This is a genomic window from Psychrobacter sp. MF31 (assembly GCF_012847335.1).
Classification (GTDB): Bacteria; Pseudomonadota; Gammaproteobacteria; order Pseudomonadales; family Moraxellaceae; genus Psychrobacter.
Window position 1 is genome coordinate 115,344 of the sequence record NZ_JABBDX010000002.1, and the last position, 57,671, is coordinate 173,014.

Here is a 57,671-nt window from a genome sequence, read left to right on the forward strand (position 1 = left end):
GAATTACTTGAAAAATGAGCGTAATTGCCAAATTATTATGATATTGCACGATGCAGAATCAGAAGATAGAGATTATTTCGATAAGCATAAAGAAAAAATTTTTGATGAATTATTAGTTTTGGACAATTCTTTATCTATTGTAAAAGGTATCGTTGATAGCAGTTTATCTACAATATATGAGCAATTTTATGAAATTATTGGAATAAAAAACTTGCGGTTCTATCAACGGGTTGACAAGTCTTATAAACTCTTTGACAAGACTTTTCCTTCATTATCACGATTAAGTAAAGAACAAATATTAAGCTTTATTCTAATAATACGGATGGCATATGATATGCCATCAACGCTAGGTAATGATATTGACTTTAAGTTTTTCGTTGATAGCTTTAACTCTAAAAAAATTAAAGATTTTAGAGGCTATAAAATACAAAATGTCTATAAAGAGCAAAATGAAATTCCAGATAATATAGTAAAATTTAATAAAATTAATGACTATATTCATCCATTTTATAATTATTTTGAAATTTCAGATTGGGGAGAGATCATTGTATCTTGGATTATAGAGTTAGATTTTGATAAAGAAGCTACTAAAAACCTTATAGAAAAAGACAAACTTAATGAAGAAGCCTTAGTAATTGACAGATTAAGCTCTGAGATTTTGAGAGAATTTCATAGTTTAGAAATAAAGCCTAACTTTTCAGAACGTCTATACTATATTGCCTGCGCTAAGATAGGAAAGACACAACTTACTAACTTGAGTTTTTACTGTGATATTCTTGAGGCATGTAATAGAAAGGACTTAGCGAGTCAGTTAGAAACACACATAAAACGTCATATCGAGAATAGTATCAACTATTATCAGACGCGAATTTCTATTAATGACTTTTACTCCTTTGGTAGGAAAGAAAATGATCGATTTTATAATTTCACCGTTGATAAGATAGAAAATCATAAATACGAAAATATTAGCCCTAACACTATATCATCGATATTTTTGGATTTCCATAAGAACGGTCGTAGTGTATACAACCCTAGTGATAAAAAAATCCTTGAATTAGTTGATAAAAATATTTTAAGAGAAGTAATTTGGACAAATATCGATACGATTTTTGGGAATCGTAAATTATTCATTCATTCAATATTGTGTCATCCGGTTTTGAATGATATTGAAGGTAAGAGAGAAAACGTCAGATTATGGATATTAGAATTGCTTCAAGAAAAAATTAAGCAAAATCCGAATAGTGAACCGTCCATAAAAATGTGGTTAGATGACACTAAGAATCTGACAGAAAACTTAGCTTAATCCTTATGTTGAATGCAATTTTTGACACACAAAAAGAAATTTGATTATATTCAACACTAAATGGTCATTTTGATTAAACAAACTCCCTCTCAACATTCATCACCCGACCATCCACAATACGCTCAAGCTTATCCTCAATTTAGCGGCATTGCGTGTCAACATCGCGCTTAGTTAGGGCGACCACCACAAACGACCACTCGCTGGCATCATGGCGGTCAAGCTCACCGCTTTCGCAAACCGCAACGTTTGGGCTGCGACCAAAGCGCTCATGAAGACCGCCGACGCGTTGGCGCTTTTCTTTCAGTGAGCTACAACCGGGCAAGGAAATGGTAACAGTCATAATGGCAATTTGCATCGTATTTTCCATAATTAGGGATTGAATTTTTAGTAAGTTTTAAAGCAGCAGCTTATTGGTGATTACAGACAAGCTGTCTTTGAAGCTGCTATCATATCGTGAATTGACTTGAGGGGCGCGGCTGTGTGGCAGGTGTATTTTTTTATTTTACCGATTGGGCTTGGGCTGATAACGCTGGTGGCAAGCTTGATTGGGCTATTTGCCTATTTGATAAGCGATGATGACGCCACGTGCCGACCGGCGTTTAACTGGTTTCGGCGCTTGATTGTCGTGGCATTTATTTTGCTGAGCATCGGGCTATTTATGACGTTTGGCTACTTTTGGGGCGCTTCTCATCAGCCCTAAGCGCAAATTATTCTATTATTTTTGCCAGTTCAAGAAAATAAAGTCCCTCTTTTTTGGGTGTGCCGTTATTGCCATCTTCAGGAAAGGCTTCGGTATTGCCAGTTGCCACATAGCCGCGCCGCTCGTAGTAAGCTTGCAATTGCGGTCGACCAGTTAACACCAAAAGCTTAATGACCATTGGCGAAGGCTCATTTTGGGCATTATTTTTGCTTTTTTGATGGTTTAAATGACGCTCGGCAAAAGTTTCTGCCGCCTCAAGCATGGTATTACCAACGCCATTGCCTTGAAGTTCAGGGTTGACCGCAAACATGCCGATATGAGCGTCATTGTTGCCCATTTCGACATTGATACAGCCTAAAATCTCGCCCGTTTCTTCCCCATCGCGAGTGCCGTTTTCCGTTTTTGGAAAGGCAAAAAGGTAGTGATTAGGGTCGCTGATGACGCGTTCAAGCTCTTTTTGCGTGGTTCGGATGCCACCAATCAGCGCAGATTCATTCGTCCAGCCCTCATTTTGCCGATAACAGCGATTTAGTAATGACTCTAAAGCTGGAATGTCACTCGCCATGGCTTGCCGTAAAAAAACAGAAGTTTCCGTCATAAAATTCTCATGATTATAAAAGGCACAAAACTGATAAAAATAGCTCGACGCCGTTTTATTTTATTAACCTTTGCTTAAAAAGATAGCGCTTGCGCCTGAGCAATGATATCAAATCCAGCTAAAAGTTGCGCTCGCGTTGGGGCAACACCGCGACGAAGCAGCGCATCAAAGGCGACCAATTCTTTATCACGACCAAGGGTACTTGCGGCAGTAGCTCGGCTGTCCTGCCCGTCATCATCAAAATAATACTCAATGTAGTTCAACTCGTTTGGTTGACCGATTAAAATACCATAGTCAGGCGTTTTGGCGTGACCGCTGTAGCGAAGGCTTTTTCCGTATTGCATCGTCCAAAAAAACGGCACGCGCTCTTTTAGCGAGTTGACCGAATGACCATCTAAAACATCATCATTTAAAATACTTGCCGCCGTGACCAAACCATGCTGCAACGCCACGCGCCAGTGCTCAATCCGCAAGCGTCCCAATTTGCCTTCAGCATTGGCAATATCACCAAGCGCAAAAACACCGTCTTTTAGCTGCAATCGAGCGTCAACTTGAGCGCCATTTTTATCATTAATATCGCCTAAAACGTCAAGTCGCGGCGCAACGCCCGTTCCTAAAATCACCACGTCAGCGTCGATTTGTTTACCATTGGCAAAGGTGATCCCTGTCACTTTCTCATTGTCATCACTGTTAATTTCTTGAATCGTGGCATCAAATTCAAAGGTGATGCCGTTTTTTTCATGCAAATTAATCAGTGCATTGCTGACGGTTTCGGAGACGATATTGCTCATGACGCGATGGTTTTGACCGATGACGGTGATGGCGGTAACTTTTCCTGCTTGCGCAAGTGCAGACGCCACTTCCATGCCGATAAATCCTGTGCCAACGATCGCTACGCGTTTGCCATGGCTGGCGTCTTTGATCGTTTTAGCGTCGTCAAGGCTACGAAGCGTATAAACACCATCTGATGTTGCCCCTTTAATCGGCGGAATAACCGGCTCTGCGCCCGTGGCAATGACCAAAAAGTCCGCTTTGATTTGATTGTCCGCATTATCGTGAGCGCCTGCTACCGTAACGGTTTTATTTTGATAATTAATGTTTGAGACGCGCTGACTTAACCGTAAGTCGATGTTTTGTTTTTTCGCCCAATCATTGCCGCCAAGTTTAAGCTTTTTTTCATCGGCTTTTTCGGCTAAAAAAGCTTTTGACAGTAGCGTTCTGTCGTACGGCTCGTGGTCGTCCGCGCTGATCATAATAATCTTGCCGCCGTAGCCTTCATTGCGCAAATGATGGGCGCTCATAAACCCTGCCGCGCCGCTACCGACAATCACAGTCGTGGTATTTTTAAGCTTATCGTGAGGGTTATTTTTAGTTATTTTAGCACTGGTATCAACGATTAAGGTATCACCCCTGTTTTCGATTTGATATTGGGTTAAGCCCTCGGTTGCGACCGGTTCGAGCAATGAGCCGTCCGTGCTGTCAAAAGTCGCATGATGCCACGGACAGACCACACGATTGCCGCAGCGAAGACCGTCGCCTAGGTTTGCGCCAGCGTGCGGGCATTTGCCATCAAAGGCGTAAAACTCGTCGCCATCGCGGGTGATTAAAATAATGCTATCATCGTCTTGTTTAAATGATTTCATGCCGCCGCTTGCAATGTCGGCTTTATTGATGGTCACTTTCATAAATCGTCCTTAGGTGGCAATGGCTTCCTGATAGATTTTTATTTTTTTAAATTATCAACTATTGATGATAGCAACTGCGCCATTTATCTGCTGTTTTTTTATGGTCGCGGCAAGTAGCAAATCGTAACCCAAAGCATGATTTATGCCTTTTTAATTTTTTTTATAAATAAGAGCGTCATTTATGACATTAACAGCCCCAATGCAAAACCTTGAAGTAAAAGAATTAGCCGATACCTCAAAGCTACCGCAACCAAGCAAACCGCCAATTTTAACGGCAAATTTTAAAACCATGGCGCAAGATTTTATCGTTGAAGAATTATTAGACATTGAATTTAGCAACTCTGGCGAGCATCTTTGGTTGCAAATTCAAAAACAAAACTTGAATACGGCGTTTGTGGCGCAAATGTTAGCCAATTGGGCACAAATCCCGCTAAAAGATGTTGGCTATTCGGGAATCAAAGACAGAAAAGCGCAAACGACGCAGTGGTTTAGCTTGCGATTACCAAAAAAAGAAGTTCCTGCCCTGACCTTTACCGATTTTTTGCAAAATCAAAGTCTAAATGACGGCGAAACGCTGACCATTTTGGCGCAGCAGTGGCATCTAAAAAAGCTCAATCGCGGCACCCATCAACAAAACCGATTTACCATTGTGCTTCGAGAAGTAAGCCTTGATGACAAAGATAATAATCCAGCCGCTAAAGATGCGGTGCTCAATCAGCTTAACGCCATTGCCAAATCCGGCGTTCCTAATTACTTTGGTACTCAGCGTTTTGGTATTGAGGGCAATAATATTGCCAATGCGCTGCAACTTTTTGCCAAACCCTTATCCCAAAGTAAAACGTCAAATAGCAAATCTGGAAAAAAACGCCGACTACCAACCCCCACTCAAAGCCTTGCAATATCTGCTGCCCGAAGCGCCATTTTTAATCAAATCTTAGCCGCTCGCGTGATTGATGGCAGTTGGAATCAAGGCAAATCGGGCGAGATTTTTAATTTAGCAGGGTCAGGGTCGATATTTGTTAGCTACGATATTGATGAGGAAATTCAAGAGCGCTTGGCTTGTCACGACATTCACCCAACTGGCGCGCTTTGGGGAACGCCATCAGCAAAAACGAGCGCGGCAATCGCCAACTTTGAAACAGAAGTTATTCAAAAAAACGCGTTATTATCGCAGCTTGCTGCAGGGCTTGAGCGCTTTGAGGTCAAATCACAGCGCCGAACTTTGCGACTGACACTATCGGATTTTAAAGCAGATTGGCTTGATGACAAAACAATAATGCTGAGCTTTTCATTGCCCAAAGGCAGCTTTGCCACCAGCGTTTTGGCAAGCTTAGTGCAAACGCTCACTCAACCTAATCGTTAATGTCTTTAGTGCCAAAGTTGACTTGAATTTTACCATCGGCAATCAGCTTGTTGGCGCTGATCACTCGGTTGCGACCATCGCCTTTGGCTTGATATAGCGCATTGTCAGCAGTGCTGATGACCAGTCGGCAAACGGCGCTTGATAGCTGATTGACAGGCGATGCTTTTCGTTTGCGGTATGGGCGTTTCTTTTTTAATGACACTTCGATCGGCTTGGCAGTTTTAGACGTTGAGGGCGATGGCGATTGTTCAGGATTTGGCGGTAACGGCAGCGCGTTATTTTGGCAGTGCTGCTTTAACGCGCTTAAGTCGTGGTTGCTGATGCTATAAAGCCCAAAACTTGCTGTGATGGTAAAGCTCAACCCATTATCCATACAAATAGTATGCTTGGCAATTTTGACGCGGATGGCTTCGGCAATATCAAAAGCTTGGTCGTGGCTGACGTTTGGCAAGCCAATTAAAAACTCCTCACCCCCATATCGGCTCACGATCGCGCCTTTTATTGGCGTTGAGGTGGCACTATCTAAAGCATTTTCGATCAACAGGCTGTCGGTTAAAATTCCTGCCACTTCTCGAAGCACTTGATCGCCGGCATCATGACCATAGCTGTCATTGATCCGTTTAAACCAGTCCAAATCCAGCAAAATCACACTATAATATTGCGCCGCTTGCAGCGTCATTAGGGTTGCTTGAATTTGCGACAACCCAAAGCGGCGGTTGTCAAGTTTTGTCAGCTCATCTTTATTGGCATGCTCTAAGATTTCGTTTTTACTGTCATCTAAAATGACCAGCAGCTTTCGAAACATATAAACCATAAAAATGGCTTTAGGAAGCGCTAAATACAGATGCGTTGAGCGCCAAAAAAATGCCGATGACCGTCGCACCTGCTCAACATTTTCCCAGCTGATTTTACCATTTTTAAAAATGGAGGCGGCAATCGCGTTCTCAATGGTGGTCGTTTCGCTATAAGTTAAATAACTGTAAGTATCTAGCGGAATGGAAGTGATGGTCAATTGGCGCAAATTGGGCAGTTTAACGCCCAAATAAGGGATCATCGTTACCACCACAATTAATGCCACTTGCCATAAAAACGCCCACCACATATAGCGCCGACGAACCAACATCATCCCAAGCATCGCGCCGCCCACAAGCGAGACGCCAGAGACCAAGCTGCTATAGCCCATCACCAAAACCATGATCGCAATATAAAAGCTATAGCAAGTAATCAACAACAACTGCCAGCGATAAAGTCGCGTTTTGTCATCACTTAAGGTTGAAAAATGATGAACCAACCAAGCAAAAAGCAGCCCCATCAAGGTCACACCAATCCAAACTGGCTTTAGTAGCCCCATTTGAACGTAACCTGAAAAATCCTTTTGACCCCACCAAACAAACAAGCACCAAAACCAATGCATTGTCACCTCAAGCACCATAAAAAATGCCAACAGCGAGGTGCGATTTTCAGCTTGCCACTCAAAAATAACTTGAGTCAGCTTTTTATGAACAGGAAGCACGGTTTCGGGCATAGGTCGCCATCACTTAGTCAGTAAAATTTAGATGGTTTTTAACGTTACTGTTGTACTTTGGTTAGTTATTGATATAAATGGTAACTTCTTTTTGATCAAAAAGTAATTGTGGATTCTGCTTAGTTAACGCTATTTTTTCTTGATATTTTGAGTTTTTTGGATCAGTTTTTTTAAACTAAGGGTTTATAACTTAAGGTTTTTTAAGTGAAGAGTTTCTAAATCTAATTTTTTAAATTAAGGATTCTAAATCAAGAGGTTTTAAAGCAAATCCTTTTTAAATAGATTGAAAATGCTGCCAAACTCCAATCTGTTCTGCATTAAGTTTGGGCACATCGCCCAAGCGACGCCAAGGCATATTAGCACCATGAAAGTCGCTGCCGGTTGATACGGCAAGCTTGTGCTCTAAAATGCAGCGATCTACCATTTTTCGAGTGCTGACAGGCTCGCTTGAACTTGGGATTTCGCAAGCATCACCGCCAAGCTCAGCAAATTCGGCAATTAATTTGCGGATTCGGGTGGCTGACAGCTGATAGCGGGTCGGATGCGCAAGCACGGCTTTGCCGCCGCAGTCATGAATGAGGTTAATGGCGCGCTCAAGACTTAACGCTTCAATTGCCACATAAGCTGGCTTATTGTCCGCCAGATATTTGTCAAACGACTGCTGAACTGTTTTTACCAAATCCCGATCGAACAAGACCTGACCGATATGCGCGCGACCAACGGCAGTTGGGTTGCCGCCAGCTTTGGCGCAAATCTCATCCCAAAGCGGCGCAAATTCTAAATCAAGCAGTTCGCTTAATTTTTGGGTCATTTGATAGCCGCGAGTGGCTCGGCTACTTTGAAGCCCTTCAAGCGTTTGCTGCATCATTATGGTATCGGTAAAATCAAGCGCGACCACGTGAATGATTTTGTTTGCCGCTTTATTTTTACCATAGCCACCGCCAAGCGTATGTTGACAGCTGATTTCAACGCCATGAATTAAGGTGATTCCTGCGTCTTTTGCCGCGCTTTTTGCTGATTCAATGCCTTGGAGGGTGTCATGGTCAGTCAACGCCAGCAATTCAATTCCTGCGATTTTCGCGCGCGCGATCACCTCCTCGGGCGAAAAAGTGCCATCGGAGCAAGTACTGTGGCAATGCAAATCTATTTTCATCATCAAAACCCTTTTGTTGGCATCATTTTGACAGTCAGGTTGGACAAGAGGTGTCAGCGCTATCATTTTTTGATCACAAACGTCAGACTACGCTAATATTTGCCGCCTTAGATATAGTATAAGGCAGATTGCGCGCTTTGATTACGCCAAGATTGCTTTTTTTCTTGCCGCGCGCCGTGTAAACTATCGACATCACTTAAGCCGGTAAGCATTATTATGAAAGCCTTATTAGACTTTATTCCGCTGATTGCATTTTTTATTGCGGCGCGTCACAGCGGCATTTTGATGGCAGCAGGAGCGCTATTAATTGCCACCATCATCGTTTACGCCATCCACTTTATCCGCCAAAAAGGCAAATTTGATAAGCAGCAATGGGTCGTTTTAGTATTGACCATCGTCTTTTGCGGCGGAACTTTATTGCTTCGCGATGACATTTATTTGCGCTGGAAATCGCCGATTATCAACGGCATTTTTGCGTTGACGCTGTTTGGTAGCGCAGTCATTAATAAGCCTTTGATGCAGCTTGCGATGAAAGATGTGTTTTTATTGTCGCCCTCAGGATGGAAAAAACTGACCGTGGCTTGGGCACTGTTTTTTGCCGTGATGGGCGTGCTGCATTACGTCACCGCCTTTATGATGAGCGATGAAGCTTGGATTAATTTTAAAACGTATGGCTGGGTTCCGATTATGCTCGTGTTTATTGCCGCGCAATTTATGGTGCTCAAAAAGTATGTCAATCCCGCATTAACGGATAAAACTGCAAAATAATAAGTAAATTGTAAAAAAAGCACGTCAACTTTTAACAACATTTTAAAAATAAGGAAAAATTATGTCTCTATTTGTCATCATCGGTCATGACGTTGCCGGAAGCCTTGAGGCGCGAAAAGCCACCCGTGAGGAGCATTTGGTACGCCTAAGAAAGCTTGATGAAGAAAAGCGCTTAGTCATCGCCGGTCCCACGCCCGTTGAGCATGGCGCCCCTGAGATGTCCGGAAGCATCATTATCGCAAAGTTTGACTCGCTCAATGATGCCCAAGATTGGGCAAGCGCTGAGCCATATTTGCGCGAGGGCGTTTATAGTCATGTGGACATCAAGCCCTTTTTGCAAACGCTGCCCGCGCCTACTCAACCCTCAGAACCCTCAGAACCCTCATGACCATCACTCCTGCCAACATTGATTGGCAATTGGACGACTTAGGAAATGAAGTTCCAGTATCCACGCTGTTTGGTGACGTTTATTTTTCAAACAGCGATGGTCTTTGCGAGTCGCAATTTGTGTTTGTTGATCACAATGATCTACCAAATCGACTTGCCAAGCTTGCCCCAAAGCAAACCTTTAGCGTTGCTGAGATTGGCTTTGGTACGGGGCTAAACTTGCTGGTACTTTGGCAGCTTTGGCGCGACCTTCGCCAAAGTTATCCTCAACTTGCCACCTCGCGATTGCATTTTATCACCACAGAAAAATACCCGCTGACCCAAAGCGATTTAGCAAAAGCGCTTGCTAGCATTTCAGGACGCGCGCCTAAATTTGCCGATTTGATCGATACGCTTTTGAGCGCTTATCCGCCGCTTGTTGAAGGCTGCCACCGCTTAAATTTTTTTGAAGATAATTTAACCGTTGATATTTGGTTTGGCGATGCAGCACAAAGCTTGCAAAATTTGGCTCAGCCGAATGAGCCGCTCCCTAAACCCACCATCGATGCTTGGTTTTTAGATGGCTTTGCGCCGTCTTGCAATGAAGATTTGTGGGCGCAAGCAATTTTTGCACAAATTGAGCGCTTATCGACAGTAGGAACGACCGCTGCCACCTTTAGCGCAGCAGGCGTGGTTAAACGTGGTTTGACGTCCGCCGGATTTTTAGTCAAAAAAGTCAAAGGCTTTGGCAAAAAACGCGAAATGATTACCGCGGTTATTGCTGATAATAACGCTGAACCCTTATTACAATCAAAAGAAAAATCATCACCGCAAACGCTGATCATTGGCGCAGGGGTTTCAGGACTTATGGCAGCGTGGTCACTTGCCCATCGCGGTCATCACATCACCCTTATCGATAAAATCGCGCCGCTGGCGGGCGCATCTGGCAACCCGCGAGCGCTGCTTGCGCCCAAAATGACGCCGATTGCATTTGTCGCCGAGCATCTGCATAGCCTTGCCTATTTTTATAGCAGCCGATTTTATCAAGCGCTTGATGCCAAAGCGCCATCTGACTTAGATCATATCGTCACGCCAACTGCCGCGCTTGATTTATTGACCCAATCTAATGTCGATACCGAGCAGATTAAAGCTTATCCGGATGAGGTTGCGACCACTTTAGACCATCAAGCTGCCCAAAAAATCAGCGGAATTTTCAACCAAGACTTTACCGACAATTTATTTTTACCAAAAGCGGCGCTCATTAACCCTCAAGCGTTAAAGTCAGTAGTTTTAGAACATCCAAATATTAACTTTAAAGCTGTGTTGGTCAACCATATCGAAGATGATGGTCAACAGGCAATCATCACTGCCGTTTTAAATAATACGAATGATGATAACAACGCCATTACTATAAGCGCTGATCGAGTGATTATTTGCGCAGGTTACCAAAGCCATTTATTGCACCCTAAGATTTTTAATTGCCGAAAAATCCGTGGTCAACTGTCTTGGTTTACCCCAACCGCCAATCAGCTCGCCAAACTTCCCAAAATTCCGTTAAAATATAGCGGTTATTGTGCGACATTTACGCCAACTGAAAAAGATGCCGACATCAATCAGATCAACTATCCGCAATCGCAATTTTTACTTGGCGCAAGCTTTGATCGCAATGATGAAGGTCTGGATACGCGTGATTTTGACCATCAAGCCAATCGTGATAAGCTAATCTCAACCTTCCCTGAGCTTGATGCCGCTATCCCAACGGATTTTGAGCAGTGGCAAGCGCGCGTTGGCATTCGCTCGCAAACGCCCGATTATCATCCGCTCGTTGGAAGGCTAAGCGCCAATATTTGCTGCTTAACGGCAATGGGATCAAAAGGCTATGCGTTTGCGCCGCTTTGTAGCGAAGTTTTGGCAGATCTGATATCAGGTAATTTTGCGCCGGTATCAAGCCAAATGCTTGCCAAACTTGCGCCCAATCGCGCGCGCCTGCAAACGCCGCTTAAACCTTAATTGCGCTTTGATGTTGGCGATGAACCGTTATGGAGCTGATATGACACTTTGGAAATCTTGTAATCTGCCAAACCAAAATGCGATGTTGGCAGTTGTGGCAAGTTTATGTTTACTTACAGCTTGCCAAAAAAAGCCTGAAGCAAGCGCTGAGGCTGACGTGGTGGCTCCCGTTGTCACCACGGTTGCTACTGAAGAAAACGGCGTTGCTCATTCAAACGATAAGGCTTCAGAAGAGCCGGCTTCCGATCAAACAAGCTCGGACACTACTAAACCATCAAACCAAAAAGAAGTAGCTCAAGACAGGGTTTTAGAAAATGAGGATGATACAGTAGCTAAAGCGCCGCCCTCGCTTGCAGGCGCTCAAGTGACCGATGTTCGCTACAAAAGTGATGACGGGTCGACCATGAGTGTGGTTTTTGAAACCTCGCGTGATGGCATCTTAAATGCTATTGTCAGCTTTCCTAATCAACCAAAAGTCACTTTGACCGCTCCTGAAGGTCAAGGTAACAACCCCACCTATCGCTCAAAAGATGGCAAGTTGGAACTGGTCAGCCATGAAGGCGGCAGCAGCATTGATTTAATTTATGAAGGCGACATCAAAAGCTTTGTTGCACTCAGCGCCGATGCCGCTGTGGTCACGCAATCCTAAGCTTTTTAATCAAGCCAGTTATATTCCAAGCTTTCGGCGCAGTCTTGATAAAAAGCCCATTTTTTGCTGCTGAGCTGAGTCAATTTTGGCATTTTGACTTGCCATTGATGGCTCAGTTGCGGGCGTTGATGGCGCTGGATTTTCAATAGTGGATGGCGTTGAGGTTGGCGAAGTAAGTAATGGCGCGTCATTTAAGTCTTGAGAGGTTAAGGCGATATTTTCAGAAGCGCTTGCCAAGCTTTGGTCATCGTTTTTGTTATTGGCGTCAAAATGCAATGGTGGATTGATCGCTTTTGCCACGCGGCTATCTAGCTTTTCATAACTTTGCTGCTGTAAATTTCCTGAAAATAGCAAACTTACGATAATTTTTTTCGCAGATTTTACTGAAACTTTCGCGGCGGCGGCTAACTCATTGACCGATTTTGGGGTGGTCTCCATGGCGGTCATGATAGCAAGCAAGGCTTGACGCTCGCTTTTAGCAAGACTTGTGACCTTATTGTCTGTGATTTTGGCGCTATAGTCGCGAAGCTCCGGCTTAATCCAGCCGCTTAATTGATAGCTTTCTAAATCGCTTGCCAGCGCGAGCAGTTCCTCGGAATGCTCCCAAGCTTGTTGCCAAAGCCATTGGGTCAAATCAAAGGCAGCACTAGGATCGAGCGTTATCCCTTGATACGGCATCAATTCCCAGTGATTCAATGAAATTGGCTTGCCTTCAAAATTTTGGCACCAAACGCGACCTTCTTTTGGGGCAATAATAGCCATGGGGCTTAGTTGACCTTTGACCTTAATTTGATGAAAGCCTTCAGGTTTGGCGTTAAGCTGTTTAATCATAGCAATTAAATTAGCATAATCTGCTGACGGCTGAGCGCTATGGTCGATCTGAATATCAGCCGTGCTATCATGATTCACATCCGTTTCAAGGCGATTTATTGAACCGCTGCCAGTTTTTGCGGTCAAATTAGTAGGATCGTTTACAGCTTTTTTAGAGTTGACGGGTGCTTTTGCATGTTTAACTTCATTTTGCTGCAAAATTGAGGTCACTGCCCCCGCGCCTTGTTTAAGCGCGCTAACTGACGTCATGAGCCACTCGTTTAAGCCATCAAGCTTTTTTAGCGGTAAAATCAAGCGGTCGTGATTGATCCAGCCTTCATCAATATCGGTTCGGCTCACATAAAGTACCGGCGTTTTTTTTTGATCACTGAGCAGCTTGGTGATGCTAGCCGCAGCTCGAAACTCATTATTAATCATAAACAAATCGACCTGCGGATGGTTTGCCGATACCCATTCCAAATCCGCCTCAAGTCGCAGCAGCACGCGCAAATACCCTTTGATCATCACCTGATCGGCAGGTTTGATCCCCACCAAAGCGGTGCGCAGGACTTTTTTTAGATTATTTTGAGTAGGCGTTGCACCTTGACTCATTAGGACTCCCCCAAACCGCTTGGCAACTTGTAATTAAACAAAACTGCTGACCATTATAGCCGCAATTGAAAGTGATTCCCCATCTATTGCCCAAGACTTAGGTCAGAGAATTGTTTCAAATTATCCACGATGATTTTTATTTTATAATGACGCTTACTAATGAAGTCAGCAAAATTAATGCCAACTTCATCTTTATTCAATAAACGTCTCACGCCGTGCTTTATTATTTAACGTTATTGGTCTTATTTGCATTTGCAATCGGCAGTTGGCAAGCGCCTGTTCCTTGAGTATTTACCGTCACCACCGCACCAGTTAAGGCAAACAGCTGCTGCAATTGCGATTGCGCATTTTGAGCGGCAAGATTCATGATGTTGCCGCGACAAGCGCGCTCAAGGACTTCTTTTTTTGCCGATTGTTGAGCCGCTTCAAGCACTTTTGGGTCAACTTGTAGCAAATTAAATGCGCCCGTTTGCCAGTCATAAATTTCCAAATCATCCAGATAAACGGTAAAAATTTGCGATGGTGGCAAGGTGATATTGATGGTTGGCATGGCAGCTTTGGTGTCATTTTCTGCGGCGTTTTCAGTTACTTTTGGCAGCACGACTTGAACCATCTCAGGCGACAACTCGCTTAAATCCACGCCCGCCTCCACGCGACCCCGAGCAATAAACAAGCCTTTTTGCTCATCTTGCCAAAGCTTTTGCCAACTGCCGCGTTTTTGGCTGCTTATAATGGTATCCACGCTAAACAGCACGGTTTGCAGACGGTTCAAATTTTGAATTTGGGTGATGACGCCCTCACGAGTGATGGTTTCAACTGGCGCAGCTTTCGGCTTTTTTTGTAAGCTAAAAATCGCCCAAGCCAACGCCAAAATGCCAACGATGAGCACGAGCCAAGACAGCGGCGCGATGGGCTGTTTTTTCGCCGATTTTGTTAAAATCACTTCTTTTGAAGGGGTTGGCTTTGAAGGATTTGGCGGCGTTGGTTGACTGTCACTCATGGCGTCTCCTTTTTTAGGGTTTAGCTTATTATGGTTATTAGCGGATTGACGGCAAATTTGATCTTAGTTACTACAAAAAGAGGAATGAAATATCAGCATAAAATGCACCTTTGCTGGGTCAAATTCAAGACCTAGCTACGGATTGACTACAATACTGTGGATTTGTTATCAATAATCCCAAGCTTTTGGGCGGCAGTTCTTGCGATTTAAGCGCTTGGTTGCCAAAAGCTTAAAAAGTCATTGCGTCTTAAGGCAAGTTTACCTACCATAGTCAGATTGTGCTTAAAAAAAGGTTATGAAAAATTCAGACTATTTTTTAAGCCTCGGGCTTCGTTTTCGTTATTTATTTTTTTTAAGGTTCTGCTTTATTTATGAAAGCCAGTCAATTGTTGTTTGCCACGCTCAAAGAGACCCCAAGCGATGCCGACATCGCCTCAAGTCAGTTGATGGTTCGCGCAGGTCTCATCCGCAAAATTGCGTCGGGGCTATATATTTGGTTGCCAATGGGGCTTCGGGTGCTGCAAAAAGTGGAGCAAATCGTCCGCGAAGAGATGCAAAATATCGGCGCTCAAGAGGTGTTGATGCCCATGACTCAGCCTGCCGAGCTTTGGCAGACGACCGGTCGTTTTAATGATTATGGTCCTGAGCTTTTGCGATTTAAAGACCGCCATGAGCGCGATTTTGTGTTAGGTCCCACCCATGAAGAGGTCATCACCAATTTAGCCCAAGGCGAGCTGCGCAGCTATAAACAGCTTCCTGTGACCTTTTTTCAAATCCAAGGTAAATTTCGCGATGAGATTCGCCCGCGCTTTGGGGTGATGCGCGCTCGTGAATTTACCATGAAAGACGCCTACTCTTTTCATGTCGATAAAGAGTCACTTGCACTCACCTATCAAGATATGTTTGATGCTTATACGCGAATTTTTACCCGTTTAGGGCTTGATTTTCGTGCGGTTCAAGCCGATACCGGCTCAATTGGCGGCTTTGCGTCCCATGAGTTTCATGTGCTTGCCAGCAGCGGCGAAGATGACATTGCGTTCTCAGATACTTCTGATTATGCAGCAAACATTGAGCTTGCTGAAGCGGTCTGTAGAGACGTTCGCCAAGCGCCAACGATGGAAAAAACAGACGTTGCCACGCCAAATATGCCAACGTGCGAAATGGTCGCTGAGCATTTAAACCTGCCACTTTCACAAACAGTAAAAACGCTTATTGTTAATGGCGAAAATGAAGACGGCGAGGCGCAACTGATTGCGCTTGTGCTTCGCGGCGACCATACGCTAAACAGTATTAAAGCTGAAAAAATCCCTAATGTCACTTTGCCGCTCACTATGGCAAGCGAAGACGATTTAAAAGCGGCTGGACTTTATAAAGGTTATATTGGCGTTGATTTGGACATGCCGGTCTTTGTCGATCGCGCGGCGGCGGCGCTGTCGGACTTTGTTTCAGGGGCCAATAAGCCTGATTTTCACAGCACGGGCGTGAACTGGGATCGCGATGCGACCATTACTGAAATCGTTGATATCCGTAACGTTATCGAGGGTGATGCCTCCCCTGACGGTCAAGGCAGCTTGCAAATCAAACGCGGTATCGAAGTTGGTCACATTTTCCAGTTGGGTGATAAATACTCAAAAGCGCTTAACTGCACGGTTTCAGGTGAAAATGGTAAGCCCGTTACCCTAATGATGGGCTGCTACGGTATTGGGGTGAGCCGGATTATCGCGGCTGCCATCGAGCAAAATAACGATGACAATGGCATCATCTGGCCTCAAACGCCTAATGTTAAAGACTCCATTGCGCCGTTTGAAGTGGCGATTGTCCCGATGAAATCCAAAGAAGATTTGGTGATGCAAAAAGCCACTGAGCTTTATAACACGCTAAAATCACGCGGCGTCAATGTGCTGCTTGATGACCGCAACGAGCGCCCCGGTGTCAAGTTTGCTGATTTAGAATTGATTGGGATTCCGCATCGCATTGTGGTATCGGATCGCAATTTGAGCGAGGGCAAATACGAATACGCCAGCCGCCGCGATACAGAAAAGCAATTACTCAGCTTGGATGAAGTATTGGCAATCGTTGGTTAAGTTAGTATTTTAATTGGTCATAAAAAAAGCGCCTGATAATAGGCGCTTTTTTGATTTAAAATCAATGTTTATTTTTAATTTCGTTGATTAACTGTATTTATTGGCGAATCAACCGACTTGGTTTTGGCAATAATGACAAGTCACTCACTCGGCAAGGATTAATATCAATGCCACCGCGGCGCGTGTACCAAGCGCGAACGATTAAGGAACTTGGCGCAAAATGCGTCATCAAATCCGCAAAAATCTGCTCAACGCACTGCTCATGAAAGCCGTTGTGCTGCTGATAGCTTAAAATATAGCGCAGCATATTGGTATCACTCACCAGCCGTTTGGTTGTCATCATTACCCCAAGCGTTCCCCAATCGGGCTGATTGGTGACAGGGCAATTGCTTCGCAGCAAATTGGAATAAAAGCTATACGTTTGGCTGGCATTTTCGCTCACTTGAATGTCACTGACTGACAGCAGCGTGCTGTCTGGGTGATCGGCAAGTGGTAGCGGCGCTTTTAAATTTTTGAGCGCCTCATCAATACAAACGCCGTCCGGCTGAACGACCATTAGCCTTGAGGTGGCATCTTCTAAGCGAAACAAATCAACTTTAACTTCCGACTGCAAGCATTTTGACAAATCTTCACTAATCAGCGCTTTTACCGCCTCCCAACTGTCAAACTGAGTAAAATTGAGACTGTTTAAATACAATTTTAGCGATTTGGACTCGATGATAAATGGGGAGGTCGCCGAAATGGTAAATCGTGCCATCGCCACTTGTGCCACGCCCAAAGCATTGAGCCATGACACCTCAAACGCATGCCACCAATCGACGCCTACGGTCAGACTTTCAATATCAATATCGGCATTACTTTTTGCAATTACCGAGCGCCCAAGGCTTCTTGCAATTGGGAATAACATCTCGGGGCTATAAGTGGTCGGATACGTGGTCGTCTGTTCGCCTAAAATACCATGAATGCTCATGAAAACCCTTTTTAAAATAAATTAATACGGACTATAGCAAAATTAAACCGTTACAGGCGGATTTTTGAGCCATCGTTAATTAAGCGATAAGCGATGATATAAAAGATCACGCAAAAGGCAAAAATTGCCGCCATCGAATACCAAACATTGACGTCAGAATAGCCCAAAATACCAAAGCGAAACGAGTTGACCATATAAACGATGGGGTTTAATAGCGAGATATTTTGCCAAATCGGCGGTAAGTTTTCCATTGAATAAAATACGCCGCCAAGATAAGTTAAAGGCGTCAATACAAAGCTTGGAATAATGGAAATATCATCAAACGATCGCGCAAAAACGGCATTGATAAAGCCGCCTAAAGAAAATAAAATCGATGTGCCAAGAACGGTAAAAATGGTCACAAAAATATGCTCAATGCCAAGCTTGGTAAAAAACAGCGCGACAATCGACACAATCACCCCGATTGCCAAACCGCGAAATACGCCGCCGCTGACATACCCCATTAAAATGGCATGTTTTGAAATTGGCGATACCAAAAGCTCCTCAATGCTTGAATGAAATTTGGCACTAAAAAAGCTCGACACCACATTTGAGTAGCTGTTGGTGATAATCGCCATCATGATCAGCCCTGGCACAATAAACTGCATGTACGGCACGCCGCCCATTTCCCCGACGCGCGAGCCAATCATTTTGCCAAAAATCACAAAATATAGGCTCATGGTAATCACCGGTGGCAGCAGCGTTTGCGGCCAGATGCGCAAAATCCTGCGAATTTCTTTGACCAGCAGCGTTTGAAAAGCGATCCAGCGTTTGGCAAAACTCATGAGCAGTCTCCTAATTGGTTTGTTGATTGGTTAAGCACTTAACGGTTCATCAAGGCTTTTGTCCACCAAGCGCATAAACAGCTCCTCCAAACGGTTGGCTTTGTTGCGCATACTGGCAACGCCTATGCCTTGATCGGACAACTGCTCAAAGACGCCATTGAGCGACTCGCCTTCAGATAGCGTCACCTCAAGGGTCAGCGCGTCTGTTTGAGCGACATCGGTTACACCCAAAAGCGTCACTTTTTGAGTAAGCGGTTCTGCCAAATCAAACACAAACGTCTCAACCGACAACTGAGCAAGCAAATCTTTCATATCGGTATTCACCCGAATCTCACCATGATCTAAAATGGCAATTTTGCGGCAAAGCTGCTCAGCTTCTTCTAAATAGTGCGTCGTTAAAATGATCGTGGTGTTTTCTTCAATGTTGATTTGCTGCATAAACTCCCACATCGATCGGCGAAGCTCAATATCCACCCCTGCGGTCGGCTCATCTAAAATCAGAAGTCTGGGTTTGTGAATCAGCGCCCGCGCAATCATTAACCGCCGCTTCATCCCACCGGACAGCTCGCGCGCCTTGTTATCACGCTTATCCCAAAGCCCAAGTGCTTTAAGCAATTTTTGCGCTCGCGGTCTTGACTCACTTGCCGAAATGCCAAAATAGCCCGCCTGAGTGATTAAAATATCCTCAACTTTTTCAAACTGGTTAAAGTTAAACTCTTGCGGAACAACGCCTAAGAACTGCTTGGCTTTTGCAGGTTCTGCCAATAAATCCGTGCCAAAAATATGAACGCTGCCGGTTGTGGGCTTAAACAACGAGCTGATAATCCCAATCATCGTTGATTTTCCAGCGCCATTGGGACCAAGGAGCGCAAAAAAGCCGCCTTGCGGGACGCTTAAATTAACGCCTTTAAGCGCTGAAAAGCCATTTTTATACGTTTTAGATAAGTTTTGAATTAAAAGCGCGGGGGTCTCATTGTCAGTCATGGTCATCTCTATTTACTTGATATTTCTCAATAATTGGTATTTTTCAATCAATTTATTGAAAAGATATAGCTCTAAAAAAAAGCAGAATATTAAAAATGTAGGCAGCCTTTTAATGTGAGGCTGAAGCTTACCGATTTCAACCGCTTAAAACGCTTTGATTTAAAACCTAATTCCGCTTTGCCAAAAGGGATTATTCAGGACAATAAAAAACGCCTATTTGAGTCAAATAGGCGTTTAAGCGGACGATGATCCTAAAGCAAAATTAGCTTGAGCCTGCCACCATATAATCGACCGCGTTCTGAACTTCTTCATCAGGGATGTCCGCACCGCCTTTTGCTGGCATCGCGTTAAAGCCGTTGATCGCATGGGTATAAAGGGTGTCTTTACCTTTAGCAATATGCGGCGCCCAAGATGCCGCGTCGCCCATTTTTGGTGCACCAAGCAAGCCTGCAGCGTGACAAGTATGACAAACGGCGTTAAATACCGCTTCACCATCGCGTGGGCTACCGTCAGCAGAAGCACCCGATGAACGCGCGGTCACATCACAAGCCTCGCCGCCTTCAAAACACACCTTTCCAACCGGCTGAATTCGAGCGATCAGATTTGGATAAAGGGCGATAAGTTTTTTCACTTGCGGCGTATCTTCAGGAACGGGCTCTTCTTCAGCAGCAGGAGCCGCCGCCGCTGTTGCTTCAGCGCTATCTTCAGTGGCTTCAGTAGCCGCCGCATCCGCAGTAGCTTCAGGCTCATCAGCAAGACCATCACTGTCTTTAGTATCAGCAGCAGCTTGCGTTTTATCCCCAAGTTTTTCGGGAATATTTTCTTTGACAACTTCCTTACCTTCAGCAACATCACTGACGGTCACAGGCGTTTGGGGGACATCCTCAGCTTGGCTCACCGCGATACTAGCGATTCCTAGAATGGCAGCTGCCGATAACATAACTACTTTTCTCATTCGTCACGTTCTCTTATTACAATTACAAGGGCGGGCTTCACTCACGATCAATTTGGCGATCAAAGCACAAGTAAAATCTGCCAAATCAAGCATTGATGGCGGGCTCAATTGTAATCGGTGGTCAACAATGATTATTCTCCCTAGCATTATAAGGGAAAAGCGGATCAAATTGCCATGCTTGATTGAGCGCTTGGCGGTTTTTTCTTTAAAAAGAGTTCAATTTGATATTACGCATTGGCAATTAGAATTTTATTTGTTAGACTAGGCGGTCTTTATTTTTGATCATGCGCCCGTAGCTCAGTTGGATAGAGTATCGGTCTCCGAAGCCGAGGGTCGTGGGTTCGACTCCCGCCGGGCGCACCATTCCCCATAATTCTGCATCTCCTTAACTAATAATCTTCTTCGTAAACCTCTACCGTTTCATAGTCGTAACTGTCATCATCATTAGTGGCAGCAGGCTCTTCGATAACCACAGTGTCTTCAGCATAGTCATCACGAACGCGGATGGTGCTTTGCGTGGTCGGCGCTTTTGTGGGTTCAGGCTTTGGCGGCAAGTCACTCATACTTTGGCGACGGTGCGTGGTTTCCCAAGTCGCGTCCAAGTCGTTTGGCTCTTCAATAATCACATCATCAAAACCATCATAATGCGCCATCATGGCGATGTCCGCTTGATTTTCTTTATCAATTTCAATCATAGCGGCAATCATCACAGCGGCACTGCCAATATCGCCGACGTTGTAGCTTTGGTTTTGATTTCCCGATTCATCGTAAGACGTGCCAATATCATAATAAATTGGCGCTAAAAAGCGATTGCCGCGAAGTTCGCTAAAGCGGCTGATGACCTCAGCATCAACGCCAAATAACGCTAAAATATCGCTGTAAATACCGCTGTTGAGAAGCCTAAAAATTTGACTGGCAATGTCAGGGGCGCTGCCCTCATCACCAAGGTAGCGAATGTCTAAATAAGCGCTGCAATCCACGCGACCGTCCTCACGGCGGCTCGGCTCTGAGATGTAATCCACGCCGATTTTCACGCGGCGCAGCAGGGCTTGGCTTATCGGGTCATCGCCTTGAACATTGATACTGGTGTCACGCGCCCGCTGAATCACATTGTCCTTAATCCCTTGAACGACCCAAGGCGCCACGCAGGGATTGGCGATAGCGGCGACTTTTTCTGCGGGTTGATTGTCGTCTTTTGAGGCGCTATGACCACAAGCAGTAAGTAGCGCGGCGGCGTTGACCACCAAGCTGAGCAAGGATACTTTAAGCAAAACGACAAGTGACCGCGACATGATCCCGCCCTTATTTTCCAAATAAAAAATCAATCGGCGCATTATCGCTTATTTTGCTAACACAATTCTAGTATTTAGGCAAGTTTTAAGGTTAAATCACGAGCAAGTGTGCTTTGCGATGGCACTTGATGATAGTTCAGCACTAGGGCATCCCCTAGCTTGCGCTGACCTGCCGCCACTTTTTTATCTATAGTAATCATGGCGATTTTTTGTCCAGACTTACTGACAATCAAATGATTGGGCTTTTGGGTGACGCGGACATCAGCAAAGCTTTGCTCAATGAGTCGCGCCGTTTTTTGTAAAGCGGGGTTAGGCTTTGGCTTAGACGTTTTGTTTTTATCATCACCGCGCCGTTTGGCAACCAACCAAAGCGCGGCGATCACCAAAATCAATATGACAAGCCACCAAATACCGTCTATCATAAGTCAATCCGTCTAAATATAAGCCGTTGTGAATCTCAAGGTGCGGTTATGGTAGCAGAATTACCCAAAGAAATAATGATGCAGATCAATAAAGCGGCGAAGATGTTGCAAGCTGCCAAATCGGTTTGTGTGTTAACCGGGGCAGGCGTTTCTGCTGAAAGCGGCATTCCGACCTTTCGCGATAAACAAACCGGACTTTGGGAAAATTACCGCGCAGAAGATTTGGCAAATCCGGCAGCCTTTAAAGCCAATCCTGATTTTGTTTGGGGCTGGTATCAGTGGCGACGCCAACAAGTCATCGATAAAAAGCCCAATCCTGCCCATTTAGCCCTTGCCCAGTGGCAAAAGTCGGCGGCAAATACGGGCATTCACTTTACCTTAATCACTCAAAACGTCGATGATTTGCATGAACAAGCAGGAAGCGACGTTTCTCATTTGCACGGCAGGCTTTGGCAAAATCGCTGTAGCCGTTGTCAAAATCTATCAAAACAATCGCCCAATCCAAGCGAAAACGCTAAGCAAGCGCTTGATAATAATTTGGTGTATTGTGAGATTTGCGGCGGACTGCTGCGACCTGATATCGTCTGGTTTGGCGAGGCATTGCCTAAAAACGAATGGCAAATCGCCGAAAGTGCTGCTGCCGCTTGCGATGTTTTTATGAGTATTGGCACCTCAAGTTTGGTGTTTCCAGCGGCAGGACTTGCCGGAATCGCTCAGCAGCATGGCGCAAAAATTATCGAAATCAATCCACACCCAACGCCAAACACCATCGTCGATGTGACCATTGCCGCACCCGCCGGTCGCGCTTTGCCGTTATTGTTAGAACAACTTCAAGGTATTTGAACAACTTTAAGAGGATAAAAAATCCCCTAAAAAAATAAGTAAAAATAGCTGAGAATGAATCTGCCCAATTTTTACTTTACACAGTTTATCATTTTAAAAAGATAACCGAATCGCTCAGCTCATTGCCAGCGGGATCATGTTCTAAATAATAATATTGCCGAAGCAGCTGACCAATCTCATCAATCAGCTCGCAAAGGCTAGCGTCATATTTTTGATTGCTCATGCCAGCCACGGCTTTATCACACATAGCTCGCCAAATGGTCGGACTGACATGCTCACTAATACCGCGATCGGCAATGATATCAAGGCTTTGCTCGCAAATATTGACATAAACCAAAACGCCCGTATTCTCTTCGGTGTCCCAAACGCGGTAGTCACTAAATAAGTCAATCGCGCGCTCGCGGCACGTCAACTGATAAGCGTCTGGAATCGGAAGCTGATTTTCAATAATTAAAAACACCTCGCCGCGATGACCGCGCTCCGCTTCCGTAATTTTAGCGCTCAGTTTTGCTTTGACCGCAGCGGTCAACCAGCGACTATGCAGCATCGGAATAAACGAAACCTGACGCCATAAGCGGGCAAAGCTTGGCTTGACATCGGACTGAGAAGGCTTTGCCATGAATGATAAATCCTCAAATTAGCAAAAAATATATCCAATCAAATACTCTAAATTTAGCGAATGATGTGACTAGGCTGAATTTAGCGTGACGGTTAGTTTGAGCATCGCTTTAAATCTCAAGTTTACCAAGAGCCACCAGCACCGCCGCCCCCAAAGCCGCCACCGCCGCCGCCGAATCCACCCCCGCCAAAGCCGCCACCACCAAAGCCGCCGCCGCTGCTACCACCGCCAAACCCTGGCAAAAAGATCATGCCGCCACCACCGCCGCCGCGACCTCCTCGACCACCGCCGCCACCGCGAGAAATCAAAAACAGCCAAATAAATATCGCCATAATCACAGTCATAACGATGCCGCCACCAAGCGCCAGTGACCCAACCACAAAGCCGCCTGCAGTCAGCATTGATCCCAATACTCGACCAAAAATCGCGGTGATGACATTACCAAAAATCATCGCCATGATAAATAAAAAGATACTCGAGGGCGTATCATCGCCGCCACTTTGGGTGCGCTCAGCAGCTTGAGCATCCGCTCGCGCTAACACGTCAGGATCGGCTTTGAGCCTTGCTGTCAGAGCATCAATCCCTGAGCTTAATCCTGCCGCGTAGTCATTTTGCTTAAATAACGGCGTGATATCTTCGCGGATAATGCGTTTGACCGCCGCATCAGGAAGCGTGCCTTCAAGACCATAGCCGGTCAAAATATAGATGTTGCGATCATTGACCGCCAAAACGATCAGCAGACCATCATCGATATCTTTATTGCCGAGCTGCCATTTGTCTGCCACTTGTAGCGCGTAGTCAAATATCGGTAAGCCATTGGTCGTGGGGACAATGACCACCGCCGCTTGCGCAAGTCCAGACTGATAAATGCTTTGCAGCTGATCGGTTAAGCGCTGCTTTTCAGTTGCCGTTAAAATGTTGGCTTGATCAACGACCGGCTGATTTAAAATGAGCTTATCAGCATCGACACTTTGAGCATTTGAGGTGACCGCCGGCTTTGTAGAAGTAGAATTAGCAGAGGAAGATTGAGTAGCATCGCTTTGGGAGCTTTGCGTGATGGCATCATTATTAAGAATGGTATCATTTAACGCCTCATTATCAAGCGCATCATTGATCGCCTCATTACTTTGCCGCGCTTTTGCAATCGCCACCAACTCATCAGCGCTATGATTGCTTGGGTTTAACCGGTTGTCATCGGCTGACGCGACCGCCACATCGTTTGGTGCTGCAAATACCTGCCCCATGCCGCCCAAGCTTACGCTTAATAATACTGCTGATCCAATTGCTTTCGCGTTTTTCATCCGACGTTACCACCTCAAGGGCATCCTTGCTAAACCATCCCTTTTTATTATTAATAAGTTATTATTCAAACCAAGTCTTTATTTTTAATAAATTTTTGCTATTTCTTATCGTCCCCAAAATCAACGGTTGGCGCGGTTGAAATTTGTGTCTCATTTGCCACGGTAAAGTTTGGCTTTGGCTGCATGCCAAATACTTTTGCGGTAATGTTGGTTGGGAACTGGCGAACCGAGGTGTTATAACCTTGAACCTCTTGAATATAGCGGTTGCGAGCGACCGTAATTCGGTTTTCTGTGCCCTCAAGCTGCGCTTGCAAATCTTGGAACAACGCATCCGATTTTAAATCAGGATAGCGCTCAGAAACTGCCATCAATCGTGACAGCGCGCCGCCAAGCTCGGACTGCGCTGCGGCGTAACGCTCCATCGCTTGTGGGTCGTTGAGCACCTCAGGGGTGATGTTAATGCTTCCGGCTCGCGACCTTGCTGCGGCAACTTCGGTCAATACTGACTTTTCTTGATCGGCATATTGTTTCACCACTTTGACCAAGTTTGGCACCAAATCGGCTCGGCGCTGATATTGGTTAACCACCTCAGACCATGCGGCAGTGACCTGCTCATCTTGCGCTTGCAAATTGTTATAACCACAGCCAGTTAAGCTGACTGAACCGGTAATAAGGGCAGCGGATAACAAAATCGGCTTTAATAATGCAAATGAGGGTTTAATCAAGGGTTGCTTGCTAACAGATTTGCCAGACAGTTTGACAAAATCACGCGACATAATGTTCTCCTAATGCTTTCAACACGAATCAAAGCGCTACCGATCATTTATAGCAGGCGGTCTTTGATCGCCAATCTCTCTTTATGCTGCTAATAATGGCGCGATCAGGCGAAATTTACAATTCATCGTTACCAAAACACAACCGCAATCGCCCCAATGCTGACCTTTGCGCTTACTCCATCTATTTTTTAAATATCAATTCTTGTTATTTAATCAAGTAAGCTTTTTAATTTAATGATTTAAGTTAACTTAATGATTTTAGCGTCTTCATAAATTTTAAAATGATTTATAAATGCTCAATAAACTGATCTATATTTTTAATATAAAACAATAGTTTTTAAATCATTATAACGCCAAAAAAATCAAAGCTAACCGTTACGTGCTCTGATTCTTCCATTCATAACTATTATTATTCCTCTATAAAAAAAATTGCTAGTAATCAATTTAAAACTGTGGCAAATTGCAGTTACGTAGCCGTATCATCCAGCAACGTTTAGAAGCAATTGGAAAATAAATCATTGATTTAATGAAATTTAGTTTGCTAATTTTTTAAAACGTTGCTGGCTATTGCGGCTGATTAAACGCATAAAACTCTCCTCAAGGGTGAGATTAGCTGAAAACTTACGCAACAAAAAAAGTGTTTGGGCAACAGTGATGATGACAGCACTAAGGTTTTAAAATCAGGGTTTCAAACTTTCGCTAAGCTAATATTGGCAATGCGTCAAAATAATTGATGTGCCAATAGTCACCACTTTGAGATGATTTGAGGAAGACAATATGGAAAATTTGGTCAATATCGTCAATGGAATTATTTGGAGCCCCGCGCTGGTTTATCTGTGTTTGGGCGCAGGATTGTTTTACTCCATCATGACGCGCTTTGTTCAGGTGCGCTTGTTTGGTGAGATGATTCGTTTGCTGTTCAAAGGCAAATCTAGTGAGGATGGCATTTCCTCATTTCAGGCGCTTGCTGTATCGCTAGCCGGTCGCGTTGGCATGGGGAACATTGCAGGGGTTGCTGCCGCCATCGGCTTTGGTGGTCCTGGCGCGGTATTTTGGATGTGGGTTGTTGCCTTTTTAGGCGCATCAACCGCTTATGTTGAGTCAACACTTGCTCAGATTTATAAGGAAAAAGACGCGGTCACCGGTCAATATCGCGGGGGTCCTGCCTACTATTTTGAGCGCGCTTTAAACCAGCGCTGGTATGGGGTGGTATTTGCGATCGCCTCTATCCTTGCTTGTGGCATGTTCTTGCCTGGTGTTCAAGCAAACGGCGTTATCAATGCGGTCACTCAGGTGATGGGTGAAGGCAATCCGATGAACATTCTTGGCATCGATGTCGGCGCGATTCGCTTAAGCGCGCTTGTGGCTATCCTTGTCATTTTAGGGATCATCATTTTTGGTGGTATTAAACGAATTGCGACTTTTACTGAGTTTGTCGTACCGTTTATGGCGATCGGTTATATTGCTTTAGCCTTGATTATCATGTTTACCAACTTTGAGCGAATCCCTGAAGTGTTCGGCTTGATTATCGGCGATGCCTTCACAGCGCAAGCAGGCTTTGGTGCGGCGATCGGTTGGGGCGTAAAACGCGGTATTTACTCTAACGAAGCGGGTCAAGGAACAGGACCTCACGCAGCAGGCGCGGCTGAAGTTGAGCATCCTGCTCAGCAAGGTTTGGTTCAAGCGTTCTCCGTTTATGTGGATACGCTGCTCGTTTGTTCTGCGACCGCATTTATGATCTTGACTATGGGAACGTACAATATCCAGTGCTTTGCAGCTAACAAATGTACTACCGCCGCGGATGGCAGCTTTATCATTCAAAACGTGGCAACCGCTACGGAAATCAACTCGCCTGCCTTCACCCAAATGGCAATGCAGTCGGTTTATGGCGGCTTTGGTAATATCTTTATTGCGCTTGCCGTGTTCTTTTTTGCCTTCACCACCATTTTGGCATATTACTATATCGCTGAAGTCAACGTGTCTTACTTGACCCGCTTTATCAGCCGAAATGCCAACCGCACTGGATTATTTTTAGTCAAAGTCCTCATCATGGCGATGGTCGCTTACGGCGGTCTAAATTCTGCCGGTTATATCTGGACGATTGGCGATATTGGCGTTGGTCTTATGGCTTGGTTGAACATTGTGGGGATTTTGGTCATCTTCTTTGTAGCTCGACCTACTTTGACGATGCTCAAAGACTACGAAAGACAGCGAAAAGCTGGCGTTGCTCATTATGACTTTGATCCTGCAAAATTTGGGATCAAAAACGCGCCTTATTGGGAAGAGCGTCATCTCAAACGTCAACAAGCATTGCGTGATGCTGAGATTGGTAGCCAATCTTTAGATAAAGAGCTCAAATAACGGGTGTTTAAATAGCTGATTTAACTGTTCAAAAAATCCTAAGCGGCGGCTTGGGATTTTTTATTGCCGACTGCTTTTGTTGATCCGCTAAAAATCGCTCAACAAAAAAAAGCCTGACCATTTGCCAAGCTTTTTTTAGTGGTAAAAATTTATTGTTTTGGCAGCAGTACTTTATCGATCACATGAACCACGCCATTACTGGCTAATATGTCGGTTTTGGCAATGCTCGCCTTGTTGCCACTGGCATCGGTGATCATGTTGTCTTTATCAATCATAAACGTTTGACCATTGACCGTTTTGATGTCAGTACCATAAGGAATGTCGGCAGCTTTAACTTCTTGCTCTGGGATAACGTGGTAGCTTAGTACCGCTTTGAGCATCTCTTTATCAGCAAATAGCTGTTCTTTGGTCATGTTGAGTTTGGTCAATAGCTCATCAAATGCCGCGTTGGTTGGCGCAAATACGGTAAAGCGACCGTTTTCTGACATCAAGGTGGTGTCAAGCCCCACATCTTTAAGCGCAGCAGTAAGCGTGCTTAAATCTGGCGTTTCGGCGGCGATCTCGCCGATGGTTTTTTCAGAAACGTTGGCAGCTGCAGGATCCATCTCATCAACAGGCGCTTCAGGAACGACCGCTGGTGCCGGTTCTGCTTCTGTGGTTGAGGCAGGCGTTGCAGGCTCAGTGGTGGTTGCCGCAGCGTCTGTTTCATCCGCAGGCTTGGTGTTGTTACTACAAGCCGAAAGTGCCATCATTGCAGCAATTGATAATGGAAGTAAGCTCTTTTTTAGCATGGTCTTATCCTTTTATATATTAAGATGGTTAGGTATTAATCTTGTTTGATATTAAAAAAACTTGTTTGGTATCAAAAAAATATAAACGCTTGTCTTATTTTGGCATTAACACATGATCGATCACATGGATCACGCCATTACTTGCTTTAATGTCGGTTTTGATAATATTGGTCGTGCGTCCCATTTCATCCATCAGCTGACCTGTTGCTGTAACCATCAGCGGATCATTGCTGAGCGTCATCACATTGCCAGATTTCAAATCGCTGCTATAAAGAGCTTTGTTGCCATTGATAACGTGATAGCCCAAGATTTTGGTGAGTAGTGGCTTGTTGGCAAACAGTTGCGCTTTGGTCATTCCGGTTTGTTGCAAGGCTTGGACAAAAGCGTCATTGGTTGGCGCAAAAATGGTAAAGTTGGCATTTGGGTTGGCAAGCACGCCCGTCAGCCCTGCCGCTTGAACCGCCTCGACAAGGAGTGAAAAATCAGGATTGCTTTGCGCCACTTGCAATAAGTTCATATTAGCGGTCGCCGAGGTTGCAGCCACCGGTTTTGTCACCACGGTTTTTTGTGGCATGATGTTGTTACAACCACTGAGCGCTGCAAGGCTGACGGCAAGCGCGCTGATAGCAGCACCTCGTAAAATTGTCATAAAGTGATCCTTAATAATGGGATGATGATTGGCATTCGGCGGCAGCGGTTATTATCTGCTGTTTAACTAATCGCCGTTCGAATTTGAGCTTAAAACCGGTGACAACCGTGAGCTTAATTTTAAAAACATAAAGCAAAAATGATTAAGCTGTTATAACAAGATCGTTATTAAATCTTTTCAAAGTGAACTACCAAGTTTATTTAATACTGCCGCTAAACCATGATTTCGCTTTGCTTTTGGTTATTTGTTTAAATAATATGAAAAATTGCTTTAAACTCACAAAATTAAATTACCACATTACGCTTGGAAAACTAATTTGCAATTACGCTGTTATTTGTAAGCTTGATGTAACTTTTGTTTATTTTCTAGCCAAATTTTTGATTTCGCAGTAATTAACTGCGGTTAAAGCTATTTTTAAACCATTATTCAATCACTTTTCCATTATTAATATTGGTTTTGATGGCTCAAACTGTTCGGCATAAAGTGACCCGTTTTTCATGGTAAAATAGCCATTATTTACCCTTTTAACGCCTCTTTATTGCCTTCCTTTTTCGATTCATTTTTTCTTATTTTTCTTTGATATAAGCAGTCATTTTATGAGCACAGCCCACGCCCCGACCTCAAGCAGCAAATCCATTATTACTACCAACCCAAGCGATTTTGAATTGACGCCGCCTACGGCTTTTAACTTTAAAGCCCAGCAAATGACGGCGCGCGAGCGGCTTGTCGATATCTTAACCCGCCGAATTATGATGCTTGATGGCGCAATGGGAACGCACATCCAAACGTATAAGCTCAATGAGGCTGACTATCGCGGCGAGCGCTTTGCCGATATTGCGCAAGATGTAAAAGGCAATAATGACTTGCTCGTGCTCACGCAGCCTAAAATGATTCAAGACATTCACCGAGCGCACCTACAAGCCGGCGCAGACATCATCGAGACCAACAGCTTTAACGGTACGCGGCTGTCGATGGCAGATTATAATATGCAGCATTTGGTGCCAGAAATGAACCGTGAGGCGGCAAGAATTGCTCGCGAAGTGGCGGACGAATTCACCAAAAAAACGCCCGACAAGCCGCGATTTGTGGCGGGTGTCATTGGTCCAACGTCAAGAACTTGTTCGTTGTCGCCCGATGTCAATGACCCTGCTTTTCGCAACATTACCTTTGATGAGTTGGTGCTCAATTACCGCGAGGCGACGCTTGCTTTAATCGCAGGTGGCGTGGATATCATTTTGATTGAAACCATTTTTGATACGCTAAACGCGAAAGCGGCGATTTTTGCGGTGACGGGCGTGTTTGAAGATATCGGTTTTGAATTGCCGATTATGATTTCAGGAACGATTACTGACGCCTCAGGGCGAACGCTGTCAGGACAAACGGCAGAAGCGTTTTATAACTCGATTCGCCATGCCAAGCCGTTATCGGTCGGCTTTAACTGTGCGCTTGGGGCGGATGCGCTCAGACCGCATATCCAAACACTGTCAAACATTGCTGATACTTTTGTTTCCGCGCATCCAAACGCAGGATTACCCAACGAGTTTGGCGAGTATGACGAGACGGCGGAAGAAACCGCCGCGCTGCTTGAAGGCTTTGCCAAAGCGGGCATTTTAAATATCGTTGGCGGCTGCTGTGGCACAACCCCTGAGCACATCCGCCAAATTGCTAATATGGTTGCCAACTTTCCGCCACGCGCCATTCCTGAAATTCCACCTGCCTGCCGATTGTCAGGGCTTGAGCCGTTTAACATCACCAAAGATAGCTTGTTTGTCAACGTCGGTGAGCGCACCAATGTGACCGGCTCTAAGAAGTTTTTACGTTTAATTAAAACCGAAGCTTATCTTGAGGCGCTTGATGTGGCTCGCGACCAAGTCGAGGGCGGCGCGCAGATCGTTGATATCAACATGGACGAGGGTATGCTCGACTCCAAGCAGGCGATGATTCATTTTATCAACTTGGTATCGGGCGAGCCGGACATCAGCCGAGTACCGTTAATGATTGACTCCTCAAAATGGGACATCATTGAGGAAGGACTCAAGCGCTCGCAAGGCAAATGCGTGGTGAACTCGATATCACTCAAAGAAGGCTACGACGAGTTTGTTGAGCGCGCCCGCCTCTGTATGCGTTACGGTGCGGCGGTGATCGTGATGGCGTTTGATGAAGACGGTCAAGCGGACACCGAGCAGCGCAAGATTGAGATTTGTCAGCGCAGTTATAACGTACTTGTTAATGAAGTGGGCTTCCCATCAGAAGATATTATTTTTGACCCGAACATTTTTGCCGTTGCCACCGGAATTACCGAGCACAACAATTACGGCGCGGACTTTATCAATGCCACGCGCTGGATTACCGACAATCTGCCCAATGCCATGGTCTCAGGCGGCGTGTCCAACGTATCATTTAGCTTTCGCGGCAATCCCATCCGCGAGGCGATCAACTCGGTGTTTTTATACCACGCCATCAAAAATGGCTTGACTATGGGCATCGTCAACCCCTCGATGCTTGAGCTTTACGACGACATTCCAAAGGAAGCTCGAGACGCCATTGAGGACGTCATGCTCAACCGAAACCAAGGCGAATCAGGTCAAGACGCCACCGAACGGCTCATGACCATTGCCGAAACCTATCAAAACGGCGGCAAGAAAAAAGACGCGACCGCCGATTTGGCTTGGCGTGACGACACCGTCGAAAAGCGCATCGAATACGCGCTCGTCAAAGGTATCACCACCTATATTGAAGCCGACACCGAAGAAGCAAGGCTAAAATACCCACGACCGCTTGAGGTCATCGAAGGTCCACTAATGGACGGTATGAACGTCGTTGGTGATTTGTTTGGCGCAGGCAAAATGTTTTTACCGCAAGTGGTCAAATCGGCACGCGTGATGAAGCAGTCGGTGGCTTGGCTTAACCCTTTTATCGAAGCGGAAAAAGTTGAAGGCGAAGCCAAAGGTAAAATCCTTATGGCAACGGTCAAAGGCGACGTTCACGACATCGGCAAAAACATCGTTGGCGTCGTTCTTGGCTGTAACGGTTATGAAATTGTCGATTTGGGCGTGATGGTACCTTGCGAAAAAATCCTTGATACCGCCATTAAAGAGAACGTCGATATCATCGGCTTATCAGGACTGATTACCCCAAGCCTTGATGAGATGGTCTATGTCGCCAAACAAATGCAAGAGCGCGGCATGGATTTGCCGCTGATGATTGGCGGCGCGACCACCTCAAAAGCGCATACGGCGGTCAAAATCGAGCCGCAATATCAAAATGATGCCGTCATTTATGTGGCGGATGCCTCGCGCTCGGTCGGCGTGGTGACTAAATTATTGTCCAAAGAAAACCGCCAAGAGCTGATTGATGAAACACGCGAGGACTATATCAAGGTTCGTGAGCGCTTGGCAAAACGTCAGCCCAAAGCTGCCAAACTGTCTTATAAAGACTCCGTTGAGCTTGGCTTTCAATTTGATTGGGACAACTACGTGCCGCCGACCCCAAATCAGCTTGGCAAAGTAGTGCTTGAGGATTATCCGATTGCCAACTTATTGCCCTTTATCGATTGGACGCCGTTTTTTATCTCGTGGGGACTTGCCGGAAAATATCCTAAAATCTTGCAAGATGATGTTGTTGGTGAAGCAGCAACGGATTTGTTCGATAACGCGCAAACCTTACTTGATAAATTAATCAATGAAAAACTCATCACTGCAAAAGGCGTGTTTACTCTCATGCCTGCTCGCCGAACCGGCGCGGATACCGTCACCGTTTTTGACGCTGACCCTAATAATGGCGGCAAAGTGACCTATCAGTTTGAGCATTTGCGCCAACAAAGCGACAAGGCCAGCGGCAAGCCCAACTTTAGCTTAGCCGATTTTATCTCGCCCTCCATCAATCATACCGACTATTTGGGCGGCTTTACCGTCACCATCGTCGGCGCGGAACAGCTTGCCGAAGATTACAAGGCGGCAGGCGACGACTATAACGCCATCATGGTGCAAGCGCTTTGCGACCGCTTAGCTGAAGCCTTTGCCGAGCATTTGCATAAGCTCATCCGCACCGAGTATTGGGGCTATCAGCCGGACGAGTCGCTTGATAACGAGGCGCTCATCAAAGAAAAATACGTCGGTATCCGCCCCGCCCCCGGCTACTCTGCCTGCCCCGAGCATACCGAAAAAGGCAAGCTGTTTGATTGGCTTGGCACGACGGACGCTATCGGAACGCGGTTGACCGAAAGCTTTGCCATGTGGCCGGCGTCCTCGGTCAGCGGCTTTTATTACTCGCACCCTGACAGCGAATACTTTAACGTTGGTAAAATTAGCACTGACCAACTTGAGGACTATGCGGCGCGAAAAGGTTGGGATTTGAAAACGGCAGAGAAGTGGTTGAATCCGAATTTGTAGTTCATTACTAACTTCTTATATTTTCTATAAATAAGAAAGTATGCAGATGGGTTAAATATTTTTAAAAGGTATGAACATCTTGCTTCATACCTTTTCTCTTGTGAAATATATTGCTTAATGGCATTATTAAAACCTGCTTCATGACATAAAGGTAACTATTAAAATGTATGACAATGCATTGGAAAACCCAAAAACTATTAGACAACTTTTCCAAAACTTAAAAGAAATCAGAATACCAGCATATCAACGCGCATATAGTTGGGAGCAGAAACATTGTGAGCAATTTTTTGAAGACCTTATGGAACAGAATGGTAAAAGCTATTATTTAGGTCAACTCTTATTTGAAAAAGATGAAAGTAAGTTCTTTATTATTGATGGGCAACAGCGTCTTACTACTACCCTATTATTTCTCTCTGCCCTAAGCAAAGTGAAATATTTAAGAGATGAAGATACTACAGCTATTAAAAACACCTATTTAACTGATGTTTTTAGAACGATTGAAGATGATCAGGTTATATTTAAGAAAGTAACCCAAAAACATCTAGTATCAAAAATTGATAATACTGAAACGCTTTCTCAAAAGCGAATTATTGACGCATTTGTATTATTTGAAACTAAATTAAATAATTTAAAGAGTGATAGGTTATCCCAATTACAGTATTCTCTTGAAACTGCGGTGATAAATACGTTTTATATCTCAAGTAAAGTTGAAGCAACGCAACTTTTTGAATACCAAAATAATCGAGGCAAGTCTTTATCTACATTTGAAATAATTAAAGCTTATTTAATGCATCAGCTTTATGTATACAGCATGGATAATGATCAAGCAAATAACGCAGTAAAGGATATCCAAAATATTATTTCTAAAATCTATAGATATATTGAATCTGTAGAAGGTTATTTTAGCGAAAATGAACTTCTTAATAATTACTGCCTTTTATTTTACGGAATCCAAGGTACAGCCGAAGACATCAAAAAACAACTAACCAAGCAATCTGACAGACTAGCTTGGATTCAATTATTCTTTGAAAATTTTGTAGAATTCACTCATAGTGCCAAGAGTATAGTTGCAAATAAAGACGACACTACATTATCTAATCTTTTCTTACTTGGTAATGCTACCAACTGGAAGATCATTACTCTAGCCTTATATTATAAAGGTGACAACTCGGGTAATAAATATCGAAACATATTAAAACTACTCGAAATTCTATGTTTTAAGTTAAAGCTAGGTGACTATCGTACTGATAGGCTTCCTACTTTTGCAAGACATTACTTTAATAAGCTAAATGACGACAGCCTCAATACTCTCTATAATGAGATAAAGACAGCTACTGAAGTAGGTTTTAAGTGGTATTGGAATGAGAATGATAGATTCAAGAATATAATATATAATTATTTTGATAATAATAAAATGCATTACAGTGGAAATAGAATTAAGTTTGTATTATGGCAATACGAAAATCACTTACGCTCAAAGAATCGTTCAGGGTCACTAATAGATAAAGCACTATTTGATGATTATACAATAGAACATATTAACCCTCAAAACCCTAAGCAAAAAGAACATTCAGAGTTATTTAAGACAGACTACCTACATCTATCAGGAAATCTAGCTTTATTGACAAAGAGTCAAAATAGTCAGTTTACTAATAAGTCTTTCGAAGATAAACGAGATTTATTTCAAAACACTGCCTTGACTAGCTATACGGAGATTAGAAATAACGCTCAATGGGAGGAAAATGAAATTCTAAATCGTCATGAAAAAATTTCTAACTTTGCTAAAGCATATTTTGATACTTCAAAACTGTAATTAGTTTAACAGCAAAAATACCGCCACCTCTATCCAGCTCCTTTAGTAACGTTAGGCTGGAAAATGTGGCGGTTTTCTATTGTCTTAACTATCACCTTTATCCTTACCCCGCCGACACTTTTCCGAACAATACACCACCTGTTCCCAATCCTTTTCCCACTTTTTACGCCAAGCAAACGGCTTTTGGCAAACGGGGCAGATTTTTTGCGGTAAGTTGACTTTTTTATGTGCCATAAGTTGACCCCTTTATCTGCCCCAACTTGGCGCGCGAATCACGCCACCGGTTTTACTGCTGATGGTATAGCCGCCGCTACCGGTTAAGGATCGGATGACAAGGCTGCTTCCGGTTTGACCATTGATTGCGGCGTTTTGCATCGGATAAACGGCAAACTTGCCACTTGGCGACAGCCGTGCCGGTTCATCAAGTCCAGTATCGCCAAGGTTGACGACTTGAGCACTGCTCAGGGTCATCACCGCCGCCTGTTTGCCATTTAAAAAGCCAAGCTTTGAGCCATCGAAGCTTACCATCGGGCTTGCCGCGTAGCCAGTCGTTGTGATGGGAACGACGCGACCGACCTTGCCATCAGTCGTCAAATACTGCCGATACAGCCTTGGGCGACCTGCCCGCGCCTTGTCACTGACGTAAATCACGCTTTGACCGTCCGCCGCGTAGCTTGGCTGAACCTCCGTGCTTGGCAATCGCGTTAACTGCGTGACTGCGCCATTACTAAGCCGCTGCTCATAAATATCCGCATTGCCGCCCATCGTTGAGCTGAACACCAACTTTTGACCATCAGGGGAAAACGCCGCCGACAAATTGCTGCCTTTATTACTCACCGTCAGCTTGGACGATTGACTGGCTTTATCATAGATAAAAATCTTTGGGGCTTCGCGCATGGCTTGCTTACTGTAGGCAAGTTTTGCGCCATCAAACGACCATGACGGCGCGTAAATATAGCCGTTTAAGCGGTCGATAAGTTCGCGGTTGCTGCCGTCAGGGCGGATGGTATAAAGGCTCGATACTTTTGCCGAGCCCAATCCCTCTTCTTCCACATAAGCGATTAAACCGTTTTTATCAATAATCGGCATTTGGTTAACGATGGGATTGGCAATAGGAGCACCGCGTTGCTGCGATAAGCTTTGACATCCCGACATTACAACCGCAGTTATTGCAATTGCCGCAAAAAGTTTATTCACAATAATTCTCAATTTTATTATTTTAAAAGTCTATTTTAGCTGATTATTTTACTACTGCGACCATCATTTTGACATAAAAAAAACCCCATAAAATAATGAGGCTTTTTTTAATTTTTATTTTAGTGCTTATTTAGCAACAGCTTTAAAATGCGCCACTTGATTGCTATTGGTAATAGTCAAGATAGGAACATTATTGGCATTTTTGTTTAGGGTATATTTACCATTCACCGTTGCTAAAGTTGCGGTATCAAAGCTTGCTTGTGGCTCAGGGCATGCCATCATGGTGCTGAGCATATTTGACAGCTGAACATTGCCGTTCACAACGCTATATTCTGCGCCCATGTTGTTACAAGTGTTGATAAAGGTCACGCGATTGCTGCCATTGCTGTTAAAAAAGCTTAACGTCAACGGTTTGGCAGGGTTAGAAAAAAGCTGGGTAACCTTGCTGCCATTAGTACGAGTGACATCCACCAATTGCCAGTTATAAGCTTGCAAGTCTTTGTTGGTGACAGGGTGAGTCACTGGTGCAGTCGCACTTGGCGTAGATTGGCAGCCTGCAGCAGCAAGCGTTCCTACAGCAAGGATTCCGGCAAATAGGGCTGAAGTCATAGTCTTCATAGTTTCTCCTCAAGGTTTTTGGATAGCTTTATGCTTATTGACTCGCAAAAGGCAAGAGAATATGCCTCATGTTTATCTCTCAATAATTGCAACTTATAAATAAAATATCTCATTTTATTTGATCGCAACTTTGTCTTTCCTCAAAATACTCATGTTTTCAAAAGTTTAGATCGTGGTATTCTTATTTTTTATAGTTATTAATTTTATAGTGATCAAATCATTAAAAAGTTTGCTAAATTGTTCAAAAATTATCAAAATAAGGGTAATCAAAACAACGGTTATATTATGGCAAACCGATATTAATAAGTCATGACAGGTTGTGTAGCGCAAATAATAAAATATTGTTTTACAATATAGTGATTTTGTATGCCCTCTTGCCCTCGGCGCCATAAGCTGCTAACGGATTTGCTACAGGAGTTTGCCCGCAAAAAAGCCAAATTATGCTATAATATGACCACTGTAATTTATTTACGAACCTATTGATAATGACAATGAAAAAATCCTTGATCCAATCAAAAGATGCTTTAGATAAAATGCGCGTTGCCGGAAAGCTTGCCAGCGACGTTTTGGTGATGCTTGATGAGCACGTGAAAGTTGGCGTCAGCACCGAAGCGCTGAACCAAATCGCTCATGATTATATCGTCAATACGCAAAAAGCCATCCCAGCCCCGCTCAACTACAACGGCTTCCCTAAGTCGATTTGTACCTCAGTCAATCACGTGGTTTGCCATGGTATCCCGTCAGAAAACAAAATCCTAAAAGACGGCGACATCATCAACATTGACGTGACAGTCATCAAAGATGGTTATTATGGCGACACCTCAAAAATGTGGGTGGTCGGCAATGGTTCCATCATGGCGGAGCGTATCTGTAAGGTGGCTCAAGAGGCGCTTTATGCCGGAATGAGTGTGGTCAAAAATGGCGCTCGCTTAGGTGATGTTGGCGCGGCAATCCAAGAAGTGGTCGAGCCTGAGCGCTTTAGCATCGTTCGCGAATTTTGTGGTCATGGCATCTCAAACGAGTTTCACCACGAGCCACAAGTACTGCATTATGGCAAAAAAGGCACAGGGTTTGAGCTAAAAACCGGAATGACCTTTACCATTGAGCCGATGATTAACCAAGGCACTTGGCAGACCAAGATTTTGCCGGACGAGTGGACAGCGATCACTAAAGATCGCAAATTGTCCGCCCAGTGGGAGCATACCCTTGTGGTGACGGATAATGGCTGTGAGGTGTTCACCACCCGACCTGAAGAAGATTTAAGCTTTTTAAAGCAATAAAAAAATAAAAAGACTGCAAGGTTGCAGTCTTTTTTTTGGGCAAAAATTGGCGTAAATTAAGGCTAAAAGCGCTATGAAAGTTTAGGGCGTGTCTTCAATTCAAACGATGCTTTCTAAAACGGTCAATTTTTTCAAATTAATAAGGTAGGATTTCAAGGGGCAACCATGACTCAAATGACAAGTTTTAAGTTAGCACCCCTTCCTGCTTTAACCTCAACCAACCAAAATCAGTGGCAACAGTTAATTACGACTTGGCTTGAGCAAATCCATAATGATACTAATGAAGCGCTCGCCTCAAACATAAATATTCGACCGCTGGTGAATGCTCGCGCCGCCGCCATCGATGAGCTGTTATTGGCGCTGTTTTTTGGTGTTGAGCTGCAAAACTTTAATGTCGCGCTGTTTGCGGTTGGTGGTTATGGTCGCAGCGAGCTTGCGCTACATTCAGACATTGATATTTTACTGCTGACGCAATTTGCAGAAGATCAAGACAGCTCTCAAACGGCAAGTTTTCATAAAAAAATAGATGCTTTAGTGGCGCTGCTTTGGGATGTGGGGCTTGAGCCTGCGCTATCGGTTCGCAGTTTGAGCGAGTGTTTGGACGCCGCGCGCGAGCCGACCATTGCCAGCACGTTACTTGAATCGCGATTTTTAGCCGGAAACGCGGCGCTCAAAGATATGCCTGTGGCTATCGTTGATGAGGTTTGGTCGGCAAAAGACTTTTTTGACATTAAAATGAATGAGGCCAAATCGCGGCATCTGCAAAATAACGCTACTGAATTTAACCTTGAGCCAAACATTAAAGCCGCTCCCGGTGGTCTTCGTGATATTCATATTATCGGTTGGATTACTAAGCGCTATTTTCGAGTAAATACCTTGTTTGACTTGGTTCGGCAAGGATTTTTAACCCAAAAAGAGTTTGAAACGCTAAGTGATTCGGAAGATTTTTTATGGCGAATTCGGCATTATTTGCATGATTTGACGAATCGCTGTGAAAACCGCTTATTATTTGATTATCAGCGCGAGATTGCAGACAAAATGGGCTACAAGGCGTTAGTTAATGATGCGCCAAACGCTGCTGTTGAGCGCTTTATGCGTGATTATTACCGCTCGGCAATGCAAATCTCAACGTTATCTGAGATGCTGACCAACCACTATTTTGAAACGATTATCGAGCCAAAACTTCCCAAAAGTGAGCGCCCCGTTAAGCATCCATTGAACGCGCATTTTAACCAAATCGGCGACCAAATTGCGATGGCGCATCACCGCGTGTTTGCTCAGCATCCTGAGGCAATTTTGGAGATGTTTTTGCTGATGGGTCAACATGGCATTAAGCGCGTTCGAACTCGAACCTTGCGAGCGCTAAAAATCGCCGCGCAAACCATTGATGACACTTATCGCAATACTCCTGATCATCAAGCACTATTTTTAGCCAATCTCAAAGAGCAAAACTATCTGTTTCAACGACTGCGAACGATGAACCGCTATGGCGTTTTGGGGCATTATATTCCGGCGTTTGCTCAGGTTACAGGATTGATGCAGTATGATTTATTCCATCGTTATACGGTTGATGCGCACACGCTGTTTTTGATTCGCATGCTGCACCGCTTTACCGACTCAAAATATCATGATGAGTTTCCACTGGTGAGCGCTATTTTTCAGCGCATTGAGCGCAAAGAAATTTTGGTGCTTGCCGCCATTTTTCATGACATTGCCAAAGGTCGCGGCGGCGGCAATCATAGCCAGCTTGGTGAGATTGATGCGGTGGCGTTTTGTCTTGCTCATGGGATGAGTGATGCGGATGCGCAGCTTGTTGGTTGGCTCACGCGCCATCATTTGCTGATGTCAATGACAGCGCAAAAAAAGGACATTTTAGACCCCGAAGTGGTCACCCAATTTGCCACCATCGTCGGCAACGTCACCCATTTAAATCATTTATACGTGCTCACCGTTGCCGATATGAATGCGACCAATCCACAGATTTGGAACAGTTGGCGGGCAACGCTATTAAAGCAGTTGTACTCGCAAACGAGGCAGATTTTGCGCGCCAATATCGATGCGCCAACCAACCGCTTGCAAATGATTGCCGCAACAAGGCAAAAAGCGCTGGCGCTGCTCGATAGCCACTATCAGCATTTAAACCGCGATGAGGTGCTCAGGCTTTGGGATGATTTGGGCGATGAGTATTTTTTACGCGAAATTGCTGAGGATATTCTTTGGCATTCCGAGGCGATTTTAAATCATCCGCCGATCGGTCGCGCCTCAACGCCGCAAAGTGCGCCCTTGATCGTGCTTCGTGAGCACCGCGAGCTTGCCCTTGATGCCATTCAAGTGTTTATTTATACCCAAAATCAGTCCAACTTATTTGCCGTCACCGTGGCGGTTTTTGATCAGATGAATTTGGATGTACTTGATGCGCGGATCATCACCGCAACTCGTGACTTTGCGCTTGATTCTTACGTGTTGCTTGACCATAGCGGGACGATTCTGACCGATTTTGCCAACCAGCTTGAGTTAAAATTGCGCTTGATTGAGGCGTTTAAACACCCCAATTTGCCAAAATTAACCCAAAAACGCATTCCACGCGAACTTAAGCATTTTGTCGTTCCCACCCAAATTGAGTTTGAATTTAATGAGGCGTCAAACCAACATATGATGAGCTTGCAAACGCTTGACCAACCGGGGCTATTAGCAAGGATTGGTCGTGTGTTTTTGGAGCAAAACATTGAAGTTCATGCCGCGCGAATCACCACCTTGGGCGAGCGCGCCGAAGATATGTTTTATCTCAGCGACCAAAATGATGCGCCACTTGCTTTTGATAAGCTTGCCGCGCTAAAATCGGCGCTGATGGCAAGCTTAGCGCCAAATAACCAAGCGCTTTAAATAGGCTGAGCAAGTAAGCTTTTATAAATCATCGCGTCAGCCAGCGGTGACAGCTCGGCGTCGGCGATCTCAGGGGGCAAAACTTTTGCCTCAATTTGATAATCGGCAAGCAATAAGCGTCCGGCATCCACCTCTTTTTGCAATAAGCACTGAAGGCTAGCTAGACGCAAATTGGCATCGTAACGCTCATGAATGCGTTGCAATGAGATCGGCGACTGGGCATGAATGTCCGGAAAAATGCTGTCACTTGCCAAAATATACATCTCGTTGAGCGCCTGCTCGCGAGCAAGATCGGCTTTATCAATGCTGTTTTGCATCCGGTTGGCAAGGCGACCTTTAAAGGTTATCATCACTAAAAAAAACAGCGTTTGCAGCGCAAATATCGTTAAATATTCCCAAAGAAACAAATTTAGCCCAAACAATTTTCCTGCGGACATTAAAATAAGCGCGGCTGCCACATAAGCCACAAACTGCCAAAGTAGCCACATCATCAGGCTATTGTCCCCAAACCAAAACAGATGCCGCTCTTTGAGCATAATCAGGCGCTGACGCGTCTGCCACCACTGCGCCTCACGCTTTTGCAGCTGTTGGTAAAACTCGGTTCGCGCTTCGCGATCCTCCGAAAAAATAGGCATGATGGTTATCCTTGTGATAACAAGCTTGGAATAAAGCCACAACTTAAAAAATATGGGTCATAAAATAACGCTTGATCGCCAGCCTTAATGAGTAAAACAGTAAGGCAAAGTTTAACTTAGCGACTTGCGCTTCCTCGAGCTCGAGGAAGTTACTAGCGATGAGGTTAGGGTTGTTTAAATCTTTATTCTAAATATTTTATTGTCTGTAACTTTTCTAACGCGTTTGTTTCCCAATGTTTTAAAATTAATCTTTAATTATCATTCATTTACCATTGTATCACAATTATAGTCAGCCCAATTATGAATCACAACCTTACTGCCCTTCATCCTTATCCGTTCGCCAAAATGACAAAACTGCTTGAAAATAGCCGTAAACCTCAAGCCCTGCTTGAGATTAAGCTTGGCATCGGTGAACCAAAGCACGCGCCGCCGCCCTTTGTTTTGGACGAATTACGCGAAAATTTGGACAAATTAAGTGTGTATCCCACCACCAATGGCTTGTTTGACTTGCGCCAGACCATTGCGCATTGGTTGGAGCGACGCTTTTTTTTGCCTCATGTGAATCCGCAATCGCAAGTTTTGCCCGTCTTAGGGTCGCGTGAGGCAATTTTTAGCTTTGTTCAAGCAGCAATCGACCATTCAGAGGGCAAATCGCCGATTGTGATGATGCCCAATCCGTTTTATCAAATTTATGAAGGCGCGGCAATTTTGGCAAACGCTGAGCCATATTTTGTACCTTGCTTGCCTGCCAATCAGTTTAAAGGCAACTATCGCGCCATCAGCTTGGATATTTGGGAGCGCACTCAGGTGGTGTTTGTTTGTAGCCCCAATAATCCAACAGGATCAGTGATGGACATGGACGATTGGGAATATTTGCTTCGCCTGTCGGACAAATATAACTTTATCATTGCAAGCGATGAGTGCTACAGCGAAATTTATTTTAATGAGCCGCCGATTGGGCTATTGCAAGCTTGCGCAGCACTTGGTCGCAGTGATTTTAAAAATTGCATCGTTTTTCATTCGCTCTCTAAGCGCTCAAATTTACCCGGACTGCGCTCAGGATTTGTCGCAGGCGATGCCCAAATTTTAGCGCCTTATTTGCAATATCGAACTTATCAAGGCTGCGCCATGCCCGTACCAACTCAGCTTGCCTCCATCAAAGCTTGGCAAGATGAGCGCCATGTGGCACAAAACCGCGCCCTTTATCGCGAAAAATTTGCGCTTTGGATGGCGGAGCTTGGTGAGCTGTTAGCGCTGCGCTTGCCGGACGCTGGATTTTATCTTTGGATCAAAGTTCCTGATCAATTTAACAATGATGACGAAGCTTTTGTCAAAGCGCTTTATGAAAACGTGGCGATTTTTGCGCTTGCAGGGCGTTATTTATCGCGCGAGGTTTGCAATCAAAATCCGGGCGCAGGCTATATCCGCGTGGCATTGGTCGCAAGCCTTGAAGAAAATAAGGAAGCAATCCGCCGAATAAAAATGTTATTACAAGAGTAACGCCTTATTTAGCTTACAGAATTTATTTCAAATGGCGCGGTTAATGCTATAGTAAAGTGATTGGGTTTGATAAGTTAAGCCACTTAAATCGTTCAAATCACTTAACTTACCGCACTGGCTTTTTGCTCAAGGAGGCTTTTATGCCACAGCTTGATTTTACGCAGCCGCCATTTGATGTTCTGCGCTTATCTGAGCGCCAAAGCTTAAAAAAACATACCCATGTTCGCTATTTGGCGGCGGATGAAACGCTTGGGGCGGAGGATTTGCAAAGTTTTTTTGTGGTGTTAAAAGGGCAAATTGAACAAACCCTTAACGGGGAAACCGTCGCGGTTTATTTGGGCGATGACCACTCAAATCATGTCAATAACAATGACTGGTTCGACGCGCGTCGCCGCCCTGAAGGCGTGGATTCAGATTATGAAGCGCCGCTGCCATCGGGGCTTAATATGCCTGTCGATAAATTCAGCTACCGCTATCGCGCGCTTGAGGACACGCTGCTATGGCAAATCAATGGCATGGCAATGGATCGTATTGGCGCGCAAAATCATCTGGTTCGCCAACTGCTCTCCGACAAGCTTCCTGATCGCCTAAAAGCCTTGCAGCAGCGCCGTCGCCCTGCCATCCGACAAGATACGGACACCAGCGCTCAAGAAGAAGTTCAGCAAATTATGCTTCAGCCCATCACTGATGTGAAATTATTGCCCATTCATATCATTGAGGCGACCCAAAGTTTACAACAAGCTGCGCAAGTGATGACCCAAGCAGGTCAAAAGCATGTGTTGATTCGCCCAACGCCTGTTAACGCCCAAAACCTTTCTGAGCATCTGCTTGGCATGTTAACGGATACCGACCTTTGCCGCGCGGTCAGTGACGGTCAAAATCCAGCCACCACGCCTTGCCAAGATTACGCCAGTTTTAACCTGCGAACGGTGGACAGCGAGCAGGAAATCGGCGAGGCGCTTTTGACCATGACTCGCCACCGAATCCATCGCCTGCCTGTCATTGACCCTTCAGGGCAAATGATTGGCATTTTGGGGCAAAGCGACTTGATAGCCCATATCAGCCACCACTCGCAACTGATCAGCCTTCAAATTGATCAGGCAACTGATTTACCAAGCTTATTCACCGCCGTTGAGCGCATCGGGCGTTATATCCGCTCGCAGCAGCAAAACGGGGTGAAAATCAGCGTGGTCAGCCGAATGGTACAAACGCTCAATGCTCAGGTGTTCACCAAACTTTGGCAAATGATTGTGCCGTTAGACGTTTTTGAAAATACCTGCGTGATCGTGATGGGATCAGAAGGTCGCGGCGAGCAAATCATGCGCACCGATCAAGACAATGCGCTGATTGTCAAAGATGGCTTTACCCATCCAAATCTGGCTCATTTTGCGGACAGCTTTAATCAGCAATTGGCGCAATTGGGCTACCCACTTTGTGATGGCAACATCATGATGACCAATCCGCTTTGGCGCAAAACCTTGCAGGACTTTAAGGCTCAGATCAGCTATTGGTTCGTCAGTAACGACCCCAATCATGCCATTTATTTGTCCGCGATTTTAGATAGCGAGTTTGTTTGCGGCGATGAGTCGCTATTGGCTGCCATTCGCGAGCACCTGCAAACCGCGCACCGACAGTCCGACCCATTATTTGTACGCCAGTTTGCGCGAGCCGCGCTGCAATTTGGGGATATTAACTTATGGTGGCAGCGCTTTATCCCAAAGCTTGGAAAATCATCAAATCCGCAAATTGATTTAAAAAAAGCAGGGATTTTTCCACTCGTTCATGGTATCCGCGCTTTGGCACTTGAAAAAGACATTTTTGTGCCAAGTACCAAAGATCGCCTTAAAGCTCTGGTTCAAGCGCGGATTTTTAGCAAAGAGCGCGCCGAAACATTGGCAGAAGCGCTCGATTTTTTTATGGCTCAGCGCTTAGCCATAGCGCTTATCACCGAGGACAAACATGCGCGCCAAGTTGATCCGACCACGCTGACATCCATTGAACGCGATGTGTTAAAAGAATGTTTGTCCGTGGTCAAAAGCTTTAAGCTGCAATTGCGACAGCATTTTAAGCTTGAATTGGCGTAAGTTGACTGATGATTGACTCCCTTATCAGCCAATTTAAAAAACGCAAGCTTAAGCGACCTGAGTTGGCGGTCATGTTTGAGCCGCCTGCGCCTGAACGATGGGTTGCCATTGATTGCGAGATGACGGGGCTAAACCCCAAAAAGCATCACCTGCTGTCAGTTGCCGCCATTCATATTGATGGCAATAAAATCGACAGCGGCAACGGCTTGCACTTAATTTGCAAGCCGCCACAAATGCCCAATCGTGATACCATTATCATTCATGGCTTGCGCGCCTCAGATGTGGCTTATGGCATGAGCTACGACGACATGCTTGCGCTGCTCTTACCTTTTATTGGCAATCGCATGATCGTTGGGTTTTGTCCGCAAATTGATTTGGCATTTTTAAATCCACTGGTCAAGCCCTATTTAGGAACGCCGCTACCTAATCAAGTCATCGACATTGCGCAAGTTTTTGGTAAAAAAATCGGCAGTTATGACCCTAATTTTCCGGCGCCATCGCAGCATTTAACCCAGATTTTGGCACATTACCGAATCCCCAATCTTGGCAGTCATGACGCTTATAATGACGCCTTGATGACCGCCATGGCATTTTTGCACATGCGTTAGCGGTAAAAAGCCATAAAGCAGCATTTGGGTAATTCTGCTACAATATCGGGCTATTTTTATCGATTCAGAGCCAACATGTCGCCCACTGTGATGCCAAGTAACTTAAATAAAACCTTATCTCGACCTACTTCTATTTCTATTGCGCCTTTCGTGGTGTATTTTGCGATTGGCTTTGTGCTTGCCAGCGCTATTTTTATGCTCATTCAAAGTAAAGTTGCGCTCAACTCATTCGTCGTCATTGTGATTTCGGTCTTGGTTGCAGCGTTTATTGCCACCTTTAAATTTACCAAACAGCAAAAACGCTCGATGATAACAAGCGAGATGAACCGTTTGGCGCTTAGTGGAACGCTTTTGGTTTGGGTATTAACGGCGATTTATTTTTTAGCCATTTGGCTTTGGCTTTTGGACGATATCAGCCGCGAAGTTTTAATGGACATGACGCAAGCTCAGCCGATGCCGCTTGTGATCGCCTTGGTGATGATGCTTATGGTTACTGCCATCAGCGCGCGGCTTGGGCTTTGGGCGTTTAATCGGCTGATTGCTACCAAACCCTAGAAGGAAAAACTGTCATGAAAGCACGATTAATTGCCGTTGGTCACAAAATGCCGCGATGGATTGAGGATGGCGTTAAAGAATACCATAAGCGCATTCAGCCGATGCTTGCGACCGAAATCGTTGAGATTGCGGCGGCAAAACGCGCCAAAAATCCGTCCGATGCCAACCTTGAGCAGTACCGCGAGCAAGAAGGCGCGGCAATTTTGGCCGCCATTCATGATCGTGAGGTGGTTTGGGTGCTTGATGTCAAAGGAAAAATGCTCTCAACTGAAGGCTTGGCGGATAAGCTTTCAGGCTCAATGCAAGACGGCTTTGATATTGCGCTTGTCATTGGCGGCGCGGATGGCGTGTCAAAGGCGGTTCTTGATCGCGCCGATGTTAAATGGTCGCTATCGGCGCTGACCTTGCCGCATCCTTTGGTTCGCGTGGTGCTTATGGAGCAGCTTTATCGGGCAATGAGCATCAATCACAATCACCCGTATCATCGCGGCAATTAATTTTGGCAAAAATAGATTGATAAATATTAACGTGATAAACCTTTAAACCCAAGCCAATCCCTTGAATTGACGACCATTTGCCCACATCAAGCGCTTATGACTCAAATCCCTGATACGCCTAAATCCCATCAGCCGCCGCTTGATTTATCGGCAGTTTGGGAAAATTATTCGCGAAAATCTGCCCTTAATGATACGGCAAAGCTTCCGGCGCTGTTTATCTCGCACGGCGCGCCAACGCTTGCGCTCGAGCACTCGGCAACGACCAATGCCCTTGCCAGAATTGGGCAAAACTTGCCAAAACCGCGAGCGATTGTCATCATGTCGGCGCATTGGCAATCAGCCAAGCTTGAAATCAGCAGCAACCCTGCGCCAAAGACTTGGCATGACTTTTCAGGGTTTGAAAATGCGCTTTATGAGATTCAATATCCGGCAGCAGGGCAATCGCGATTGGCTGAAACGATTGCTCAAGCGTTAAGCGCGCGTCATATCGAGGCAAGGCTGAATCCAATGCGAGCTTCAGACCATGGGGTTTGGGCGCCGCTGTTGCATTTGTACCCAAACGCGGACGTTCCGGTCGTGCAGATTTCCCTGCCGCGCCATTTTGACAGCTTTGCTTGCTATCAGCTTGGCGCGCAATTGGCTCAACTTCGTTCTGAGCAAATTTTGATGATTGGTTCAGGAAGCATCACTCACAATTTGCAAGTTATGCAATGGGATGCCGAAAGCTTTGACAAGCGCGCTTTAGCGTTCAAAAAATGGCTGCTCAAACAGCTAAAAACCAATATTCCCGCCGCCCTTGATTGGCAACAATTTCCTGAATTTAAGCACATTCACCCAAGCGATGAGCACTTATTGCCGCTATTTTTTGCGCTTGGGGCGGGTCAGCGCGTCAGCGTCGTTCATGAAAGCATGGCGCATCACAGCTTAGGGATGGACATTTACCGCTTTGATTAGCGTTGAATCGCAGTTTAAATACCCGTTAAACCTTAACCAAAGCGTTTTTTTTCGTGTCAAACGCCGGCGGCGTAAACAGTCCGGCGCGCTCTATCTCACCTGCCAAGCTTAATAATCGCGCCTCGCCATTCATTCGCCCAATCAGTTGCATACCAATCGGTAGCCCCTTTTTGCTCATGCCAACGGGAACGGACATGGCAGGAAGTCCAGTGACATTTGCTAAAATCGTAAATGCCATTTTGCTTAATACCGGATGGCTGAGCCACTGAATGACGCCGGAGCGAAAGGCGTATTTTCCCATATCAAGCCCTTTATTTAAAATCTCCGCGCTTTGCATCAAAAGCTCATCGACACGGCTTGGCGGCAATACGCCGTGTTTGACCGCAGGTGTGGGCACCGTTGGGCATAAAATCATGTCAAATTTGCTTAATAACAATCCGGTTTGATACTGAGCGTCATGCCAGCCTTGTTTGGCGCGAACCAAATCAAGGGCAGATAACGAGCGCCCAAGCAGCGCCATGTTGTAAGTTTGCGGCTCCAAATTTTGGACTTGCTCACGACCAAATTGCCGCTCTAAATTGTCCACCGTAAATGCCGTATGCGCGCAAACCACTACAAAAAAATCATGCCAAAAGTTTTCAATGTTAATTTTAGGCTCAGCAGGAACGACAGTATGACCCATATTTTCAAGGGCTTTGGCAGTTTTATGTAAGGCTTTTAATACCTCGCTGTCAACCTCTGTGTCAGCAATGAGCGGCTGTTGATGCAGGGCAATGGTGAGCTTTTTTGGGGCGCTCATCGCGGCTTGTAAAAATGTGCCATCAGGCGGAGCGATGACATAGGGCGCGCCAATCTCGCTGCCACTGATCGCATCAAGCATGGCGGCGCTGTCGCGAACACTTCGGGTAATGACATGATCGGCCACTGCACCATCCCAACCTTCACCAAAAAAAGGTCCCATTGGGCTACGACCTCGGCTAGGCTTAAGCCCAAATACGCCGCACCACGCTGCCGGAAGTCGGATTGAGCCGCCGCCATCGCCTGATCCTGCCATGGGAATGATACCGCTTGCCACCGCCGCGGCGCTACCGCCCGATGAGCCACCTGAGCTAAAGCCTTTTTTAAAGGGGTTGGTGACCGCGCCGTGGGCTTTAGGTTCAGTGGTGATGATCAACCCAAATTCAGGGGTGTTGGTTTTGCCAAAGGTATTAACGCCCGTAGCTTTCATTCGTTTAACGATTTCATCATCTTGATTAGGGGTGATGCAAACGCTTCGGCTGCCCATCGTTAACGGTTCGCCGGCAAAGTCAAATCCTAAGTCTTTCAGTAGAAAAGGAACCCCGCAAAAAATCCCTTTTGGCAGTCCTTTTTTTGCCGCATAAAAAGCGCGATCATCAAAACGGTGAATGATAGCGTTTAACTTTGGGTTTAACAGATTGGCTTGATAAATTGCCGCTTCAAGCAATTCTTTTTCGCTGACCTGTTTTGATTGAACGAGGGCGGCAAGCCCAAGCGCATCATAATGAGTGTACTCTTGAAACATTGCCCGCTCCCCATTATTATTTTTATGATGGATTCATTTTACATCAACAGCTCACGTTTGCCACTTTTTCCCATTGAGCTGACAAGCCCTGCGTCCTCCATCGAGTCAACGATTCGTGCAGCTCGGTTATAACCAATACTAAATTTGCGTTGGATGCTCGACGCCGAAACTTTTCGCGTTTCCATTACAAAGGCAACGGCGTCATTATAAAGATCATCATCTTCACCGGAGGCGCTGCTGCTCGTGCCAGAAGGCGCCGTCAGCTCAAAATTGCCCGCCATATTGTCGATATAATCGGGAGCCCCGCGATCGCGCCAAGCATCACAAACGCGGTTGACTTCCTCATCGCTCACATAAGCGCCATGAACGCGATCCGGCTCAATTTGACCGGGTCCTAAAAACAGCATATCACCGTTGCCTAGCATGTCCTCAGCGCCGCCACTGTCTAAAATGGTTCGCGAGTCGACTTTTGAGTTGACCCTGAGCGCGGCACGAACCGGAATGTTGGCTTTGATCAGTCCCGTAATCACATCAACCGACGGTCTTTGCGTTGCCAGCATCAAATGAATCCCTGCTGCCCGTGATTTTTGCGCAAGCCTTGTGATCAGCTCTTCGGCTTGTTTGCCCACCTGCATAATCATGTCGGCAAACTCGTCAGCAACAATGACAATCAGCGGCAGCGTTTTAAGCTTTGGCGCTTTATCCATGCTCACGCTGTCATTGGGACGCCATAACGGATCAATCAGCGGCTGACCGGCTTTTTCAGCGGCGCGGACTTTTTTGTTAAACTCATGGAGTTTGCGAACTTTTAATAAGCTCATCAATTGATAGCGGCGCTCCATTTCGGCAACGCACCAAGACAAGCTGCTCGCCGCTTCCGTCATGTCGGTGACCACAGGCGTTAGTAGATGCGGAATGTCGTTATAGTTGGCAAGCTCTAACTGTTTTGGGTCAATTAAAATCAAGCGCAGCTCATCAGGCGTATATTTGAGCAGCATCGACAGCAGCATAGCATTGACCAACACCGATTTTCCCGATCCTGTCGTTCCGGCAACGAGCATATGCGGCGCTCGCGACAAATCCGTGATAATAGGCTTGCCGCTAATGTCTTTTCCCATTGCCATGCTGATATGGCTGTTGCTGTCTTGATACGCTTTGGTGCCTAAAAGCTCAATAAGTCGCACCATTTCGCGCTGTTTGTTGGGAACTTCAATGCCGATATAGGGCTTTCCTGGGATGACTTCGACCACGCGCAGAGACGCCATCGATAGTGATCGCGCCAAATCACGAGAAATATTAGTCACTTTACTGGCTTTGACGCCAGCGGCAAGCTCAACCTCAAATCGCGTCACCACAGGACCTGGAATCGCGGTCACCACCTCAGCTTTGACATTAAATTCTTGCAATTTAATCTCAAGCAATTCGGACAACTGCTCAAGCTCCTCTGCCGTATAGCTTGGCTCTTGGTTCGGATCCGGCTTATCCAAGATATCAATCTCAGGAATCGGCGTGAGCTGAGCGCGGTAACTTGCAGTTTGCATCGCTCGCGAGCGCGTGGCAAAGGCTGCATCGTCATGAATGTCAGGAAAAGCAGGCTCATCAGGAACCATCTCGCTGATGGTGTTGTTGGCTTGCCACTCAGGAATGGCAAATTGGATGATCGGCTCAGTGCTTTTAACCTCATCCTCGGCTTTTGGTGGCGTGGCAGGGTTTGACGGCGGCGTATTGGTTGGGGTCATATCCAAACCCCAATGCTCAGTCTCCTGAGCCGGTGCTAAAACCGTTGGCGCAAAAGCCGTCTCTAAAATAGCCAAAGCGCTGTCATCGTCAGGATCAAACGCTGATTCTTCGGGCTCAAAATCCTTTGGCGCTAAATGAGTTTCCTTAAAGTCATTTTGCTTAATATCGTTTTGCTTAATGTCATTTTGCTTAAAGTTACTTTGATTAAAACTGTCTTGGCTAAATTCAGCAGGATGCGCTTCTTCAAAATAAGTGTCAGTAAAGTCATCGTTAGCGCTCGCCTCTTCCTGCCAATCCTCTGCCGTATCGTCAGCCGATTCAAAAGCTGTTTTATTTGCAACTTGAGCTGCGGGTTGACTCTGGCGATTGTGACTCATTGCTAATTGCATCAATTCTTCAGTAATTAAATCGTCATCAGCAGCTTGATCAGCATCATCATAAGTATTGTCCTCTGATTGACTTTGGATATCCTTATGATCTTCTGCAATAGAATAAATAAATGAGTTTGCCGGCGGCTCAGAAGTCAGCGGTGCTGTTTGTGATGCCAATAAATCATTCACCATTCCTGAATCATTCCAAGCAAAACTTGGCTCAACTTTTGGCGCACTAACCTTGGTTTCATGTCCTTTCGCCGCAAATGCCCGTTGAATAAAATTTGATGACGCAGGCTCTGCTAAAACAGATTCTGAAGCATCACTTTTTGGGCTGAGCTGCGGGGCAATTATCGGCTCACTTGTTGAAGTGTTCGTTGTTATTGGATCTGTTGCCACTTCATCTTGATTAGCCTCATTGTCCGCGTTTAGCACGTCCGCTGATTCAGGCGCTTTTTCTTCTGCGGCAAGGGTGGCTTTGACACTGGCGACCAATCCTGATGTTGCTAAAAAATCGCTCAGCGCATGCTTAAAACTTGCCGAATTGCTTTGGCTTTGGACGCCTGCACCCTCAAAGGCTGGTTGAAGGTTAAGATTTGGTGCGCTAAGCTCTTTTGTCGCCTTATTGTTCGGTTGCGAAGGGCTTTTTTCTGCTTTTTGATTTGGGTCTTTCACCCCAGTTCCAAACCAAGAGGCATTGGTTATTTTTTGATAAAACGCTCGCCAGTGAATATTAAAAGCAAAAGTTGCAGTAATAATCATAAATAGTGTCAAAAATAGCGCGCAGCCCCAAGACGACAGCATTTTTGCCAACCGCAGTTGCAATTCAAGCCCTACAATACCGCCAAGCGCTCCTGATGGTCGCACCATCGCCCAATCAGGGCTAAGTTGAAACAGCGCTATCAGTTGGGTAATCAAAGCGCTACCGCTTAACAATAAAAAAATATAAGCGGCGACCCGAATCACCCAATAGGTGGATTTGTTGCCCCACCAAAGCCAGATCGTCTCATAAACCAAAAAGGCAATCAGCCACCACGCCCCAAAGCCAAAAAAGCTATAAAGCAAATCTGAAAGCCAAGCTCCCATCGCCCCGCCGGTGTTGTTGATGGTGGTCATATCACTGCTGATATGCGACCAGCTTGGGTCATTGCCAGTATAGGTGAGTAAAATCACAAACAAATAGACCGCAAGCATCGCCCCAAGCAGGGTAAAAATGCCTTTTTTTAGATATTCGATGAGTGGAGCTGATATCACGAAAACTCTGCCTTGTAGTCATTTTCAATAATTGCCCATCACGACTGAAAAAGCCATGTTGGCAGCACGTTAAATTACGCTTAGGTTGCAACTGCTAGTTTCAAGTTCAAAATGTCGATCTCAGGCGATTTTTGAGCCATCAATGATAAAAAATCATGACTTTTTTTGCCAAAATCTTGCCATGATTTGCAATCAATTTTGATCCTGATTACACTTAGCATAACTTCTTATAATAACAAATACATAGCCCTGCTGGCGACTTTGATATAAAGAATTTCTAAGGCTTTAGGCAAAAAGTCTAGCGATCATTGATTGAATTGATCACGGTGATGATTTTCGCAAACTTGCGATTTTTCATCATCGCCCTTATGTTAGACTACTTAGCGCTTAGCCTTACCATCAAGCGTCAACATTGCTTAATTTTTGGTACTTGCTGGGCTAATTTTTTATTCAAAACCTTTTTCATCCACAATTTAAAAAAAACCAAAGCTAGCGTTATTAAAATTTGATAATAACCATTAACTTTTGATTACTGACTTATTCATATCATTAAGGATGCCTCATGAGCCGCTCAACCCAAAACGCCTCGCGCCACGAAAAACTGATTATTTTAGGTTCAGGACCTGCGGGCTACTCTGCTGCGGTTTATGCCGCGCGCGCTAATCTCAAGCCCGTCATGGTCACAGGGCTTCAAGTTGGCGGTCAGCTCACCACCACCACCGAAGTTGACAACTGGCCAGGCGATGCTCATGATTTGACAGGACCTGCGCTGATGGATCGCATGAAAGCTCATGCTGAGCGCTTTGGTACGGAATTAGTTTACGACCATATTTGTAAGGTTGATTTAAGCCGCCGACCTTTTACCTTAACGGGCGATAACGGCAGCTATACTTGTGATGCGCTGATTATCTCAACGGGCGCGTCTGCGCAATATTTAGGGCTTGAGTCTGAAGAAAAATTCAAAGGTCTTGGCGTGTCAGCTTGCGCCACTTGTGATGGCTTTTTTTATAAAGACCAAAAAGTAGCAGTGATCGGCGGCGGCAATACGGCGGTTGAAGAAGCGCTTTATTTGTCCAATATTGCCGCTGAGGTGACCCTTGTTCATCGCCGCGATAGCCTGCGTTCTGAAAAAATCTTGCAAGATAAATTGTTTGAAAAAGCTAAAAATGGCAATGTTAAAATTGAGTGGAACCATCAAGTCAAAGAAGTCGTTGGCGATGATATGGGCGTCAATGGCGTGGTAATTGAGTCAACCCTTGATGGCAGCACCAAAACGCTTGATGTGTTTGGAATGTTTGTTGCCATCGGTCACAAGCCAAATACCGATCTGTTTGCCGGTCAGCTTGAGATGAAAGATGGCTATTTGATCGTCAACAGCGGTCTTAATGGCAATGCCACCCAAACCAGCGTTGACGGCGTTTTTGCTGCAGGCGACGTTGCCGATCATGTTTATCGCCAAGCCATTACCTCAGCTGGAACTGGCTGTATGGCAGCGCTTGATGCTGAAAAATATTTGGATGCGATCGGTGAGACGACCGCTCAAAACCACACTTACGCGTCAACATTGACCGCTGATAAAGAAGCCAATACAGAAGCAGAATAAGATCAAAAGTCGCCTAAACAGGTTAACGGTCAGGATTGATCCTTTATGAGCGATCATTGTCAATCAGCACTTGAATCAAGATTAATCAAGCTTGCTTGTCAGCCAAAACTGTCAAAGCACAAGCTTGATATGCTCAGCCGATTTGCTTTTCCTGACCCCAAATTGGCAGATCCTGACGGCACAGGATTTGTGGCTTTGGGAGGCGATTTAGCGCCCGATACGCTCATTGCTGCTTACGCTCAAGGCTTATTTCCGTGGTTTAATGAAGGCGAGCCGCAAGCGTGGTGGTGCCCTGAGCCGCGCTGTATCATCGTTCCAAGCAAATATTGCCCAAGTAAATCATTAAAAAAACAAGCCAAAGCTTCGCGCTGGCGATTGACGCTTAATCATGCCTTTGCTGAGGTTATCCAAGCTTGTAGCTTACCGCGAAGCTATTCGCCAACTGATGGCGATCATTCTTGGATTCATCAAACTATGATTGATGCTTATCAAGCGCTGCATCATGTGGGCTTTGCCCATAGTTTGGAGGTTTGGGATGACGATAACGTCCTTATTGGCGGACTTTATGGCGTTAAAATCGGTCAGATTTATTTTGGCGAATCCATGTTTCATCAACAAGCTAATGCCTCAAAATTGGCGTTTTGGGGGCTGATAAAATTATGCCAACAAAGCGGCGTAGCGCTCGTTGATTGTCAACTTCCTAATCCGCATTTGATGAGCTTGGGCGCGGTGACCATGCCGCGCGCCGAGTTTTTAACCCAATTGCCCAAGCTGATTGAGGGGGTAAATGCCCATTGGCAGGCAGCAAACTATCAACCGCTGCCGGTCAGCCGACTTATAGCAGCTCAGCCTTGGCAATCTACCCCCAATTAATTTTTAGTTGATTATCGAATAACCCTATGTCCACAGATTCAGAATTTTTACTTATCGGCGCATTGGCTCGGCAAGCAAATACGACCAAAGACACCGTCCGCTATTATGACCAGCTAGGACTGCTCAAGTCTCGAAAGCGCCAAGCGGGGTCGCGGCTTTATACCGAGTTTCACCCTGAATGTATCGAGCGCATTGAGCTGATTAAAAGCGCCCAAGCGGTTGGCTTTACGCTCACTGAGCTTAAAGAAGGCTTAAACGATTATTACGATGGTCAGCTTGATATTGATGAACAATTACTCGTCAATAAGAAAAAACTTGAGCAACTAAAAAAGCAGCAAGCCAATGTCAATCTTATGATCAAGCAACTTAATGAACATATCGATATGTTAAATAAAATGAAAGCTGATAGCAAAAGCTCAATTAGCGCGGCGGATAATAAGAATAATTCACTTTAATTAACGTCTGATTTTTTATTATCTCATGATTCACTAATAGCTAAGTTGTAAAATTAGCGCATCCACTGAGGGCAAATTAGGCTGCTGATAATACCCTTTTCGGTAATGGATCTTTTTAAAACCTTGACGGTCATAAAGGTTAATAGCAGCACTATTGTCCGCACGAACTTCTAGCATCAATTGCATGACGTTATTTTTAATAAGCGTTTCGTGAAGGGCGCTAAATAACTGACTGGCAATCCCTTGGCGTTGATAATCAGGATGCGTTCCTATCCGTAAGATTTCCGCTTGCTCAAACAAGATTTGATATAAGCAGTAACCAACAATCTCGCTGGTTTCTGTGATTGCTAATAATAAATAATAACTGCTCTGAACTAATAGCTCATTTAGAGTCTCTTCATCCCAAGCATCCATCGGCTGAACCATAGCTTCAATGGCAGCAACAGCTTTTAGTTGTAAGTTATCCGTAGTTTCTTGATATTCTTGAATTATCATAATGTTAATATTAATTTTCAATAGAATTGATTTAACCAATTTCTAGCCACAGTTTAGCCACAAAAAAACCGCCCAAATCGGACGGTTTTTTCAATCACTAGCAAGCGCTTGGATTAGTCACGAACGTTGGCAACAACGCCTGCGCCAACCGTACGACCGCCTTCACGGATTGCAAAGCGAAGACCTTTGTCCATCGCGATTGGGTGGATCAATTCCACGCCCATCTCAACGTTGTCGCCTGGCATAACCATTTCAGTACCGTCTTGCAATTGGATCGCACCAGTCACGTCCGTAGTACGGAAGTAGAACTGTGGACGATAGCCATTCAAGAATGGGGTGTGACGACCACCTTCTTCTTTTGATAAGACGTAAACTTCAGCGTCAAATTTGGTGTGCGGGGTGATTGAACCAGGTTTTGCCAATACTTGACCACGTTGAACGTCTTCACGCTTGGTACCGCGAAGTAGAACGCCACAGTTTTCACCAGCGCGACCTTCGTCAAGCAATTTGCGGAACATTTCAACACCGGTACAGGTGGTTTTTTGTGTTGGGCGGATACCGACGATTTCAATTTCGTCACCAACTTTTACGATTCCTGATTCAACACGACCAGTTACTACGGTACCACGACCTGAGATTGAGAAGACGTCTTCGATTGGCATGAGGAATGCTTTGTCGATGTCACGCTCAGGCTCTGGGATGTAGGTGTCAAGAGTATTCAAAAGCTCTTGAACTGCTGGCTCACCGTATTTGCCATCTTTGCCGTTTAGGGCTTCTAAAGCTGAGCCTTTGATGATTGGGGTGTCATCACCTGGGAAGTCGTAGTCGCTAAGTAATTCACGAACTTCCATTTCTACGAGCTCAAGCAGTTCTTCGTCGTCAACCATGTCGCATTTGTTCATGAAGACG

General features: G+C 45.2%; 49 protein-coding genes and 1 tRNA gene (2 of these 50 cut by a window edge). 24 read left to right on the forward strand and 26 right to left on the reverse strand.

Translation table 11 applies throughout. From position 1 onward, the window contains the following. Positions 1-1,303, forward strand: partial view of a P-loop NTPase fold protein gene (locus HF322_RS03700; RefSeq protein ID WP_169392066.1) — the 3' portion only. The gene continues 467 nt to the left of window position 1, outside the view; the window shows 1,303 of its 1,770 coding nt (coding positions 468-1,770); its start codon lies off the left edge, out of view; it ends in the stop codon at positions 1,301-1,303. Between the two features lie 139 nt (positions 1,304-1,442). On the opposite strand, the gene HF322_RS03705 is transcribed toward HF322_RS03700, so the two are convergent. Then, complete coding sequence (locus HF322_RS03705; RefSeq protein ID WP_223193156.1) at positions 1,443-1,658, reverse strand: DUF503 domain-containing protein; 216 nt, start codon at positions 1,656-1,658, stop codon at positions 1,443-1,445. A gap of 123 nt (positions 1,659-1,781) precedes the next feature. Here HF322_RS03705 and HF322_RS03710 point away from each other — a divergent pair, with 123 nt between their 5' ends. Further along, positions 1,782-2,003: a hypothetical protein gene (locus HF322_RS03710; protein WP_169392067.1), complete on the forward strand. Its 222-nt coding sequence runs from the start codon at positions 1,782-1,784 to the stop codon at positions 2,001-2,003. 7 nt (positions 2,004-2,010) lie between these two features. Here HF322_RS03710 and HF322_RS03715 read toward each other — a convergent pair whose 3' ends face one another. Next, positions 2,011-2,601 carry a GNAT family N-acetyltransferase gene (locus tag HF322_RS03715; RefSeq protein ID WP_169392068.1) on the reverse strand — a complete coding sequence of 197 codons (591 nt, stop codon included), beginning with the start codon at positions 2,599-2,601 and terminating at the stop codon, positions 2,011-2,013. Positions 2,602-2,675: 74 nt separating this feature from the next. Further along, the gene (locus HF322_RS03720; protein ID WP_169392069.1) at positions 2,676-4,286 is read right to left on the reverse strand and encodes an FAD-dependent oxidoreductase; all 1,611 of its coding nucleotides are present in this window, start codon (positions 4,284-4,286) and stop codon (positions 2,676-2,678) included. Between the two features lie 181 nt (positions 4,287-4,467). On the opposite strand from HF322_RS03720, the gene truD reads away from it, so the two are divergent. Further along, a complete protein-coding gene (gene truD, locus HF322_RS03725) occupies positions 4,468-5,649 on the forward strand; it encodes a tRNA pseudouridine(13) synthase TruD (RefSeq protein WP_169392070.1) in 1,182 nt (393 codons plus the stop codon). Here the strand turns inward: truD and HF322_RS03730 are convergent. Together HF322_RS03730 and HF322_RS03735 are read right to left on the reverse strand one after the other, a co-directional pair. Continuing rightward, positions 5,639-7,174, reverse strand: coding sequence for a diguanylate cyclase (locus HF322_RS03730; protein WP_169392071.1), 1,536 nt, complete (start codon positions 7,172-7,174; stop codon positions 5,639-5,641). The two genes, truD and HF322_RS03730, sit on opposite strands and share 11 nt — an antisense overlap. Positions 7,175-7,448: 274 nt before the next feature. After that, positions 7,449-8,327 carry a PHP domain-containing protein gene (locus HF322_RS03735; RefSeq protein WP_169392072.1) on the reverse strand — a complete coding sequence of 293 codons (879 nt, stop codon included), beginning with the start codon at positions 8,325-8,327 and terminating at the stop codon, positions 7,449-7,451. Between the two features lie 216 nt (positions 8,328-8,543). On the opposite strand from HF322_RS03735, the gene ispZ reads away from it, so the two are divergent. The 4 genes from ispZ to HF322_RS03755 all read left to right on the forward strand — a co-directional run bounded on the left by ispZ (position 8,544) and on the right by HF322_RS03755 (position 12,120). Continuing rightward, complete coding sequence (gene ispZ, locus HF322_RS03740; RefSeq protein ID WP_169392073.1) at positions 8,544-9,095, forward strand: septation protein IspZ; 552 nt, start codon at positions 8,544-8,546, stop codon at positions 9,093-9,095. 61 nt (positions 9,096-9,156) lie between these two features. Continuing rightward, entirely contained in the window at positions 9,157-9,483 is a 327-nt protein-coding gene (locus HF322_RS03745; RefSeq protein WP_169392074.1) for a YciI family protein, read from the forward strand. Continuing rightward, positions 9,480-11,471 (forward strand): FAD-dependent 5-carboxymethylaminomethyl-2-thiouridine(34) oxidoreductase MnmC, encoded by a 1,992-nt coding sequence (gene mnmC, locus HF322_RS03750; protein ID WP_169392075.1) that lies wholly within the window; start codon positions 9,480-9,482, stop codon positions 11,469-11,471. Before HF322_RS03745 ends, mnmC begins: the two co-directional genes overlap by 4 nt. A gap of 40 nt (positions 11,472-11,511) precedes the next feature. Continuing rightward, entirely contained in the window at positions 11,512-12,120 is a 609-nt protein-coding gene (locus tag HF322_RS03755; protein WP_169392076.1) for a hypothetical protein, read from the forward strand. A gap of 18 nt (positions 12,121-12,138) precedes the next feature. Here the strand turns inward: HF322_RS03755 and HF322_RS03760 are convergent, their stop codons facing one another. Together HF322_RS03760 and HF322_RS03765 are read right to left on the reverse strand one after the other, a co-directional pair. After that, positions 12,139-13,542, reverse strand: a complete 1,404-nt coding sequence (locus HF322_RS03760) for a hypothetical protein (RefSeq protein WP_169392077.1) — start codon at positions 13,540-13,542, stop codon at positions 12,139-12,141. Positions 13,543-13,765: 223 nt separating this feature from the next. Beyond that, positions 13,766-14,542: a DUF4230 domain-containing protein gene (locus HF322_RS03765; RefSeq protein WP_169392078.1), complete on the reverse strand. Its 777-nt coding sequence runs from the start codon at positions 14,540-14,542 to the stop codon at positions 13,766-13,768. Positions 14,543-14,913: 371 nt separating this feature from the next. On the opposite strand from HF322_RS03765, the gene HF322_RS03770 reads away from it, so the two are divergent. After that, positions 14,914-16,626, forward strand: a complete 1,713-nt coding sequence (locus HF322_RS03770) for a proline--tRNA ligase (RefSeq protein WP_169392079.1) — start codon at positions 14,914-14,916, stop codon at positions 16,624-16,626. Positions 16,627-16,723: 97 nt separating this feature from the next. Here HF322_RS03770 and queF read toward each other — a convergent pair whose 3' ends face one another. From queF to HF322_RS03790, 4 genes are all read right to left on the reverse strand, one after another. After that, positions 16,724-17,596 (reverse strand): NADPH-dependent 7-cyano-7-deazaguanine reductase QueF, encoded by an 873-nt coding sequence (queF, locus tag HF322_RS03775; RefSeq protein ID WP_169392080.1) that lies wholly within the window; start codon positions 17,594-17,596, stop codon positions 16,724-16,726. Between the two features lie 50 nt (positions 17,597-17,646). Next, complete coding sequence (locus HF322_RS03780) at positions 17,647-18,420, reverse strand: ABC transporter permease (protein ID WP_169392081.1); 774 nt, start codon at positions 18,418-18,420, stop codon at positions 17,647-17,649. A 30-nt stretch (positions 18,421-18,450) separates the two neighbouring features. After that, positions 18,451-19,410: an ABC transporter ATP-binding protein gene (locus tag HF322_RS03785; RefSeq protein WP_375138521.1), complete on the reverse strand. Its 960-nt coding sequence runs from the start codon at positions 19,408-19,410 to the stop codon at positions 18,451-18,453. 256 nt (positions 19,411-19,666) lie between these two features. Then, entirely contained in the window at positions 19,667-20,359 is a 693-nt protein-coding gene (locus HF322_RS03790) for a cytochrome c5 family protein (RefSeq protein ID WP_169392083.1), read from the reverse strand. Positions 20,360-20,645: 286 nt separating this feature from the next. On the opposite strand from HF322_RS03790, the gene HF322_RS03795 reads away from it, so the two are divergent. Then, a tRNA-Arg gene (locus HF322_RS03795) sits at positions 20,646-20,722 on the forward strand. A gap of 26 nt (positions 20,723-20,748) precedes the next feature. On the opposite strand, the gene HF322_RS03800 is transcribed toward HF322_RS03795, so the two are convergent. Together HF322_RS03800 and HF322_RS03805 are read right to left on the reverse strand one after the other, a co-directional pair. Continuing rightward, complete coding sequence (locus tag HF322_RS03800) at positions 20,749-21,651, reverse strand: hypothetical protein (protein ID WP_169392084.1); 903 nt, start codon at positions 21,649-21,651, stop codon at positions 20,749-20,751. 74 nt (positions 21,652-21,725) lie between these two features. Then, on the reverse strand, positions 21,726-22,073 hold the full coding sequence (locus HF322_RS03805) for a hypothetical protein (protein ID WP_169392085.1): 348 nt from the start codon (positions 22,071-22,073) through the stop codon (positions 21,726-21,728). Between the two features lie 48 nt (positions 22,074-22,121). On the opposite strand from HF322_RS03805, the gene HF322_RS03810 reads away from it, so the two are divergent. After that, positions 22,122-22,916 (forward strand): NAD-dependent deacylase, encoded by a 795-nt coding sequence (locus HF322_RS03810; protein WP_169392086.1) that lies wholly within the window; start codon positions 22,122-22,124, stop codon positions 22,914-22,916. 88 nt (positions 22,917-23,004) lie between these two features. On the opposite strand, the gene HF322_RS03815 is transcribed toward HF322_RS03810, so the two are convergent. The 3 genes from HF322_RS03815 to HF322_RS03825 all read right to left on the reverse strand — a co-directional run bounded on the left by HF322_RS03815 (position 23,005) and on the right by HF322_RS03825 (position 25,612). Beyond that, a complete protein-coding gene (locus HF322_RS03815; protein WP_169392087.1) occupies positions 23,005-23,535 on the reverse strand; it encodes a TPM domain-containing protein in 531 nt (176 codons plus the stop codon). A 122-nt stretch (positions 23,536-23,657) separates the two neighbouring features. Next, a complete protein-coding gene (locus HF322_RS03820) occupies positions 23,658-24,836 on the reverse strand; it encodes a YgcG family protein (protein WP_169392088.1) in 1,179 nt (392 codons plus the stop codon). Between the two features lie 98 nt (positions 24,837-24,934). After that, a complete protein-coding gene (locus tag HF322_RS03825; RefSeq protein ID WP_169392089.1) occupies positions 24,935-25,612 on the reverse strand; it encodes a LemA family protein in 678 nt (225 codons plus the stop codon). A 777-nt stretch (positions 25,613-26,389) separates the two neighbouring features. Between HF322_RS03825 and HF322_RS03830 the strand changes: the two genes are divergently transcribed. Then, the gene (locus HF322_RS03830) at positions 26,390-27,973 is read left to right on the forward strand and encodes a sodium:alanine symporter family protein (protein WP_169392090.1); all 1,584 of its coding nucleotides are present in this window, start codon (positions 26,390-26,392) and stop codon (positions 27,971-27,973) included. 149 nt (positions 27,974-28,122) lie between these two features. On the opposite strand, the gene HF322_RS03835 is transcribed toward HF322_RS03830, so the two are convergent. After that, positions 28,123-28,764 carry a fasciclin domain-containing protein gene (locus tag HF322_RS03835; RefSeq protein WP_169392091.1) on the reverse strand — a complete coding sequence of 214 codons (642 nt, stop codon included), beginning with the start codon at positions 28,762-28,764 and terminating at the stop codon, positions 28,123-28,125. A gap of 94 nt (positions 28,765-28,858) precedes the next feature. After that, positions 28,859-29,413, reverse strand: a complete 555-nt coding sequence (locus HF322_RS03840; protein WP_169392092.1) for a fasciclin domain-containing protein — start codon at positions 29,411-29,413, stop codon at positions 28,859-28,861. A 704-nt stretch (positions 29,414-30,117) separates the two neighbouring features. Here HF322_RS03840 and metH point away from each other — a divergent pair. Both metH and HF322_RS03850 read left to right on the forward strand, forming a co-directional pair. Next, a complete protein-coding gene (metH, locus tag HF322_RS03845; protein WP_375138525.1) occupies positions 30,118-33,804 on the forward strand; it encodes a methionine synthase in 3,687 nt (1,228 codons plus the stop codon). Positions 33,805-33,967: 163 nt separating this feature from the next. Beyond that, positions 33,968-35,617 (forward strand): DUF262 domain-containing protein, encoded by a 1,650-nt coding sequence (locus HF322_RS03850; protein WP_169392094.1) that lies wholly within the window; start codon positions 33,968-33,970, stop codon positions 35,615-35,617. Between the two features lie 84 nt (positions 35,618-35,701). Here HF322_RS03850 and HF322_RS03855 read toward each other — a convergent pair whose 3' ends face one another. From HF322_RS03855 to HF322_RS03865, 3 genes are all read right to left on the reverse strand, one after another. Beyond that, on the reverse strand, positions 35,702-35,851 hold the full coding sequence (locus tag HF322_RS03855) for a DUF2256 domain-containing protein (RefSeq protein ID WP_169392095.1): 150 nt from the start codon (positions 35,849-35,851) through the stop codon (positions 35,702-35,704). 12 nt (positions 35,852-35,863) lie between these two features. After that, positions 35,864-36,814 (reverse strand): Xaa-Pro aminopeptidase, encoded by a 951-nt coding sequence (locus HF322_RS03860; protein ID WP_308811480.1) that lies wholly within the window; start codon positions 36,812-36,814, stop codon positions 35,864-35,866. A 126-nt stretch (positions 36,815-36,940) separates the two neighbouring features. Then, complete coding sequence (locus HF322_RS03865) at positions 36,941-37,432, reverse strand: META domain-containing protein (RefSeq protein WP_169392096.1); 492 nt, start codon at positions 37,430-37,432, stop codon at positions 36,941-36,943. Positions 37,433-37,917: 485 nt separating this feature from the next. Between HF322_RS03865 and map the strand changes: the two genes are divergently transcribed. Both map and glnD read left to right on the forward strand, forming a co-directional pair. Further along, positions 37,918-38,712: a type I methionyl aminopeptidase gene (gene map / locus HF322_RS03870; RefSeq protein WP_169392097.1), complete on the forward strand. Its 795-nt coding sequence runs from the start codon at positions 37,918-37,920 to the stop codon at positions 38,710-38,712. A 165-nt stretch (positions 38,713-38,877) separates the two neighbouring features. Continuing rightward, entirely contained in the window at positions 38,878-41,595 is a 2,718-nt protein-coding gene (gene glnD, locus HF322_RS03875; RefSeq protein WP_169392098.1) for a [protein-PII] uridylyltransferase, read from the forward strand. Here the strand turns inward: glnD and HF322_RS03880 are convergent. Continuing rightward, on the reverse strand, positions 41,592-42,230 hold the full coding sequence (locus tag HF322_RS03880; RefSeq protein WP_169392099.1) for a hypothetical protein: 639 nt from the start codon (positions 42,228-42,230) through the stop codon (positions 41,592-41,594). The genes glnD and HF322_RS03880 overlap by 4 nt on opposite strands. A 300-nt stretch (positions 42,231-42,530) precedes the next feature. Here HF322_RS03880 and dapC point away from each other — a divergent pair, with 300 nt between their 5' ends. The 6 genes from dapC to HF322_RS03910 all read left to right on the forward strand — a co-directional run bounded on the left by dapC (position 42,531) and on the right by HF322_RS03910 (position 48,428). Continuing rightward, on the forward strand, positions 42,531-43,730 hold the full coding sequence (dapC, locus tag HF322_RS03885) for a succinyldiaminopimelate transaminase (RefSeq protein WP_169392100.1): 1,200 nt from the start codon (positions 42,531-42,533) through the stop codon (positions 43,728-43,730). Between the two features lie 140 nt (positions 43,731-43,870). After that, positions 43,871-45,814, forward strand: coding sequence for a DUF294 nucleotidyltransferase-like domain-containing protein (locus HF322_RS03890; RefSeq protein WP_169392101.1), 1,944 nt, complete (start codon positions 43,871-43,873; stop codon positions 45,812-45,814). Positions 45,815-45,822: 8 nt separating this feature from the next. After that, on the forward strand, positions 45,823-46,422 hold the full coding sequence (locus HF322_RS03895; RefSeq protein ID WP_169392102.1) for a 3'-5' exonuclease: 600 nt from the start codon (positions 45,823-45,825) through the stop codon (positions 46,420-46,422). A gap of 75 nt (positions 46,423-46,497) precedes the next feature. Beyond that, the gene (locus HF322_RS03900) at positions 46,498-46,977 is read left to right on the forward strand and encodes an ABZJ_00895 family protein (protein WP_169392103.1); all 480 of its coding nucleotides are present in this window, start codon (positions 46,498-46,500) and stop codon (positions 46,975-46,977) included. 14 nt (positions 46,978-46,991) lie between these two features. Next, complete coding sequence (rlmH, locus tag HF322_RS03905) at positions 46,992-47,474, forward strand: 23S rRNA (pseudouridine(1915)-N(3))-methyltransferase RlmH (protein WP_169392104.1); 483 nt, start codon at positions 46,992-46,994, stop codon at positions 47,472-47,474. Between the two features lie 96 nt (positions 47,475-47,570). Further along, a complete protein-coding gene (locus tag HF322_RS03910) occupies positions 47,571-48,428 on the forward strand; it encodes a class III extradiol ring-cleavage dioxygenase (RefSeq protein ID WP_169392105.1) in 858 nt (285 codons plus the stop codon). Between the two features lie 25 nt (positions 48,429-48,453). On the opposite strand, the gene HF322_RS03915 is transcribed toward HF322_RS03910, so the two are convergent. Next, positions 48,454-49,971 carry an amidase gene (locus tag HF322_RS03915; protein WP_169392106.1) on the reverse strand — a complete coding sequence of 506 codons (1,518 nt, stop codon included), beginning with the start codon at positions 49,969-49,971 and terminating at the stop codon, positions 48,454-48,456. Between the two features lie 38 nt (positions 49,972-50,009). Further along, a complete protein-coding gene (locus HF322_RS11740) occupies positions 50,010-53,336 on the reverse strand; it encodes a DNA translocase FtsK (RefSeq protein ID WP_169392107.1) in 3,327 nt (1,108 codons plus the stop codon). 562 nt (positions 53,337-53,898) lie between these two features. On the opposite strand from HF322_RS11740, the gene trxB reads away from it, so the two are divergent. The 3 genes from trxB to HF322_RS03935 are packed head-to-tail and all read left to right on the forward strand — an operon-like array spanning position 53,899 to position 56,267. Further along, complete coding sequence (gene trxB, locus HF322_RS03925; protein WP_169392108.1) at positions 53,899-54,939, forward strand: thioredoxin-disulfide reductase; 1,041 nt, start codon at positions 53,899-53,901, stop codon at positions 54,937-54,939. Between the two features lie 45 nt (positions 54,940-54,984). Further along, complete coding sequence (gene aat / locus HF322_RS03930; RefSeq protein WP_375138522.1) at positions 54,985-55,812, forward strand: leucyl/phenylalanyl-tRNA--protein transferase; 828 nt, start codon at positions 54,985-54,987, stop codon at positions 55,810-55,812. 26 nt (positions 55,813-55,838) lie between these two features. Further along, on the forward strand, positions 55,839-56,267 hold the full coding sequence (locus HF322_RS03935) for a MerR family transcriptional regulator (RefSeq protein WP_169392109.1): 429 nt from the start codon (positions 55,839-55,841) through the stop codon (positions 56,265-56,267). Between the two features lie 33 nt (positions 56,268-56,300). On the opposite strand, the gene rimI is transcribed toward HF322_RS03935, so the two are convergent. Together rimI and tuf are read right to left on the reverse strand one after the other, a co-directional pair. Then, positions 56,301-56,762, reverse strand: coding sequence for a ribosomal protein S18-alanine N-acetyltransferase (rimI, locus tag HF322_RS03940; RefSeq protein WP_169392110.1), 462 nt, complete (start codon positions 56,760-56,762; stop codon positions 56,301-56,303). Positions 56,763-56,875: 113 nt separating this feature from the next. Continuing rightward, positions 56,876-57,671, reverse strand: partial view of an elongation factor Tu gene (tuf, locus tag HF322_RS03945; protein WP_169392111.1) — the 3' portion only. 395 nt of this gene lie beyond the right edge of the window; the window shows 796 of its 1,191 coding nt (coding positions 396-1,191); its start codon lies beyond the right edge, outside the window; the stop codon is at positions 56,876-56,878.

Excerpts from the sequence above, each read along its gene's own strand:
- HF322_RS03735 (WP_169392072.1), bottom strand. The coding sequence starts at position 8,327 with ATGAAAATAGATTTGCATTGCCACAGTACTTGCTCCGATGGCACTTTT.
- truD (WP_169392070.1), top strand. The coding sequence starts at position 4,468 with ATGACATTAACAGCCCCAATGCAAAACCTTGAAGTAAAAGAATTAGCC.
- HF322_RS03805 (WP_169392085.1), bottom strand. The coding sequence starts at position 22,073 with ATGATAGACGGTATTTGGTGGCTTGTCATATTGATTTTGGTGATCGCC.
- queF (WP_169392080.1), bottom strand. The coding sequence starts at position 17,596 with ATGAGCATTCATGGTATTTTAGGCGAACAGACGACCACGTATCCGACC.
- dapC (WP_169392100.1), top strand. The coding sequence starts at position 42,531 with ATGAATCACAACCTTACTGCCCTTCATCCTTATCCGTTCGCCAAAATG.
- mnmC (WP_169392075.1), top strand. The coding sequence starts at position 9,480 with ATGACCATCACTCCTGCCAACATTGATTGGCAATTGGACGACTTAGGA.
- HF322_RS03850 (WP_169392094.1), top strand. The coding sequence starts at position 33,968 with ATGTATGACAATGCATTGGAAAACCCAAAAACTATTAGACAACTTTTC.
- glnD (WP_169392098.1), top strand. The coding sequence starts at position 38,878 with ATGACTCAAATGACAAGTTTTAAGTTAGCACCCCTTCCTGCTTTAACC.
- metH (WP_375138525.1), top strand. The coding sequence starts at position 30,118 with ATGACGGCGCGCGAGCGGCTTGTCGATATCTTAACCCGCCGAATTATG.
- HF322_RS03835 (WP_169392091.1), bottom strand. The coding sequence starts at position 28,764 with ATGCTAAAAAAGAGCTTACTTCCATTATCAATTGCTGCAATGATGGCA.
- HF322_RS03865 (WP_169392096.1), bottom strand. The coding sequence starts at position 37,432 with ATGAAGACTATGACTTCAGCCCTATTTGCCGGAATCCTTGCTGTAGGA.
- HF322_RS03820 (WP_169392088.1), bottom strand. The coding sequence starts at position 24,836 with ATGAAAAACGCGAAAGCAATTGGATCAGCAGTATTATTAAGCGTAAGC.
- HF322_RS03900 (WP_169392103.1), top strand. The coding sequence starts at position 46,498 with ATGTCGCCCACTGTGATGCCAAGTAACTTAAATAAAACCTTATCTCGA.
- HF322_RS03915 (WP_169392106.1), bottom strand. The coding sequence starts at position 49,971 with ATGTTTCAAGAGTACACTCATTATGATGCGCTTGGGCTTGCCGCCCTC.
- HF322_RS03705 (WP_223193156.1), bottom strand. The coding sequence starts at position 1,658 with ATGCAAATTGCCATTATGACTGTTACCATTTCCTTGCCCGGTTGTAGC.
- HF322_RS03910 (WP_169392105.1), top strand. The coding sequence starts at position 47,571 with ATGACTCAAATCCCTGATACGCCTAAATCCCATCAGCCGCCGCTTGAT.
- HF322_RS03890 (WP_169392101.1), top strand. The coding sequence starts at position 43,871 with ATGCCACAGCTTGATTTTACGCAGCCGCCATTTGATGTTCTGCGCTTA.
- HF322_RS03715 (WP_169392068.1), bottom strand. The coding sequence starts at position 2,601 with ATGACGGAAACTTCTGTTTTTTTACGGCAAGCCATGGCGAGTGACATT.
- HF322_RS03755 (WP_169392076.1), top strand. The coding sequence starts at position 11,512 with ATGACACTTTGGAAATCTTGTAATCTGCCAAACCAAAATGCGATGTTG.
- HF322_RS03730 (WP_169392071.1), bottom strand. The coding sequence starts at position 7,174 with ATGCCCGAAACCGTGCTTCCTGTTCATAAAAAGCTGACTCAAGTTATT.
- HF322_RS03825 (WP_169392089.1), bottom strand. The coding sequence starts at position 25,612 with ATGTCGCGTGATTTTGTCAAACTGTCTGGCAAATCTGTTAGCAAGCAA.
- HF322_RS03765 (WP_169392078.1), bottom strand. The coding sequence starts at position 14,542 with ATGAGTGACAGTCAACCAACGCCGCCAAATCCTTCAAAGCCAACCCCT.
- HF322_RS03880 (WP_169392099.1), bottom strand. The coding sequence starts at position 42,230 with ATGCCTATTTTTTCGGAGGATCGCGAAGCGCGAACCGAGTTTTACCAA.
- HF322_RS03745 (WP_169392074.1), top strand. The coding sequence starts at position 9,157 with ATGTCTCTATTTGTCATCATCGGTCATGACGTTGCCGGAAGCCTTGAG.
- aat (WP_375138522.1), top strand. The coding sequence starts at position 54,985 with ATGAGCGATCATTGTCAATCAGCACTTGAATCAAGATTAATCAAGCTT.
- HF322_RS03810 (WP_169392086.1), top strand. The coding sequence starts at position 22,122 with ATGGTAGCAGAATTACCCAAAGAAATAATGATGCAGATCAATAAAGCG.
- HF322_RS03800 (WP_169392084.1), bottom strand. The coding sequence starts at position 21,651 with ATGTCGCGGTCACTTGTCGTTTTGCTTAAAGTATCCTTGCTCAGCTTG.
- HF322_RS03790 (WP_169392083.1), bottom strand. The coding sequence starts at position 20,359 with ATGAGAAAAGTAGTTATGTTATCGGCAGCTGCCATTCTAGGAATCGCT.
- map (WP_169392097.1), top strand. The coding sequence starts at position 37,918 with ATGACAATGAAAAAATCCTTGATCCAATCAAAAGATGCTTTAGATAAA.
- rimI (WP_169392110.1), bottom strand. The coding sequence starts at position 56,762 with ATGATAATTCAAGAATATCAAGAAACTACGGATAACTTACAACTAAAA.
- HF322_RS03760 (WP_169392077.1), bottom strand. The coding sequence starts at position 13,542 with ATGAGTCAAGGTGCAACGCCTACTCAAAATAATCTAAAAAAAGTCCTG.
- HF322_RS03855 (WP_169392095.1), bottom strand. The coding sequence starts at position 35,851 with ATGGCACATAAAAAAGTCAACTTACCGCAAAAAATCTGCCCCGTTTGC.
- HF322_RS03785 (WP_375138521.1), bottom strand. The coding sequence starts at position 19,410 with ATGACCATGACTGACAATGAGACCCCCGCGCTTTTAATTCAAAACTTA.
- rlmH (WP_169392104.1), top strand. The coding sequence starts at position 46,992 with ATGAAAGCACGATTAATTGCCGTTGGTCACAAAATGCCGCGATGGATT.
- trxB (WP_169392108.1), top strand. The coding sequence starts at position 53,899 with ATGAGCCGCTCAACCCAAAACGCCTCGCGCCACGAAAAACTGATTATT.
- HF322_RS03895 (WP_169392102.1), top strand. The coding sequence starts at position 45,823 with ATGATTGACTCCCTTATCAGCCAATTTAAAAAACGCAAGCTTAAGCGA.
- HF322_RS03720 (WP_169392069.1), bottom strand. The coding sequence starts at position 4,286 with ATGAAAGTGACCATCAATAAAGCCGACATTGCAAGCGGCGGCATGAAA.
- ispZ (WP_169392073.1), top strand. The coding sequence starts at position 8,544 with ATGAAAGCCTTATTAGACTTTATTCCGCTGATTGCATTTTTTATTGCG.
- HF322_RS03770 (WP_169392079.1), top strand. The coding sequence starts at position 14,914 with ATGAAAGCCAGTCAATTGTTGTTTGCCACGCTCAAAGAGACCCCAAGC.
- HF322_RS03780 (WP_169392081.1), bottom strand. The coding sequence starts at position 18,420 with ATGAGTTTTGCCAAACGCTGGATCGCTTTTCAAACGCTGCTGGTCAAA.
- HF322_RS03840 (WP_169392092.1), bottom strand. The coding sequence starts at position 29,413 with ATGACAATTTTACGAGGTGCTGCTATCAGCGCGCTTGCCGTCAGCCTT.
- HF322_RS03830 (WP_169392090.1), top strand. The coding sequence starts at position 26,390 with ATGGAAAATTTGGTCAATATCGTCAATGGAATTATTTGGAGCCCCGCG.
- HF322_RS03815 (WP_169392087.1), bottom strand. The coding sequence starts at position 23,535 with ATGGCAAAGCCTTCTCAGTCCGATGTCAAGCCAAGCTTTGCCCGCTTA.
- HF322_RS03935 (WP_169392109.1), top strand. The coding sequence starts at position 55,839 with ATGTCCACAGATTCAGAATTTTTACTTATCGGCGCATTGGCTCGGCAA.